Source organism: Thauera aromatica (genome assembly GCF_023093595.1).
Classification (GTDB): Bacteria; Pseudomonadota; Gammaproteobacteria; order Burkholderiales; family Rhodocyclaceae; genus Thauera; species Thauera aromatica_A.
Window position 1 is genome coordinate 56952 of sequence record NZ_JALLIK010000102.1, and the last position, 56580, is coordinate 113531.

The following is a 56580-nucleotide window of genomic DNA, read 5'->3' on the forward strand; positions in this document are numbered from 1 at the left end:
ATCGACACGGTGAAGCCGGCGGTGATGCGTGCCGCGCTCGCCGCCGGGGCTGACATGATCAACGACATCAACGCCTTTCGCGCCGAGGGCGCGATCGAAGCGGTCGCCGGAAGTACGGCGGCCCTGTGCGTGATGCACATGCAGGGAGAGCCGCGGACCATGCAACTCGCCCCCTGTTATGGCGACGTCGTCGCTGAAGTCGAGGATTTCCTCGCCGAGCGCGTGCATGCGCTGGAAAGTGCCGGCGTCGAGCGCGCGCGTATCGTTCTCGATCCCGGCTTCGGGTTCGGCAAGTCGGTCGAACACAACTACACGCTGCTGCGCGAACTCGCGCGCTTCGGCCGTGGCGGGCTTGCCGTGCTCGCGGGGATGTCGCGCAAGTCGATGCTGGGGGCGGTCACCGGCCGGGTGGTGGATGCGCGCATGCCGGCGAGCGTTGCCGCGGCGCTGATCGCGGTGCAGCGCGGCGCCCATATCGTCCGCGTGCATGATGTCGGCCCGACCCGCGACGCGCTCAAAGTGTGGCAGGCGCTGGCGGCGGTGTCATAATCCGCGCTTTCGAACGACAGCCGGGAGCGAGCATGGGGCGCAGGTATTTCGGCACCGACGGGGTGCGTGGCAGGGTCGGAGAGGTGCCGATCACCCCCGAGTTCGTGATGCGCCTGGGCTACGCCGCAGGGGTCACCCTGGTTGCGCGCGAGAAGCTGCCGGCCGGCGAGCATCCGACGGTGCTGATCGGCAAGGACACGCGCATTTCAGGCTACATGCTCGAAGCCGCGCTCGAAGCCGGGTTTTCCGCCGCGGGTGTCGATGTCGTACTCGCCGGGCCGATTCCGACGCCGGCGGTGGCCTACCTGACCCGGGCGCTGCGCCTGCAGGCCGGCGTGGTGATCTCCGCTTCGCACAACCCGTTCTACGATAACGGGATCAAGTTCTTTTCCGCCGGCGGGGCCAAGCTGGCCGATGCGGTGGAGGCCGAAATCGAGTCCCGCCTCGATCAGCCGATGAGCTGCGTCGAAGCGGCCCGGCTGGGCAAGGCGCGGCGGGTGGCCGACGCGGGCGGTCGCTACATCGAATTCTGCAAGAGCACCTTCCCCAACGAGCTCGACCTGCGCGGCATGCGCATCGCGATCGACTGCGCCCATGGTGCTGCGTATCACATCGCCCCCAAGGTTTTTCACGAGCTCGGTGCCGAAGTCCTGCCGGTGGGAGTCGAACCCAACGGCCTCAACATCAACGATGGCGTCGGCGCGACCCGCCCGGAGCACCTGAAAAAGGCGGTGCTCGCCCAAAGGGCCGACCTCGGCATCGCCCTCGACGGCGACGCGGACCGCCTGATCATGGTCGATCAGCGCGGCGAGATCTACGACGGCGACAAGCTGCTCTACGTGGTGGCGCGCGCACGCCACGCCGAGGGCCGCCTGGACGGCGTGGTCGGCACGCTGATGAGCAACCTCGGCTTCGAACACGCGATCGCCCGCCTCGGCGTCCCGTTCGCGCGGGCCAAGGTCGGCGACCGCTACGTGCTCGAACTGCTGCACGAACGCGGCTGGAAGCTCGGTGGCGAGAACTCCGGCCATATCATCTGCCTCGACCGCCACACCACCGGCGATGGGATCGTCTCGGCGCTGCAGGTGCTGGCGGCGCTCAAGCGGCAGGGGCAGACGTTGGCCGAGGCCTGTGCGGACCTCGTGTTCTATCTCCAGCGTCTGGTCAATGTGCGCCTGCCGGTCGGATTCGACTGGCAGGCCGATGCCGATATCACGGCGGCGCGGGCACAGGCCGAGGCCGAACTGGGTGACAGCGGGCGGGTGCTGCTGCGTCCGTCCGGCACCGAGCCCTTGCTTCGGGTGATGGTCGAGGGGCGCGACGGCGGACTGGTCGAACGCCTGGCGGGCGATCTCGCCGCCGCGGTGGAGCGCACGGTCGCCTGATCTCCCCGCGCTGCGGCGCGGCCCGCCTTGCCGTCCTGCGCCGTGTCACAGTGATGTAACAAAGCATTCATACACTCTCGTCCGTCTGAACGAAGTTCAACTGACGGAGAGGGTCTCATGAAAGTTTTCAAGTTCGCTGCTGCTGCGGTTGCTGTCGCCGGTGCTTTCGTTTCCGGCGGTGCCGCCGCCCAGGCGCTGGTGAAGGTCGACGGTTCCTCGACGGTGTTCCCGGTCACTGAGGCTGTTGCCGAGGAATTCCAGAAGGCGAAGAAAGGCGGCGTGCGCGTGACGGTCGGGGTCTCGGGCACCGGCGGCGGTTTCAAGAAGTTCTGTCGCGGCGAGACCGACGTCTCCAACGCTTCGCGCCCGATCTCGAAGAAGGAAATCGACGACTGTAAGGCCGCCGGCATCGAGTTCATCGAGCTGCCGATTGCCTTCGACGCCCTCACCGTGGTGTTGAATCCCAAGAACGACTGGGCCGACAAGGGCATCAGCGTCGCCCAGCTGAAGGCCATGTGGGAGCCGGCTGCGCAGGGCAAGGTCATGAAGTGGAACCAGGTGAATCCCGCCTGGCCCGATCGCGACCTGACGCTCTACGGCGCCGGCGCCGATTCGGGCACGTTCGACTACTTCACCGAGGCGGTCACCGGCAAGTCCAAGTCCAGCCGTGGCGACTTCACCGCCTCCGAAGACGACAACGTCCTGGTGCAGGGCGTGTCGCGCGACGTCAATGCGCTCGGCTTCTTCGGCTTCGCCTACTACGAAGAGAACAAGGACAAGCTCAAGGCGGCGAAGATCATCGCCGCCGACGGCAAGCCTGCGGTCGGCCCGTCAATGGAGTCGGTGCTCGACGGCAGCTACACCCCGCTGTCGCGCCCGATCTTCATCTACGTCAACGCCAAGTCGCTCGAGAAGCCTGAAGTCAAGGAGTTCGTCGAGTTCTACAACAAGGAAGGCGCGGCGCTGGCGGCCGAAGTCAAGTACGTGCCGCTGCCGAAGAAGGCCTACGACTACAACATCGAGCAGATCGCCAAGCTCGCCAAGGGCACCAAGTTCGGTGGCGAGAACAAGGTCGGCATCACCATCGAAGAGCTGATGTCGCTCGAAGCCAAGTAAAGCCTCGTGCGGAACGCCCCCGGGAGCATCGCCTCCGGGGGCTTTTCCCGTTCCGGGAGCATCAATGCCAGACAAGGATTCACCCATGACGACCAGCATCGCCGCAGCGCCCGCCGCGGGTGCGTTGCCCGTGACCAGCGAGCGTCTGAAGAAGAAGCGCACACGCCACGTCAAGGAACGGGTGATCGAAGCACTGCTGTTTTTCGCCGCCTTCATTTCCGTGTTCACGACGGCTGCGATCCTCTACGTCCTGATCTCCGAATCGGTGCTGTTCTTCCAGCAGGTGTCGATATTCGACTTCCTGACGGACACGCAGTGGACGCCGCTTTTCGCCGATCCGCACTATGGCATCCTGCCGCTGCTGTCCGGGACCATCACGGTCGCCGGTGTCGGCCTGCTGCTGGCGATTCCGGTCGGCACCATCATCGCCGTGTATCTCTCGGAGTTCGCATCGGTCGGGGTGCGGGAAGTGGTCAAGCCTCTCCTCGAGATGCTCGCCGGCGTGCCGACCATCGTCTTCGGCTATTTCGCGCTGCTCTTCGTCACTCCCTTGCTGCAGCAGATCTTCCCCGATCTGCCCGGTTTCAACATGCTCTCGGCCGGGTTGGTGGTCGGCATCATGATCGTGCCCTACATCAGTTCGCTGGCCGAGGACGCGATGCGCTCGGTGCCGATGAGCCTGCGTGAGGGTTCCTATGCGATGGGGGCGACCCGCTTCCAGACCGCGATCAAGGTGGTGGCGCCAGCGGCAACGTCCGGCATCGCCGCCGCGTGCATCCTCGGCGTGTCGCGCGCGGTGGGCGAGACCATGGTGGTGGCGGTGGCCGCCGGCATGCAGCCGAAGTTCACCTTCAATCCGATGGAAGGTGCCGGCACGATCACCGCCTACATCGTGCAGGTGGCGCTGGGCGACCTGCCGCACGGCGAGCTTGCCTATCAGACCATCTTTGCCGCCGGGCTCACGCTGGTGCTGTTGACGCTGGTGTTCAACATCCTCGGTTACTGGCTGCGTCGCAAGTTCCGCGAGACCTACTGACCATGACTGACAATCACGAGCAACGCCTGCAGGGGATCCGCGCCCTGATCCAGCGGCACAAGCGCTGGGACATGATTTTCGGCCTGGTCGGTCTGACGGCGATGATGATCTGCGTGCTGACCCTGTTTGCACTGTTCGCGCAGATGACGATCGACGGCCTGCCGCGCCTGAGCTGGGAGTTCCTGACCAGCTTTCCGTCCCGCAGGGCCGGGCAGGCGGGCATCCTCTCCGCCTGGGTGGGGACGACGCTGGTCATGCTGGTGACGCTGGTCGCCGCAGTACCGATCGGCGTGGCCGCGGGGGTCTATCTCGAGGAGTACGCGCCGAAGAACTGGATCACCGACATCATCGAGATCAACGTCACCAACCTCGCCGGTGTGCCGTCGATCATCTATGGTCTGCTTGCGCTCGGCATCTTCGTCCATGCCTTCGGCTTCGGCCAGAGCATCCTGTCGGCGGGCCTGACGCTCGGCCTGCTGATCCTGCCGGTGATCATCGTCGCCACGCGCGAGGCCATCCGCGCCATCCCCCAGGCCGTCCGCGAGGCAGCCTACGCCTGCGGGTGCACCACCTGGCAGCTGGTGCGCGACCACATCGTGCCGTATTCGGGTGCCGGCATCCTGACCGGGGTCATCATCGGCCTCGCGCGCGCGATCGGCGAGACGGCGCCGATCATCACCATCGGCGCGCTCACCTTCATCGCCTTCCTGCCGCCGGCGCCGCTCGCGGGCGAGCCGCCGGCAGGCCTGTTCGACTGGCTGTTCGCACCGTTCACCGTGATGCCGATCCAGATGTTCAACTGGGTGTCGCGTCCCGACCCGAACTTCCACTACAACGCCGCGGCTGCCGGTTTCATCCTCGTCTTCATGACGTTGGCGATGAACGGGCTGGCGATCTGGCTGCGCTACCACCTGCGCCGCAACATCAAGTGGTGAGCACGGCCGCGCCCAGGACATCCGGATTCTTTCGAGAGCACAGCATGAAAACACCTGCCACCCCGCTGGCGCTGAAGTCCGAAGTGCGCGACTTCAACTTCCACTACGGCCAGTTCCACGCCCTCAAGGGCATCTCCTTCCCGGTTTATGACAAGAAGGTCACCGCGCTGATCGGCCCGTCGGGGTGCGGCAAGTCCACGCTGCTGCGCTCGTTCAACCGCATGCACGACCTCTACCCGGGCAACCGCTACCAGGGCGAGATCCGCCTCTACCCGGACAACACCAACCTGCTCGCCGCCGACGTCGATCCGATCGAGGTCCGCATGCGCATCAGCATGGTGTTCCAGAAGCCCAACCCCTTCCCGAAGTCGATCTACGAGAACGTCGCCTACGGCCTGCGCGTGCGCGGCGAGAAGAACCGCACGGTGATCGACGACAAGGTCGAGCAGGCGCTCAAGGATGCGGCGCTGTGGGACGAGGTCAAGCACCGTCTCAACGAGCTCGGCGCCAACCTCTCCGGCGGCCAGCAGCAGCGCCTGTGCATCGCCCGTGCGCTTGCCACCGACCCCGAGATCATCCTCTTCGACGAGCCGACCTCGGCGCTCGACCCGATCGCCACCGCGAGCATCGAGGAGCTGGTCACCGAACTGAAGGACAAGGTGACGATCCTGATCGTGACCCACAACATGCAGCAGGCGGCGCGCATCTCGGACTTCACCGCCTACATGTACCTGGGTGAACTGGTCGAGTTCGGCGTCACCGACGAGCTGTTCCTGAAGCCGAAGAAGAAGGAAACCGAGGACTACATCACCGGCCGCTTCGGCTGAGCTTCAGGCGCCGTGGGGAGGTTCCGGCAAACCGGGCGGCGAGGGCCGCGATGGCGCTCGTCAAGCACGCGGGGGCAGACCCGCGGGCCGCGTGCAGCCGTGCTCGCAGCCGAAGCTCTCGATCTGCAGCGTCATATGGCCGATGCCGAAGCGCTCATGCAGTCCGTGGGCGACTTGATCGAGGAAAACCGTGTCGGGTGGGGGGGCGGGCATCACGACGTGGGCGGTGAGCGCGATGTCGCGCGTGCTCATCGCCCACACGTGCAGATCGTGAACGCTCTCCACGCCGGGCCGGCTCGCGAGCCAGCGATCGACCTCGACCAGGTCGATATGCTCCGGGACGCCATCGAACAGCAGGTGCACCGACTGGCGCAGCAGTCCCCAGGTGCCGGCGACGATGACGGCGGCGATGACAAGGCTGGCGACCGGGTCCAGCCAGGCCCAGCCCCGCCACAGGTAGAGCGCGCCGCTGGCGGCGACCCCGAGCGAGACCAGCGCGTCGGCCGCCATGTGGAGGAAGGCACCGCGGATGTTGAGGTCCGAGTCGCGTCCGGCGATGAACAGTGCGGCGGTGAGGCTGTTGATCAGCACGCCGACGGTGGCGACCGCGACGACGGTCGCACCTTCGATGCCGGTCGGTGCCCGCAGCCGTTCCGCCGCTTCCCAGGCGAGGGCGCCCATCGCCACCAGCAGCAGCACCGCGTTGGCGAACGCGGCGACAATCGACGCCCGCTGCCAGCCGTAGGTGTGGCGCCGGTCGGGTTTCAACTGCCCGGCCAGTGCGCCGGCCCACGCCAGCAATAGCCCGGCCACGTCGGACAGGTTGTGTCCGGCGTCGGCCAGCAGGGCGAGCGAGCCGATCTGCCATCCGTAGAACGCCTCGACGGCAACGAAGCCCAGGTTGAGGGCGACGCCGATGGCGAACGCGCGGTTGAATGTCGGAGGGCCATGGGCGTGGCCATGCTCGTGATCGCCTCCGCCGCCGATCGCGTGGGCACTCATCGTCCGGTTCTCCTTGCCTCCTTGCGAGGCATAGCGTGACGGCAAGCCGCATCGCACCGCCCGCGTCGATTCGAGAGCCTGCCGCCCGTTCGCTCGCGCGGGGCCCGCAGGGCACGGCGTGCGAGTGCCGGTGTCGGCCGGATCGAGCGGCGAACGGATCGCTACCCGGCCCGCAGTGCCGTGTCGAGCTGATCGACGAGTTCGGCCCAGTCTGCATCCTCGGCCAGTTTCTCGCGCAGGAAGCTCGCCTGCGCGCTCGTCCAGAACGGGGCGTCGGCCAGTTTCACGCGCTCGGGCAGCGGCGCGTGGGTGCGGATGAAGGTTTTGATGGCGTCGGCGTCGTCGGGCAGTCCGAGCTGGGCGAACAGATCCTTCAGTGCGTGTACCGGTGGTTCCATTCCATTCTCCTTGGCGGCGAAGCGGTTGCGCCACCCTGCTCGAACTATAGTCCATGCCTTTGCGTGTGATCGCCGTGCTGGCGACTGTCGGCGCGGGCGTGGGAAAAGGAGCGTGGGCGGAGGGAGCGTGGGCGGCGGCGCTCGCCCCGTCTCAGGTGGAAGCCGGCAGGACGCGCTCGTACCAGCGCCGCGTGCGCGTCACCATCTTCACCAGCCACAGCATCACCGGCACCTCGATCAGCACGCCGACCACCGTCGCCAGGGCGGCGCCGGAGTCGAAACCGTAGAGCACGATCGCCACCGCCACTGCGAGCTCGAAGAAGTTGGAGGCGCCGATCATCGTCGACGGTCCGGCGACGTCGTGGCGCACCTTGAGCTGGCGGTTCAGCCAGTAGCCGAGCGCGGCGATGAACAGGGTCTGGAGCAGGATCGGCACCGCGATCATGGCGATGATCGCCGGCTGGGCGATGATCGTCCCGCCCTGGAAGGAGAACAGCAGCACCAGGGTGGCGAGCAGGGCGAGGATGGAGAAGGGGCCGATGCGCGCCAGCGCGGCGTCGAAGACGGCGCGCCCTCGGCGCAGCAGGTGGGCGCGGATGAACTGGGCGATCGCCAGCGGGATGACGATGTACATCCCCACCGACAGCGTCAGCGTGTCCCACGGCACCGGGATCGAGGACACGCCCAGCAGCAGGGCGACGATCGGGGCGAAGGCGAACACCATGACCAGATCGTTGAGCGCGACCTGGGTCAGGGTGAAGTTGGCGTTGCCGCGGCACAGGTTGCTCCACACGAACACCATCGCCGTGCACGGTGCGGCGCCGAGCAGGATCAGGCCGGCGATGTAGCTGTCGAGCTGTTCCGCCGGCAGCCAGGGGGCGAACACGTGGCGGATGAAGATCCAGCCCAGCAGCGCCATCGTGAACGGCTTGACTGCCCAGTTCACGAACAGGGTCACGGCCATGCCGGCCTTTTGCTCGCGCACTTCGTGCAGCGCGCCGAAGTCGATCTTCATCAGCATCGGGATGATCATGACCCAGATCAGCACCCCGACCGGGAGGTTGACGTGGGCGATCTCGAGCGCGCCGACGGCCTGCGCGATGTCGGGTGCGGCCTCGCCGAAGGCGGTGCCGGCGACGATGCAGAGGAACACCCAGACGCTGAGGTAGCGCTCGAAGAAACCGATCGGGGCGCCGGCCGCTTTGTTGCCGGCGAATTCACATTGGGCGGGCATCGAGGCTCCAGTGGAATGCGGAAATGGGAAATGAGAGGGTGGAGGAACGGGCGGAAGGTTGGGATGGCTGGAGCGCGAGCCGCCCGGTGTGCGGGGCGGGAACTAGCGGCTGCGCCCGGCGAGTGCCCGCAGGCGGTCGATGCCGACCGGCTCTTCGGCCTGCAGCGGCACCAGTGCGACGCGGCGGGCATGGTGCTCGCGCACCGCGGCGATCTGCGGTCCTTCTTCGGCGGCACGGTAGGCGAGCAGGGGCGCGTGCGCAGCGGCTGCGGCCAGGCTGTTGTTGATGATCCACGCCCACGGTTCGATGCCAGCGCGGCGCAGGTCGGCCTGCAGGCGGGCCGCTTCGAGCACCGGCGTGGTTTCGGCCAGGGTGACGATCAGCACCTTGGTCCGAGCCGGGTCCTGCAACTGCATCATCGGCGTCAGGTAGTGGTGCTCGCCGCGCTTGTCCATGTTGCGCGCGACCTCGCGGTGGTAAGCGCCGGTGGCGTCGAGCAGCAGCAGGGTGTGGCCGGTGGGGGCGGTGTCCATGACGACGAACTTGTGTCCGGCGTCGCGGATGATGCGCGAAAAGGCCTGGAAGACGGCGATTTCCTCGGTGCACGGCGAGCGCAGGTCTTCCTCGAGCAGGGCGAGGCCGCGCGCGTCGAGAGCCCCGCCCTGGGTAGCGAGCACATCGTTGCGGTAGCGCTCGGTTTCGGCCTGCGGATCGATGCGGCTGACGGCGAGGTGGGCGAGCCCGCCGGCGAGGGTCTCGTCGAGATGGGCGGCAGGGTCGGAGGTGCTCAGGTGCACGTCGTGGCCGCGGTGGGCGAGCTCCACTGCGATCGCCGCGGCCAGCGTGGTCTTGCCCACTCCGCCCTTGCCCATCAGCATCACCAGGCCGTGGCCGCCCGAGGCGATCTCATCGATCTGGGCGGAAAGTCCGGGCAGGGCGGGAAGCGGCTCCGGCGCGCGGTCCAAATGCTGGCCGGCGGCTGTGCTCGTGCCGGCCGTGGTTGCGGCTGCCGGCGCGAGCAAGGTGCGCAGGGCCGCCAGACCGACAAGGTTGAAAGGCATCAGCGCGATGCGGTCGGTGGGCAGTGCCCGCAGGACGGCCGGACAGCGATCGAGCGACTCGGCTTCGCGGCGGGCAATCGCCGCGGCGAGCGCATCATCCTGCACGGCTTCGGCCGGCAGCACGCCGTTGATGACCAGGAACTGGCGCTCGAGGCCGATCGCGGCGAGCTCTGCGTGAGTCCGTGCGACTTCGTGCAGGGTCGAGGCTTGGGCGCGGGCGACCAGGACGAGGCGGGTCAGGGCCGGGTCGGCGAGCGCATCGACCGCCGCGCGGTATTGCTGGCGCTGCTTTTCCAGGCCGGCGAGGGGGCCGAGGCAGGAAGCACCGTTGGTATTGTCGTCGAGGAAGCCGGTCCAGGCCCCGGGGAGCTGCAGCAGGCGGATGGTGTGACCGGTCGGGGCAGTATCGAACACGATGTGCTCGAATGCGTGTGCCAGCCCGCGGTCGGTGAGCAGGCCGGTGAACTCGTCGAAGGCGGCGATTTCGGTGGTGCACGCGCCCGAGAGCTGCTCTTCGATGCCGCGCACCACGCTGTCGGGGAGGACGCCGCGGACCGGGCCGACGATGCGTTCACGGTAGCTGCGGGCGGCCGCTTCGGGGTCGATCTCCAGCGCCGACAGCCGTGGCACGGTGGGAATCGGGGTGATGCGGTTGCCGATCTCGACGCCGAACACCTGGCCGACGTTGGAGGCCGGATCGGTGCTGACCAGCAGCACCCGGCGCCCGGCATCGGCCAGGCGGACCGCGGTGGCGCAGGCGATCGAGGTCTTGCCGACGCCACCCTTGCCGGTGAAGAACAGGTGGCGGGGCGGATGTTCGAGAAAGCGCATGGCGGCTGGAGTCATGGGGGAAGAAAACCGGAAGGGGCGGCGGGCGGGTGCGTTGGACGCAAATGCAGCCAGGTCCTGGGCTGCGTGCAGGAAACCTTGCCGGGGAACGCGGGAGTGTGGCGCGGACCCGCCCCCGCAGGGCGGGGACGGGGGCATGCAGCACTCAGCCGCAGTGGCCGCCGCTGCAGCAGTTGCCGGCCGGCACCGGATTGAGCTTGGGGGAGGATACGCCAGCCCAGCGCGACAGTTCGGCGCGGTTCGGGTAACGGCCGGCGAGCATCATTTCGCCGTCGACCAGGATCAGGGGCAGGGCGTCCTCGCCCGAGCGTTCGAGGAAGGCCTTGACCACCGCGTTGGTGGCGAAAGCCTGGGGGTCCATGGCGAGGTTGAAGCGTTCGATGGCGATGCCTTCTTCCTTGGCCCAGTCGAGGTCGGCGGCGGCCTTGGCGAACATCGGATCGACGTCGGTGCCGCAGACGCCGGTGGGGCAGCACAGCGCGGGGTCGAAGATCTGGATGGTGCTCATGTTGCGGTTCTCCTATGGAACGTGCGTGGGTGCCATCCAGGGGGGCCTGCATGGCGGGGATGAAAGCTTGCTGCGCTATTTTGCCGGCACGAGGGTGCCGATGCGCGCGAGTTCGCGCCGGAACCGTGCCGGGTCCCGTGCGGCAAGGTCGGCCGGCAGGGCGAGGAAGGCTTCGATGCGATGACGCAGGATGCGGTAGGCGGATTCGAACGCGGCGTCGATCTCGGCCGCCGTGCCGGTGGCCCTGGCCGGGTCATCCACGCCCCAGTGGGCGCGCGGCACCGGGGCCAGATAAACCGGGCAGCTTTCGCCGGCGGCGCTGGCGCAGACGGTGATGACCACGTCCGGCGTGGCGGGCAGGTCGTGCCACGACTTGCTGCGGTAGCCCGCGGTGGGAATCCCCTCGCGGGAGAGCAGCGCCAGCGAGTGCGGATGAACGTGACCGGCTGGCTGGCTGCCGGCGCTCATCGCCCGCAGCGGGGCGGGTGCCAGCGCATTGAACGTGGCTTCGGCAAGGATGGAGCGGCAGGAATTGCCGGTACACAAGAAAAGGACGTTCATGAGTGGCCGGGTCCCTCGGCAGGGCAGTCGAGCGGGGGAAGCAGGGGTGCGAGGCCGGGCTGGCTGCGGCGGAAGTCGACACATTCTTGCGGACGCCCGGCACAGCAGTTTTCGGTGAGGTAGGCGATGACCGCGAGCATCGCTTCGATGTTGGCGCGGTAGCGCTGGAAGCGCCCTTCCTGTTCCACCCAGAGGAGCCCGGATTGGGTCAGATTTTTGAGATGGAAGGACAGATTGGTCGGCGGTATGTCGAGCGCGGCGGCGATTTCGCCCGCGACCATGCCCTGGCGCCCGGCGACCACGAGGCAGCGGTAGACGTCGAGGCGGATGCCGGACGACAAGGCTTCGAAGACCTGCAGGGCGGTTCGTTTCTCCATTCGAGTCTTTTTGATGATTCAAATATTATTGAATGGTTGAGATGCTAATCCGGCTTTGCGCACAGTGCAAGCGCGCGGTGCCCGTCCTGCTGCTGCGGAGCAGCGGGTCCGATTTGCGGGGCATGGCGCGGCCCCCTATAATCCACCGGTTTAGCTTGTAGATGACTACGCCACATGATCAGACTCGTCGCCGGCAACTGGAAGATGAATGGCAGTCTTGCCGCCAATCGTGTTCTGCTCGATCGCCTCGAGGCCGTCCCGGAAGTGGAAATCGCGGTGTGCGTTCCCTATCCCTACCTCGCCCAGCTCCAGCAGCGGCCGGCCGGGTTGGCGCTCGGTGCGCAGGACGTGAGCGAGTTCGCGGCCGGGGCTTATACCGGGGAAGTGAGCGCGCCGATGCTGGCGGAGTTCGGCTGCCGCTATGTCATCGTCGGTCATTCCGAGCGCCGGGCGCTGTTCAGCGAAGGCGATCTCGCCGTCGGGCGCAAGGCGTGTGCGGTGCTGGCGGCAGGGATGGTGCCGATTGTCTGTGTCGGTGAAACGCTCGCCGAGCGTGACGCCGGGCAGGCGATGGAGGTGGTCGGGCGCCAGCTCGCGGCCGTGCTCGAGGTCTTGGGGAGGGCGGCGATGTCGTCCGTCGTGCTCGCTTACGAGCCGGTATGGGCGATCGGTAGCGGGCGTTCGGCCGGTGTCGGGCAGATCGCCGAAGTGCATGGCGGCATCCGTGCCTGGCTTGCGGCGCATGGAGCCGAGGCGGAATCCGTGCGGATCCTGTACGGCGGCAGCGTCAAGCCCGGGAATGCGCGCGAGATCTTCGCGGCGGCGAATGTCGATGGCGGCCTGATTGGCGGGGCGTCACTGGTGGCGGGTGATTTCATGGCGATCTGCCGCGCTGCGGCGGATGCGGCCTGATTGGTTATTTAATCGGTTGGTCTTTTTTCAAGGTTCGTGATGGGCGACTATCTTTTTTCCCTGGTGCTCACTGTCCATGTGCTGGTCGGTCTGGCGGTCATTGGTCTCGTTCTTGTGCAGCACGGCAAAGGTGCCGACATGGGGGCGGCATTCGGCAGCGGGTCGTCGGGCAGCCTGTTCGGTTCGTCCGGGTCGGCGAACTTCCTGAGTCGCACGACTGCGGTACTGGCGACGGTGTTTTTCATCACCAGCCTGGGCTTGAGTTATCTCGCCAGCAACAAGCCGGCTGCGCCTTCCAGTGTCATGGAAGGGGTGCAGGGCGCGCCTGCCGTCGAGCAGGTGCCTGCCGCTCCGAGTGCTCCGGCGGACACCTCTCCGGCGCAGTCGATTCCCAAATAATTATGCGTGCGAGCCTTTGCGCACTGCGTAAAAAACCGTATAATTCTTTGGCTTTCTGAACGAAGCGCCGACGTGGTGAAATTGGTAGACACGCTATCTTGAGGGGGTAGTGGCGAAAGCCGTATGAGTTCGAGTCTCATCGTCGGCACCATATTCCGGAAACGCCCGCATTTGCGGGCGTTTCTATGCAGAGCAGCCAAAACAATAATTGCAGCGCATCGTTGACGCTGTCGAACGCAATGGGGGTTTCTGAACATGCTGGAAAATTATTTTCCCGTATTGGTGTTCATTCTCGTTGGACTTGGTTTCGGGCTTGCTCCTGTCATTCTTGGGCGACTTCTTGCGCCCTATCGCCCTGACGGCGAAAAGCTCTCTCCCTACGAATGCGGCTTCGAGGCGTTTGAAGACGCCCGCATGAAGTTCGACGTTCGCTATTACCTGATCGCCATTCTCTTTATTCTGTTCGATCTCGAAATCGCCTTCCTCTTTCCGTGGGCGACGGTCTTTCAGGAATTCATTGCCGCCGGCGAGCTGGCCTGGTTCGTGTTCGGCTCGGTGATGGTCTTTCTTACGGTTCTGGTCATCGGGTACATCGTCGAGTGGAAAAACGGCGCACTCGACTGGGAGTAATGCATGAGCATTGAGGGCGTCTTCCGCGAGGGGTTCGTTACCACCTCGCTCGATGCGGTCATCAATTGGACGCGCACCGGTTCCTTGTGGCCGATGACCTTCGGTCTGGCCTGTTGTGCGGTGGAGATGATTCATGCGGGCTGTTCGCGCTATGACCTCGACCGCTTCGGTGTCGTGTTCCGGCCCAGTCCGCGCCAGTCCGATCTGATGATCGTGGCCGGAACGCTGTGCAACAAGATGGCGCCGGCGCTGCGCAAGGTCTACGACCAGATGTCGGAGCCGCGCTGGGTTATTTCCATGGGTTCCTGCGCCAATGGTGGTGGCTATTACCACTATTCCTATTCGGTCGTGCGCGGCTGCGACCGGATCGTGCCGGTCGATGTCTATGTGCCGGGCTGTCCGCCGACGGCCGAGGCGTTGATCTACGGCATTCTGCAGCTCCAGAACAAGATCAAGCGCACCAATACGATTGCGCGCTGAAGGGTGTCCCAGACATGAGTGTCAAACTTGAACGCCTGAGCCAGACCTTGCGCGATGTGTTCGGCGACCGCATCCGGTCGCTGGTGCTCGATCGCGGCGAGCTCACGATCGAAGTCGCCGCCGCCGAGTACCTGCGCATCGCGCGAAAGCTCCGCGACCACGAGGAGCTGCGCTTCGATCAGTTGATCGACATTTCGGGGCTCGATTATTCCGCTTACGGCAATGCTCCGTGGGAAGGCCGGCGCTTCGCTTCCGTGGCTCATCTGACTTCGGTCAGGCACAACTGGCGGTTGCGCGTGCGGGTGTTCGCCGAGGACGACGGTTTTCCGGTGGTTGATTCGGTCGTCGACGTGTGGCCGAGCGCCAACTGGTTCGAGCGCGAGTCTTTCGATCTGTACGGCATCCTGTATGCCGGCCACCCCGACCTGCGCCGCATCCTCACCGACTACGGTTTCGTCGGTCATCCGTTCCGCAAGGACTTCCCGGTGTCGGGCTATGTCGAAATGCGCTACGACCCGGAGCAGGGCAGGGTCGTCTACCAGCCGGTGACCATCGAGCCGCGCGAGAACACGCCGCGCATCGTGCGCGAAGAGAACTACGGGGACGTCGGCCATGGCTGAGATCCGCAACTATACGATCAACTTCGGCCCGCAGCATCCTTCCGCCCATGGTGTACTGCGCCTGGTGCTGGAGCTGGATGGCGAAGTCGTCGAGCGTGCCGACCCGCATATCGGCCTGCTTCACCGCGGCACCGAAAAGCTCGCCGAGACCCGCACCTGGGTGCAGTCGGTGCCTTATATGGATCGCCTCGACTACGTCTCGATGATGTGCAACGAGCACGCCTATTGCATGGCCATCGAGCGCCTGCTGGGCGTGCAGGTGCCCGAGCGGGCCCAGTACATCCGCGTGATGTTCGACGAGATCACCCGGGTCCTGAATCACCTGCTCAATATCGGCACCCACGCGCTCGACATCGGCGCGATGACGATGGTGCTGTACACCTTCCGCGAGCGCGAAGACCTGATGGACGTCTACGAGGCGGTGTCCGGCGCGCGCATGCATGCGGCCTACTACCGGCCGGGCGGCGTCTATCGCGACCTGCCCGAGCGCATGCCGAAGTACGAGGTCAACAAGTTCAAGAACGAGAAGACGGTCCGGGAACTCAATGCCAGCCGCGAAGGCTCGCTGCTCGATTTCCTGGAAGATTTCACCGACCGCTTCCCGACCTACTGCGACGAATACGAGACCCTGCTCACCGACAACCGGATCTGGAAGCAGCGTACCGTCGGCATCGGCGTCGTTTCGCCGGAGCAGGCGCTGGCGTGGGGCTTCACCGGCCCGATGCTGCGCGGTTCGGGCATCGCCTGGGATCTGCGCAAGAAGCAGCCCTACGAAGTCTACGACCGCATGGACTTCGACATTCCGGTGGGCAAGAACGGCGACTGCTACGACCGTTATCTGTGCCGCATGGAAGAGATGCGCCAGTCCAACCGCATCATCCGCCAGTGCATCGACTGGCTGCGCAAGAATCCCGGGCCGGTGATCACCGACAACCACAAGGTCGCCCCGCCCGCGCGTGCGGACATGAAGTCGAACATGGAAGAGCTGATCCACCACTTCAAGCTCTTCTCCGAAGGTATGCACGTGCCGAAGGGCGAAGTCTATGCCGCGATCGAGCACCCGAAGGGCGAGTTCGGCGTCTATGCCGTTTCCGATGGGGCCAACAAGCCGTATCGCCTGAAGCTGCGCGCGCCGGGCTTCGCCCACCTCGCGGCGATGGACGAACTGGCCCGCGGCCACATGATCGCCGACGTGGTCGCGATCATCGGCACGATGGACGTGGTGTTCGGCGAAATCGACCGCTGAGCGAAAGTGCCGCGCGCGTCCGTACGAAGGGAATCGGCGCCTGCGGGCGCCACGGTATCAAACAAGAATCGGCAGGCTATCCGGAAGATCAAGACGACATGCTGAGCCAGGAATCGCTGCAACAGATCGATCGAGAGATCGCAAAATATCCGCCCGATCAGAAGCAGTCCGCGGTGATGTCCGCGCTGCGGATCGCGCAGGTGGAAAAGGGCTGGCTGCCGAAGGAACTCATCGAGTTCGTGGCCGATTATCTCGACATGCCGGCGATCGCCGCCTACGAGGTGGCGAGCTTCTACAACATGTACGACCTCGAGCCGGTCGGTCGGCACAAGATCACCGTGTGCACCAACCTGCCCTGTGCGCTGTCCGGCGGCGTCCATGCCGCCGACTACCTGAAGCAGAAGCTCGGCATCGATTTCAATGAGACCACGCCCGACGGCAAGTTTACGCTGAAGGAAGGCGAGTGCATGGGCGCCTGTGGCGACGCCCCGGTGCTGCTGGTGAACAACCATCACATGTGCAGCTGGATGACCACCGAGAGGATCGACCAGATTCTGGCCGAGCTGGACAAGAAATGAGCACGCAAGGAATGATCCTCGCCGGCTGTGACGGCGACCGCACCTGGCGGCTCCAGGACTATCTCGCCCGCGGCGGCTACTCGGCGCTGAAGAAGATCATCGCCGACAAGACGTCCCAGGATACGATCATCGCCGAGCTGAAGACTTCGGTGCTGCGCGGCCGCGGCGGCGCGGGCTTCCCCACCGGCCTGAAGTGGAGCTTCATGCCACGCTCCTTCCCGGGCGACAAGTACCTCGCCTGCAACTCGGACGAGGGCGAGCCGGGGACCTTCAAGGATCGCGACATCCTGCGCTACAACCCGCACAGCGTCATCGAGGGGATGGCCATCGCGGCCTACGCGATGGGCGCGGCGCGCGGCTACAACTACATCCACGGCGAGATCTTCGAGGTCTATCAGCGTTTCGAAGAGGCGCTCGCCGAAGCGCGCGCCGCCGGCCTGATCGGCCAGAACATCCTCGGTTCGGAGTTCTCCTTCGAACTCTTCGCCCATCACGGCTACGGCGCCTACATCTGCGGCGAAGAGACCGCGCTGCTCGAATCGATCGAGGGCAAGAAGGGCCAGCCGCGCTTCAAGCCGCCGTTCCCGGCGAGCTACGGCCTGTACGGCAAGCCGACCACGATCAACAACACCGAGACTTTCGCTTCCGTTCCGTTCATCCTCAACATGGGCGGCGAGACTTTCCTCGAGCTCGGCAAGCCCAACAACGGCGGGATGAAGCTGTTCTCGATCTCGGGCCACGTCAATCGCCCGGGCAACTACGAGATCCCGCTCGGCACGCCGTTCGCCGAACTGCTCGAGATGGCCGGCGGGATGCGCGGCGGGCGCAAGCTGAAGGCGGTGATTCCCGGCGGTTCGTCGTCGCCGGTGCTGCCGGGCAGCGTGATGATGGACTGCACGATGGACTACGACTCGATCTCCAAGGCGGGATCGATGCTCGGCTCGGGCGCGGTGATCGTCATGGACGAGACCACCTGCATGGTGAAGGCGCTCGAGCGGCTGTCGTATTTCTATTTCGAGGAGTCCTGCGGCCAGTGCACGCCGTGCCGCGAGGGTACCGGCTGGCTGTACCGCGTCGTACATCGCATCGAGCACGGCCTCGGCCGCGCGGACGACCTCGATCTGCTCAATTCGGTCACCGGCAACATCATGGGCCGCACCATCTGCGCGCTCGGCGACGCCGCCTCGATGCCGGTGCAGAGCTTCATCAAGCACTTCGGTGCCGAGTTCGCATACCACATCGAAAACAAGAAATGCCTCGTGCCGCCCGAAGTGCAGCACGCCGGCAGCCAAATCTACGTGAGCCCCTCATGCTAGAGATCGAAATCGACGGCAAGCAGGTCCAGGTCAATGACGGCAGCACCGTGATGGATGCAGCCGTGGTGGCCGGGGCCTACATCCCGCACTTCTGCTATCACAAAAAGCTGTCCATCGCCGCCAGCTGCCGGATGTGCCTGGTCCAGGTCGAGAAGGCGCCCAAGCCGCTGCCCGCCTGTGCCACGCCGGTGACCAACGGCATGAAAGTGTGGACCCATTCGGAACAGGCGGTGAAGGCGCAGAAGGGGGTGATGGAATTCCTCCTCATCAACCACCCGCTCGACTGCCCGATCTGCGATCAGGGCGGCGAATGCCAGCTCCAGGATCTGGCCGTCGGCTACGGTTCTTCCGCTTCGCGCTATCAGGAAGAAAAGCGCGTCGTGTTCAACAAGAACCTCGGCGCCCTCGTCTCCACCGACATGACGCGCTGCATCAACTGCACGCGCTGCGTCCGCTTCACCACCGAAATCGCCGGCGAGATGGAAATGGGCCAGGCCTTCCGCGGCGAGCACGCGGAGATCATGCCCTTCATCGAACGCACGATCGACACCGAACTGTCGGGCAACATCATCGACCTCTGTCCGGTCGGCGCCCTGACCTCGAAGCCGTTCCGCTTCGCCGCACGCACCTGGGAGCTGTCGCGGCGCAAGTCGGTGAGCCCGCATGATTCGCTCGGCGCGAACCTGATCGTCCAGACCAAGCACGACGTGGTCAAACGCGTGCTGCCGCTGGAAAACGAAGAACTCAACGAATGCTGGCTGTCGGACAAGGACCGCTTCTCCTATGAAGCGCTCGTCAGCGAGCAGCGCCTGACCACGCCGATGATCAAGCAGGGTGGGCAGTGGAAGCCGGTCGACTGGCAGGCCGCACTCGAATTCGCTGCCACCGGGCTGCGCGGGATCGCCAAGGATCACGGCGCGGCCGCCCTCGGCGCGCTCGCCTCGCCGCACTCGACGGTTGAAGAGCTCTACCTGCTGCAGAAGCTGATGCGCGGACTGGGCTCGGGCAACGTCGATTTCCGCCTGCGCCAGGCCGATTTCCGCGCCGACGGCAAAAGGGCCGGAGTCCCCTGGCTGGGCATGCCGGTCGCCGGCGTCGCTGATCTCAACCGCCTGCTCGTGATCGGCAGCTTCCTGCGCAAGGATGCGCCGCTGCTCGCCCAGCGCGTGCGCCAGGCGGCGAAGAAGGGCTTGCACGTCAGCGCGATCGGCCCGAATGCCGAAGAGTGGTTGATTCCGGTCCGGAACCGGGCGCTGGTCGCGCCCTCGGCGATGGTCGCCACGCTCGCCCAGGTGGTGGTTGCGCTGGCGCGTGAAAAGGGGGCCGAAATCAGTCCCGCGCTGCTGGGCAAACTGCCCGACACGGTCGCCGCCGAAGCGCTGGCGATCGCGCAAAGCCTCGCCAGCGGACGCAAAGTCGCAGTGTGGCTGGGCAGCCTCGCCGCCCAGCACGGCCGTGCCAGCGAGCTGCAGATGCTCGCGCAGGAAATCGCCCGCCTTTGCGCCGGCAGCTTCGGCTTCATCGGCGAGGCCGCCAACAGCGTCGGCGGCTATCTTGCCGGTGCAGTGCCGGCCGCCGACGGCCTCGATGCTGCCGCGATGATCGCGCAGCCGCGCAAGGCCTATGTCGTGCTCGGCGCCGAACCGGACCTCGATTTCGCCAACCCGGCGGCGACGATCGGCGCGATGAGCTCCGCGCAGCTGGTGGTGGGGCTGTCGGCTTTCGATTCCCCCGCGCTGCGCGCAGTCGCCGATGTGCTGCTGCCGATCGCGCCCTTCACCGAAACTTCGGGCACCTTCGTCAACTGCGAAGGCCGCGCCCAGAGCTTCACCGCGGTGGCCCGCCCGCTGGGCGAGGTGCGCCCGGGCTGGAAAGTGCTGCGCGTGCTCGGCAACCTGCTGTCGCTCGAAGGCTTCGGCTACGACGATTCCGAAGCGGTTCGCGCCCAGGCCTTGCCGGCCGATCTCGCCGCGGCACTCGACAACGGCATCGAAGGCGTGGTGGTGTCCTCCGCCAGCGCGGCGGCGAACGCCCTCGAGCGCGTTGCCGACGTGCCGATCTATTTTGCCGATGCCCTCGTGCGTCGTGCTCCTTCGCTGCAGAAGACGCGCGATGCCGCTGCGCCGGTGGCGCGCATCGCACCGGCGACGCTTGCCGCGCTCGGACTTGCGGCCGGGCAGAAAATTCGAGTCGTCCAGGGAGGAGGGCGCGCGGAACTGACCGTTCAGTCGGACGCGGGCCTTGCCGCCGGCTGCGTGCGCGTCGCGGCGGCGCATCCCTCGACCGCTGCGCTCGGCGCGATGAGCGGTGAACTCAGCGTGGAGCGTGTCTGATGGAAGCGATGCTGCAACCTGTCGCCGAATTTTTCGGCCCTGCCTGGACTGCGGTGTGGACGCTGGCGAAGATCGTCGCGATCATCGCTCCGCTGATGATCTGCGTGGCCTATCTGACGCTTGCCGAGCGCAAGGTGATCGGCTACATGCAGGTCCGCATCGGCCCCAACCGCGTCGGGCCCAAGGGCCTGCTGCAGCCGATCGCCGACGGCATGAAGCTGCTGTTCAAGGAAATCATCGTCCCGAGCGGGGCCAACAAGGGCTTGTTCATCCTCGGCCCGATCCTCGCCATCGCGCCTTCGCTGGCGGCCTGGGCGGTGGTTCCCTTCGATGACGGCCTGGTGCTCGCCAACGTCAATGCCGGCCTGCTGTTCCTGCTCGCGATCACTTCGATGGAAGTCTATGGGGTGATCGTCGCCGGCTGGGCGTCGAACTCGAAATACCCCTTCCTCGGTGCGATGCGCGCTGCGGCGCAGATGGTGTCCTACGAAGTGTCGATGGGCTTCGCCCTGATCTGCGTGCTGCTGATCTCGGCCAGCCTGAACCTCACCGACATCGTCACTTCGCAGGGCCAGGGCCGCTTCCACGACATGGGCCTGTCCTTCCTGTCGTGGAACTGGCTGCCGCTGCTGCCGATGTTCGTGGTGTACGTGATCTCGGGCATCGCCGAGACCAACCGCGCCCCGTTCGACGTCGTCGAAGGCGAAGCCGAAGTCGTCGCCGGTCACATGGTCGAGTACTCGGGCATGACCTTCGCGCTGTTCTTCCTCGCCGAGTACGCGAACATGATCCTGGTGTCGATCCTGACCTCGATCCTGTTCCTCGGCGGCTGGCTGTCGCCGGTCGGCTTCCTGCCCGACGGCTTCCACTGGCTGGCGCTGAAGACCGCGTTCATCCTGCTGTTGTTCCTGTGGGCGCGTGCCACCTTCCCGCGCTTCCGCTACGACCACATCATGCGCTTGGGGTGGAAGGTGTTCATCCCGGTGACCCTGGTGTGGGTGTTTGTAGTGGCGGTGTGGATGATGTCGCCGCTGTCGATCTGGAGTTGAGAAGACCATGGGTGCCAAGGATTACATCGGCAGTCTGTTCCTGAAGGAACTCGTCAAGGGCATGGCCCTGACCGGACGGCATTTCTTCCAGCGCAAGATCACCGTCCAGTATCCGGAAGAAAAAACCCCGCAGAGCAACCGCTTCCGCGGCCTGCACGCGCTGCGCCGCTACCCGAACGGTGAAGAGCGCTGCATCGCGTGCAAGCTGTGCGAGGCGATCTGCCCGGCGATGGCGATCACGATAGAGTCCGAACAGCGCGAGGACGGTTCGCGCCGGACCACGCGCTACGACATCGACCTCACCAAGTGCATCTTCTGCGGCTTCTGCGAGGAAGCCTGTCCGGTCGATGCCATCGTCGAGACACGGGTGCTGGAATATCACGGCGAACGGCGTGGCGATCTCTACTACACCAAGCAGATGCTGCTGGCGGTAGGGGAGCGCAACGAGGCCCAGATCGCGGCCGACCGCGAGCAAGACGCAAAGTACCGCTAAGGGGAGGGCGCTGCGGCGCCATTCAGGAACATGGAATTCAAGACCTTCGTCTTCTACTTTCTCGCCGCGATCATGGTGCTCGCGGCGCTGAGGGTGATCACCGTCCGGAACCCGGTGCATGCCGCGCTGTTCCTGGTGCTGACCTTCTTCAACGCGGGCGGCCTGTGGCTGCTGCTGCAGGCCGAGTTTCTCGCCGTCACCCTGGTGATGGTCTATGTCGGCGCAGTGATGGTGCTGTTCCTGTTCGTGGTGATGATGCTCGACATCAATCTCGATCGTCTGCGCGAAGGCTTCTGGAGCTATCTGCCGGTCGGCGCGCTGGTCGGCATCCTGATGCTGATCGAGATGATCCTGGTGCTCGGCGGCCCGTACTTCGGCCTCGACGCGATGCCGGCTCCGCCCGCCGCGGCCGAGACCTACAGCAACACCCGCGAACTGGGCCGCGTGCTCTACACCGACTACGTCTATCCGTTCGAACTCGCCTCGCTGGTGCTGCTGGTGGCGATGGTCGCCGCGGTGGCGCTGACGCTGCGCAAGCGCAAGGGGCTGAAGTCCATCCCGCCGTCCGAGCAGGTCGCGGTGAAGCGCGAAGGCCGCGTCGAGCTGGTGAAGATGCAGGCCGAAAAACAAGACTGACGCAGCACGCGAACAAGAACCGCGCCGGTCATGCGCCGGCGCGATCAGGGAGTCACAGATGCTTTCGCTTTCCCATTTCCTCATCCTGGGCGCGATCCTGTTCGCGATCAGCGTGGTCGGGATCTTCCTCAACCGGAAGAACCTGATCGTGCTGCTGATGGCCATCGAGCTGATGCTGCTGTCGGTCAACATGAACTTCGTCGCCTTCTCGCACTATCTGGGCGACATCGCCGGCCAGGTTTTCGTTTTCTTCATCCTCACCGTCGCAGCGGCCGAGTCCGCGATCGGCCTGGCGATCCTGATCGTCATGTTCCGCAACATGCGCACGATCCATGTGGATGATCTGGACAGCCTCAAGGGTTAAGGAAGCGTCACGATGACGGACATGCAGACACTTTATCTTCTCGTGCCGCTGGCGCCGCTCGCCGGGGCGATTCTGGCCGGGTTGTTCGGCAAGACGATCGGGCGTGCCGGGGCGCACACCGTCACCATTCTGGGAGTGGCGATCGCCTTCGCCCTGTCGGTGCTGATCTATCAGGACGTAGCCGCGGGCAACACTTTCGACGGCACGCTCTACACCTGGATGGTCGCGGGCGACATCACCTTCGAAGTCGGTTTCCTGATCGACTCGCTGACCGTGATGATGATGCTGGTGGTGACCTTCGTGTCGCTGATGGTGCACATCTACACCATCGGCTACATGGCCGAAGACCCCGGCTACCAGCGCTTCTTCAGCTACATCTCGCTGTTCACCTTCTCGATGCTGATGCTGGTGATGTCCAACAACTTCCTCCAGCTGTTCTTCGGCTGGGAAGCGGTGGGCCTCGTCTCCTACCTCCTGATCGGTTTCTGGTACGACCGTCCGACGGCGATCTACGCCAACCTGAAGGCCTTCCTGGTCAACCGCGTCGGTGACTTCGGCTTTCTCCTCGGTATCGGCCTGATCGTCGCCTACACCGGCAGCCTGAACTACGCCGAAGTGTTCGCCCAGGCGCAGGAACTGTCGGTCACCGAGATGGCCGTCACCGGCTGGCCGCTGATCACCGCGATCTGCATCTGCCTGTTCATCGGCGCGATGGGCAAGTCCGCCCAGGTACCGCTGCACGTCTGGCTGCCCGACTCGATGGAAGGCCCGACCCCGATCTCGGCGCTGATCCACGCCGCGACCATGGTGACTGCGGGCATCTTCATGGTGGCGCGCATGTCGCCGCTGTTCGAACTGTCCGACGCGGCGCTCTCCTTCGTGCTCGTGATCGGTGCCACCACCGCGCTGTTCATGGGCTTTCTCGGCATCGTCCAGAACGACATCAAGCGCGTCGTCGCCTACTCGACGCTGTCCCAGCTCGGCTACATGACCGTGGCGCTGGGCGTGTCGGCCTACTCGGCGGCGGTGTTCCATCTGATGACCCATGCTTTCTTCAAGGCCTTGCTGTTCCTCGGTGCCGGATCGGTGATCATCGGCATGCACCACGACCAGGATATGCGCAACATGGGCGGATTGTGGAAGTACATGCCGGTCACCTGGCTCACTTCGCTGCTAGGCTCGCTCGCCCTGATCGGCTTCCCCTTCTTCGCCGGCTTCTACTCCAAGGACTCGATCATCGAGGCGGTGCACGCGTCGACCATCCCCGGTGCCGGCTATGCCCTGTTCTGCGTGCTGCTGGGCGTGTTCGTCACCGCGTTCTACTCGTTCCGCATGTATTTCCTGGTCTTCCACGGCAAGGAGCGCTTCGGCAACGGGCACGGGCATCATGACCATCACGGCGATCACGACGACGAGGAGCCTTCGGCCGACCATCACCACGGCCTCGCCCCGGGGCAGAAGCCGCACGAGTCGCCGTGGGTGGTCACGCTGCCGCTGGTCCTGCTCGCCATTCCCTCGGTGCTGATCGGCTTCTTCACTATCGAACCGATGCTGTTCGGCGACTGGTTCGCGGGCGTGATCTTCGTCGGCGACAACCACGCCGGCCTGAAAGAGCTCGAGGCGGCCTTCCACGGTCCGGTGGCGATGGCGCTGCACGGCCTGCAGACCGCGCCGTTCTGGCTGGCGATGGGCGGGGTCGTGCTGGCCTGGTTCTTCTATCTGGTCCGTCCGGGCATTCCGGCGGCGATCCAGCGCACCTTCAGGCCGATCCACAGCCTGCTCGAGAACAAGTACTTCTTCGACCGCTTCAACGAGATCGTCTTCGCCGGCGGCGCCCGCCTGCTCGGCAAGGGACTGTGGAAGGGGGGCGACCAGGGCCTGATCGACGGCATCGCGGTCAATGGCTCTGCGAAGCTGGTGGGCTGGGTGGCGCAGATGTCGCGTCTGTTCCAGACCGGCCACCTCTACCAGTACGCCTTCATGATGATCATCGGCGTGTTCGTGCTGCTCACCTACTGGTTCAACCGCGGCTGAGACCGGTGCACAGTGGGCACGCAGGGACGGAAACACATAACAAGATCGAACGCGCCATGCCTGGCGCACTGAACGGAAAGCAACGATGACGGACATTCCTCTCCTCAGTCTGGCGGTCTGGGTGCCGATTCTCGGTGGCCTGCTGGTGCTGGCCACCGGCTCGGATCGCAATGCCCCGCTGGCGCGGATGCTCGCCTTCGCGGTTGCGGTGGCTGGCTTTATCGTGACCATTCCGCTCTATACCGGCTTCGATGCCAGCACCAGCGCGATGCAGTTCACCGAGCTGATGCCCTGGGTGCCGCGCTTCAACATCAACTACCACCTCGGGGTCGATGGCCTGTCGGTGCTGTTCGTGATTCTCAACGCCTTCATCACCATCCTGGTGGTGATGGCGGGCTGGCAGGTCATCCAGGACAAGGTCGCGCAGTACATGGCCGCCTTCCTGATCATGTCGGGGCTGATGAACGGGATCTTCTCGGCGCTCGACGGCGTGCTGTTCTACGTCTTCTTCGAGGCCTCGCTGATTCCGCTGTACCTGATCATCGGCATCTGGGGCGGCGCCAACCGGGTCTACGCGGCGATCAAGTTCTTCCTCTATACGTTGCTCGGCTCGCTGCTGATGCTGATCGCGCTGCTCTACCTGTTCATGGAGTCCGGCGGCAGCTTCAGCATCCTCGACTGGCACCAGGTGCCGCTGGCAATCGAGCCGCAGGTGCTGATCTTCCTCGCCTTCCTGGTCGCGTTCGGGGTCAAGGTGCCGATGTGGCCGGTGCATACCTGGCTTCCCGATGCCCACGTCGAGGCGCCCACCGGCGGTTCGGTGGTGCTGGCGGCGATCGCGCTCAAGCTCGGCGCCTACGGCTTCCTGCGCTTCTCGCTGCCGATCGTGCCTGATGCCGCGCAGCAGCTCGCCCCCCTGGTGATCACCCTGTCGCTGATCGCAGTGGTGTACATCGGCTTCGTCGCCCTGGTGCAGGCCGACATGAAGAAGCTGGTGGCCTACTCGTCGATCTCGCACATGGGCTTCGTCACCCTGGGCTTCTTCATCTTCAACCCGCTCGGCATGGAAGGCGCGCTGGTGCAGATGATCTCGCACGGTTTCGTCTCGGGCGCGATGTTCCTGTGCATCGGCGTGCTCTACGACCGCATGCACTCGCGCCAGATCGCCGACTACGGTGGGGTGGTGCACACGATGCCGAAGTTCGCCGCGTTCTTCATGCTGTTCGCGATGGCCAACTCCGGCCTGCCGGCGACCTCGGGCTTCGTCGGTGAATTCATGGTCGTGCTCGGCGCGGTCCAGTTCAACTTCTGGATCGGCTTCACCGCCGCGATCACCCTGATCCTCGGCGCGGCCTATTCGCTGTGGATGTACAAGCGCGTCGTCTTCGGCAAGATCGCCAACAAGCACGTGGCCGAACTCACCGACATCAACGGTCGTGAATTCGCCTTCCTCGCGATCCTGGCGCTGTGCGTACTGGCGATGGGCTTGTACCCCTTCCCCTTCACCGAAGTGATGCACGCCTCGGTCAACGAACTCCTGCGGCATGTTGCCGTGAGCAAGCTCTGAGCGCGGCGCGCGTTCGAGAGACACTTAACGGACTGGTCAGAAGATGAATTTCGTCGTCCCCGACTTCTACCCCGCAGCGGCCGAAATCTTCGTCGCCGTGATGGCCCTGGTGATCATGCTGGCGAGCACCTTCGCGCGCGGCATCGCGCGCGGGCTCGCCTACCACCTTACCCAATTCACCCTGATCGCGGCGGCCTTGATCACCATCTTCACGATGGAAGGCGAGGTCGTCTATACCTTCAGCAACCTGTTCATCAGCGACCTGCTGGGCGACTTCCTGAAGCTGATGATCTTCTTCTCGACCGCGATCGCGCTGCTCTACGGCCGCGGCTATCTGACCGACCGCAAGATCGACAAGCCCGAGTACTACCTGCTCGCGCTGCTGATGACGCTGGGCATGATGGTGATGGTCACCGCCAACCACATGCTGCCGATGTACATCGGCCTCGAAATGATGTCGCTGGCGCTGTACACGATGGTCGCCTTCGACCGCGACTCCTCGCGTTCGACCGAAGCCGCGATGAAGTACTTCGTGCTCGGCGCGCTCGCCTCCGGCCTGCTCCTCTACGGCATGTCGATGGTCTATGGCGCGACCGGTACGCTGGAGTTCTCCGGCATCGCCCAGGCGATCTACGGCCAGTCGGCGAACCAGACCGTGCTGATGTTCGGCCTCGTCTTCCTCGTCGCCGGAATCTGCTTCAAGCTCGGCGTTGTGCCTTTCCACATGTGGGTGCCCGACGTCTATCAGGGGGCGCCGACCGCAGTCACCCTGGTGATCGCCACTGCGCCCAAGCTGGCGGCGTTCGCGATGGCGGTGCGCCTGCTGATCTGGGCCCTGTTCGACCTTGCCGAAGAGTGGCAGGTGATGCTGATGCTGGTCGCCGGGGCCTCCATCGTGCTCGGCAACTTGGCCGCGATCGCGCAGCAGAACATCAAGCGCATGCTCGCCTATTCGGGTATCTCGCACATGGGCTTCATGCTGCTGGGCCTGCTCGCCGGCGTCGTCGAAGGTGATCGTCACTTCGCCCTCAACGCCTACAGCTCGGCGATGTTCTACGCCGTGTCCTACGTGATCATGAGCCTGGCTTCGTTCGGCATGCTGATCCTGCTGTCGCGTGCCGGTTTCGAAGCCGAGAACATCGACGACTTCAAGGGCCTCAACAAGCGCAGCTCGTGGTACGCGCTGATGATGTTGTTCGTGATGTTCTCGATGGCCGGGGTGCCGTTCTTCATCGGCTTCTTCGCCAAGCTGTCGGTGCTGCAGGCGGTGGTCGCGGCCGGCTACCTGTGGCTGGCGGTGCTTGCGGTGGTGATGTCGGTGATCGGCGCTTTCTACTACCTGCGCGTGGTCAAGGTGATGTATTTCGACGAGCCGGTCGATGCCGCGCCGATTCGCGCTCCGGCCGAAGTGCGCGTGATGCTGTCGGCCAACGGCCTTGCGATCGCGGCTCTTGGGCTCGCGCCGCAGATGCTGATGTCGCTGTGCGCCTACGCGCTCCTGGGCTCGCTCTAAAACGCCGGACCGAGGTGGCGCCGGCGAGGCGCCCACCCGCCGACGGTCGGCGCCGGAGCTCGCCGGTGGCGCGGGGAGCGCGGCTCGGCTAGGATCGGAACATGAGTGCCCCTGACCTCGACGATCCCCTGCACGAGTACGAACTGGCCACCGAATGCGTGTTCGACGGTGCGCTGCTCCATGTCCGCCGCGACCGTGTTCGTCTGCCTGACGGTCGCGGTGGCGTGCGCGAGTATATCCGCCACCCCGGCGCCGTCGTCATCGTCGCCCTGTGCGACGACGGTACGCTGGTGTTCGAACGCCAGTACCGCTATCCGCTGCGCCGGGCCTTTCTCGAACTGCCCGCCGGCAAGATCGATGCGGGGGAGGAGCCTTTCGCCTGCGCCGTGCGCGAGTTGCGCGAGGAAACCGGCTACCGCGCTGCCCGCTGGCGCCATGTCGGAGTGATGCACCCCTGCATCGGTTACTCCGACGAGCGCATCGAGATCTTCTACGCCAGTGGCCTGGAGCAGGTCGGCCACGCCTGGGACGACGGCGAGTTCCTCGAAATACTCCATCTTCCGGCCGCCGATGTCGAAGCCCGGATCCATGCCGGCGAGATCACCGACGCCAAGACGATCACCGCTTTCTTTCGTGCCCTGCCGCTGATCCGCGGGGCGGAGTGACTACCGCCGCCGTGATTGGCGCCGTGCCTGCGCAAGCGGCAGCCGCGCGCGGCTGCCGCCAATAATCGAGATTCCAGGATGAATGCAAGCGCCCATTCCCCCGTCACCATCGCCGTCGCCCAGCTCAATCTCACCGTCGGCGACCTCGTCGGCAATGCCGACCGGATCATCGCCGCGATCGCCGAGGCGCGCGCTGCGGGCGCCGACATCGTGCTCACTCCCGAGCTCGCGCTCTCTGGCTATCCGCCCGAAGACCTGCTGTTGCGGCCCGACTTCTACCGCGCCTGCGCCCGCGAAGTGCAGCGCATCGCCGACGCCGCGCACGGCCTCACCGTGGTCCTCGGCCATCCGGCCGAGGCGGGCGGCTTGCGCTACAACACCGCTTCGGTGCTGCGCAGCCGCGGCGTGCTCGCGAGCTACCACAAGAACCTGTTGCCCAACTACGAAGTCTTCGACGAGGAACGCTACTTCGAAGCCGGTGCAGCGCCCTGCGTGTTCGAATGCAAGGGCGTGCGCTTCGGCATCAACATCTGCGCCGACGTCTGGGAGCCGAGGCCGGCACGGGCGGCGAAGGCGGCGGGAGCGCAGGTACTGCTCGCGCTCAACGCCTCGCCCTATCACATGAACAAGCAGGCGCTGCGCCTGCAGGTGCTGGGCGAGCGCGTGACCGAAACCCGGCTCCCGGTGCTGTACTGCAACATGGTCGGCGGCCAGGACGAGCTGGTTTTCGACGGCGCCTCCTTCGCCCTCGATGGCGATGGCTCCCTGGCCTACCAGGCGGGCACGTTCGCCGAAAGCCTCGACGTGCTGCGCTGGGAAGACGGACGTTGGCAGAGTACGGTGCGGATCGCGCCGCGCACGCTCGAAGCCGAAGTATACGAGGCGCTGAAAACCGGAGTGCGCGACTATCTGGGCAAGAACCGCTTCCCCTCGGCGATCATCGGCCTGTCCGGAGGAATCGACTCGGCCCTGACCCTGGCCGTCGCCGTCGATGCCCTGGGCGCGGAGCGGGTGCGTGCGGTGATGATGCCTTCGCCCTACACTGCGCAGATGAGCCTGGACGACTCGCGTGAAATGGTGCGCCGGCTCGGTGTGCGCTACGACGAAATTCCGATCGAGCCGGCGATGAAGGTGTTTGCCGAACTGCTTGCGCCGCAATTTGCCGGCCTGCCCGCCGACACCACCGAAGAAAACCTGCAGAGCCGTATCCGCGGCATGATCCTGATGGCGCTATCGAACAAGACCGGCGCGATCGTCCTCACCACCGGCAACAAGAGCGAAATGGCCACCGGCTACGCCACCCTCTACGGGGACATGGCCGGCGGCTTCGCGGTACTCAAGGATCTGTACAAGACCTTCGTGTTCCGCCTGTCGAACTGGCGCAACACGGTCGCCCCGGTGATCCCGCAGAACATCATCGACCGCCCGCCCTCGGCCGAGCTCAAGCCCGACCAGAAGGACCAGGACAGCCTGCCCCCCTACGAAGTGCTCGATGCGATCATCGAAGCCTACATGGAACGCGACGAATCCCCGCGCGAGATCATCGCCGCCGGCTACCCCGAGGCCGAGGTCCGGCGCACGGTGGCGATGCTCAAGCGCAACGAATACAAGCGCCGCCAATCCCCGGTCGGCATTCGCGTCACTCCGCGCGGCTTCGGCCGGGACTGGCGCTACCCGATCACGTCCCGCTACCAGGACGAGTTCTGAAACGAGTTCTGAAACATTCGACAAGGAGGAATGGGATGAAGAAGATCGAAGCGATCATCAAGCCGTTCAAGCTGGACGAGGTGCGTGAAGGCCTGTCCGAAGTGGGAATCACCGGCCTGACGGTGACCGAGGTGAAGGGCTTCGGCCGCCAGAAAGGGCATACCGAGCTGTATCGCGGCGCGGAGTACGTGGTCGATTTCCTGCCCAAGATCAAGGTCGAGCTCGTCCTCGCCGACGACATGGTCGATCCGGCCGTCGAGGCGATCATCAAGGCCGCGCATACCGGCAAGATCGGCGACGGCAAGATCTTCGTGATGGCGGTCGAGCAGGTGATCCGCATCCGCACCGGCGAAACCAACGAAGCCGCAATCTGATCCGCCGCTGCGAGCCGGCGCGCGAGTGCGGTGCCACCATTGCGGCGGCCGTCGTGGATGACGGCTGCCGACCAGGCTTGCCGCTGCGCCCACCGCCGTCCCTGTATCGCCCCGCTTTCAGGCCGGCTCGGGCCGGCGCGGTGCGGCATTCCGGGCGCGCAGCAGCACCAGCAAGGCGCCGCTGCCGCCTTCGTGCGGACCGGCCTGGCAGAAGGCGAGGATCTCCTCGCGCTGGGCCAGCCAGCCGCGCGAGAGCTGCTTGAGGATCGATTCCTTGCCCGGCGAACCGTGGCCCTTGCCGTGGATCACGCGGATGCAGCGCCTGCCCTGGCTGAGACTGTCGTGGAGGAAGTGGCCGAGCGCGGCGCGCGCTTCGTCACGGGTCAGCCCATGGAGGTCGATCTGGCCCTGCAGCACCCAGCGTCCGCGGCGCAGGTCGGTGAGCACGCGGCGGGGCAGGCCGGCGCGCAGGAACGCCGCCTCGTCGCCCATGTCGAGACGGTCCTCGAACGTGAGCGGCGCGATCAGCGATTCATCCAGCGCAGCCCGTTCGTCGGCGTCGTGCTTGACCGGTGCCGGGGCGGGCGCCGGGCGTTCCAGTTCGACCCGGTTGTCGTGGTCCAGCGGCCGGGCGTCGCCGACCACGAGGCGGAACAGCGCTGCCGGATCGCTTGCCTCGACATCGGTCGGCAGCACGATCGCATCCGGACGCTGGATGCGGGCGCCGCTCGCGGCAGAAGGGCTGCGGGCGTGGTGGCGGTGCGCCGTCTCCAGTTCCACCCGGCCGCAATCGCGCAGCGGCACGACGCCAGCGTAGGCGGCCCGCAACGGGTCGGATTCCGGGCGGCGAGGGGGCGGGGCGAGGTCGTCGTCGGCGCGGTCCCGGCGGCGCGGGACGGGGGCGGGGCGGGGCGGCTCGATCTCGGCCCGGTCGCCGCGGCGCAGCGGGCGGACCGCGCCGAGCGCCTGGCGGAACAAAGCCCGCTCGGCTTCGTCCACCGACGCCGCGCCGGGGCCGTCCGGCGCCTGGGCAGAATCGGCGCGTGCGCCGCCGGATGGCGCGGGAGGTGCCTTTTCCGGTGCGCGCCCGGCTCCCGTCGGCGGCGAGGCAGGCTGCGTCGCCGCCTCCTGCTGTTCCCGGAGCTGCCGACGCAGCGCGGCGAAAGGCCCGTCGCTGGCCTTGGCGCCGTCGTCGCGCCCGCGTCCGCCGGCTTTTGCCGATGGAGGGCTGCTGCGCGGGCGGCGGGCCATGGTGCGCTTCAGCCCAGGGCGTCGAGATAACGCTCGGCGTCGAGCGCGGCCATGCAGCCGGTTCCGGCCGACGTCACCGCCTGGCGGTAGGTGTGGTCCTGGACGTCGCCGGCGGCGAACACGCCCGCCACGCTGGTCTGGGTGGCGTTGCCGTGCCGTCCGCCCTGGGTGACGATGTAGCCGTTCTCCATTTCGAGCTGGCCTTCGAAGATGTCGGAGTTGGGCTTGTGCCCGATCGCGATGAACACGCCCTGCAAGGCCACCTCGCGGGTCGCGCCCGAGCCCACGTCCTTGATCCGCATCCCGGTGACGCCGGAGCTGTCGCCGAGGATCTCGTCGAGGGTGGCGTTGAGCGCGAGTTCGATCTTGCCGGCGGCGACCTTCTCCATCAGCTTGTCGATCATGATCTTCTCGGCGCGGAACTGTTCGCGGCGGTGCACCAGGGTGACCTTCTTCGCGATGTTGGCCAGATACAGCGCCTCCTCGACCGCAGTGTCGCCGCCACCGATCACGGCGACCTCCTGGTTACGGTAGAAGAAGCCGTCGCAGGTCGCGCAGGCCGAAACGCCGCGGCCGGCGAACTTTTCTTCCGAAGGCAGGCCGAGGTACTTGGCTGTGGCGCCGGTGGCGATGATCAGCGCATCGCAGGTGTATTCGCCCGAATCGCCGACCAGGCGGAAGGGCCTTTGGGCCAGTTCCACGGTGTGGATGTGATCGAAGATCATCTCGGTGTTGAAGCGCTCGGCATGCTTCTGGAAGCGCGCCATCAGCTCGGGCCCCTGCACGCCGTCGGCATCGGCCGGCCAGTTGTCCACATCGGTCGTGGTCATCAGCTGGCCGCCCTGGGCAAGACCGGTGACGAGCACGGGAGCAAGGTTGGCGCGTGCGGCATAGACCGCGGCGGTGTAGCCGGCCGGGCCGGAACCGAGGATCAGCAGGCGGGCGTGTTTGGTGGTCATGAAGGGCATTCCTGCGGGTTGCGAACGAAGGGCCGATTATAGCCGAGGGTGCAGTCCCGATCCCGCCGCGCCCGGCTGCGTTCAGATTTCGCCCAGGCGCTCGCGCAGCACGATGCCGTCGGCCCGCTCCTCGATCAGGCCCTGCTGGCCGAGATCCTTCATCACACGGCTGACCATCTCGCGCGAGGCGCCGATCATCTTGGCGATGTCCTGCTTGGACAGGCGGCGCACGAGCACGGTCTCGCCGCTGACGTCCTCGGCCAGCTCGATCAGCAGCCGCGCGACCCGGCCATAGACGTCCATCAGGGCGAGGCTCTCGATCTTGCGATCGGCATAGCGCAGGCGCTCGGCGAGGTTGCACATGATGCGCCACGAAACGTCGAAGCTGCCTTCCATGATGCGGCGGAAATCCTGTTTGGAGATCAGCACCAGGTCCGATGGCATGACCGCGACCACCGATGCCGAGCGCGGCTGCTCATCGAACATCGCCATCTCGCCGAAGAGCTCGCCCTGGCCCAGGATGGAGAGGATCACTTCACGTCCGTCTTCGTCGCTGACCACGACCTTGAGGCTGCCGGTCAGCACCAGGTAGACATAGTCGGGCCGGTCGCCGGCGATCAGCGCCGATTGCCCGCGCGCCACCCTGCGCATCATCGCCACCTGCGCCACGGCATCCAGCGCCTGGTCGGAAAGTCCGTGGAACAGCGGGAAGGTTTTCAGGGCGATGACGGAAACGGTGGCGATCCGGGGCATGGCGACTCCAGCGTTCGGTAGCGGATGGCGGGCGGTCGGCCCCGCGACGCGCAAGTGTAGTAGACGATTCCGCGGCGAGCCAGCGGCGATCGCACGACAGCCCCCCGGAGCGGCGCGCGGGGGCGGGCTCATACGTCCGCTCCGGCGCCGGTCATGCCGCCGCCTGCCGCCGCTGCGGCGTTTGTGAGCAGGCGCAACATCGCGGACGGCAGGGCTGGGCGATCCCGTATAATCCGGGCGTTGTTCCACTCCGGCCGCCTCTCCCCCTGTTCATGCTGCCCCGTCCGTCGTCCCGCTCCCAGCCCTTGCCGGAAAAGATCTCGCTGCTGCTGCAGGAGGCGCGCTGGTTGATCCTGGGCGTGATGTCGCTCTATGTCGGCCTCATCCTGCTGGGCTATTCCAAGAGCGATCCCGGCTGGTCGCACGCTTCCGACGCGGCACGGGTGGCGAACCCCGGTGGGCGTTTCGGCGCCTGGCTCGCGGACCTGCTGCTGTACCTGTTCGGCCTGTCTTCGTGGTGGTGGGTGGTGTTTCTCGGCTACAGCCTGGTGTGGGGATTCCGGCGGATCAAGAACCGCCTGGCGCTCGACCGGCGCTCCTTCATCTTTGTCCTGGTCGGCTTTCTGGTCGTGCTGCTGACCAGCAGCGCGCTCGAATTCCTGCGCTTCCATTCCCACGGCGCAACCGTCCCGCTGGCGCCGGGCGGACTGATCGGGATGGAGTTCGGCCAGCTCAGCCAGCGCTATTTCGGCTTCACCGGCGGCACTTTGCTGCTGCTGGCACTGCTCGCCTGCGGGCTGTCCCTGTTTACCGGGCTGTCGTGGATCGCCGTGGTCGAGCGTGTCGGGCTGGGGCTCGAGCAGTCGGTGATCGGTGCGCAGCAGGCTTGGCAGCGCTGGCAGGACCGGCGCATCGGCCGCCAGACGGCGCAAAAGCGCGAAGTCGTGCTCGAGAGCCGCCGCCGCAAGAGCGAAAAAACGCCGCCGACGCCGTTGCGCATCGAGCCGGCGGTGGCCACCGTGGCCAAATCCGAACGCCTCGAAAAAGAGCGCCAGCAGACCCTGTTCGCCGACGCCATCGACGGCGCGCTGCCGCCGGTCGGGTTGCTCGATCCAGCCAGCACGACGGCCGAGCCGCCCTCGCCCGAAGCGCTCGAATTCACTTCGCGCGTGATCGAGAACAAGCTCGCCGACTTCGGTGTGGAGGTCAAGGTGCTCGCCGCCTATCCCGGCCCGGTGATCACCCGCTATGAGGTCGAGCCCGCCACCGGCGTGAAGGGCAGTCAGGTGGTGAACCTGGCCAAGGATCTCGCCCGTGCGCTGTCGCTGGTGTCGATCCGGGTGGTCGAGACCGTGCCCGGCAAGTCGTGCATGGCGCTCGAGCTGCCCAATCCGAAGCGGCAGATGGTGCGCCTGTCCGAGATCGTTGGCTCCAAGGCCTACAACGACATGCACTCGCCGCTCACCGTGGTGCTGGGCAAGGACATCGGCGGCCAGCCGGTGGTCGCCGATCTGGCCAAGATGCCCCACCTGCTGGTGGCCGGCACCACCGGTTCGGGCAAATCGGTGGGGATCAACGCGATGATCCTGTCGCTGCTGTACAAGAGCGAGCCCGAGCGCGTGCGCCTGATCATGATCGACCCCAAGATGCTCGAGCTGTCGATCTACGAAGGCATCCCGCACCTGCTGGCACCGGTCGTCACCGACATGAAGCACGCCGCCAACGCGCTCAACTGGTGCGTGGCGGAAATGGACAAGCGCTACAAGCTGATGGCCGCGGTCGGGGTGCGCAACCTCGCCGGCTTCAACAAGGCGGTGAGCGAGGCGCGCAAGGCCGAGACCCCGCTCACCAACCCGTTCTCGATCAGCCCGGAAAACCCCGAACCGCTCGAACCGCTGCCCTACATCGTCGTCGTCGTCGACGAGCTTGCCGACATGATGATGGTGGTCGGCAAGAAGGTCGAAGAGCTGATCGCGCGCCTGGCGCAGAAGGCCCGCGCCGCCGGCATCCATCTGATCCTCGCCACCCAGCGCCCGTCGGTGGACGTCATCACCGGCTTGATCAAGGCCAACGTGCCCACCCGCATCGCGTTCCAGGTCTCGAGCAAGATCGACTCGCGCACCATCCTCGACCAGATGGGGGCGGAGACGCTGCTGGGGATGGGCGACATGCTCTACCTGGCGCCGGGTACCGGCCTGCCGGTGCGCGTGCACGGCGCCTTCGTTGCCGACGACGAGGTGCACAAGGTCGTCGAGCACCTGAAGAAGATCGGCCCGCCCGACTACGTCGAGGGCATCCTGGCGGCCGCCGAGGACGAGCTGGACGGGGCGCTCGGCGGCGGCGAGGGCGGCGAGGGCGAAGCCGATCCGCTCTACGACCAGGCGGTCGAAGTGGTGATCAGGACGCGCCGGCCGTCGATCTCGCTGGTGCAGCGCCACCTGCGCATCGGCTACAACCGCGCCGCGCGCCTGATCGAGCAGATGGAACGGGCGGGGCTGGTTTCGCCGATGGGAAGCAATGGCAATCGCGACGTGATCGTGCCGGCCAAGGAGAGCGAATGAAGTTTTTCAGTCCGCGCGCGGCGTCCGTGCTGCGCGCTGTAGCGGGGATGGCACTGGCGGCGGCGGCGAGCCTGGCCGTGGCCGCGGACGGCGTGGCCCAGCTGAAGGCGTTCGTTGCGCGCGCGCGCAGCGCCGAAGGTACGTTCGAGCAGACGGTCGTGGCGAAATCCGGGCGCAAGCCGCAGCAGGCCGCGGGCCGTTTCGTTTATGCGCGGCCGGGCCGCTTCCACTGGGAATACGACCGCCCGTATCGCCAGCTGCTGGTCGGCGACGGCCAGAACCTGTGGATCTGGGACCCCGACCTGAACCAGGTCACGGTGCGTGAAATCGGCGATGCGCTGGGCGCAACGCCCGCCGCCATCCTGTTCGGCAGCGGCGCGCTCGAAGACAGCTTCGAACTCTCCGATGGCGGCGAGCGCGACGGCCTGGCCTGGGTGGACGCCCGCCCGCTGCGCCCCGACAGCGGCTTCGAGTCGCTGCGCCTCGGCCTTGAGGGGGGCGAACTGCGCCAGATGGAAATGCACGACCCCTTCGGCCAGACCACGCGGATCCATTTCACCCGTCTGGAGCTCGATCCGGTGCTCGCTGGCGACCGTTTCCGCTTCACTCCGCCGGCCGGAGCGGACATCATCGGCACCGTGCCGGACCCGGCACGATGAGCGGAAACCGGCTTCGATACCTTTACTCGCTCTTCCCGCAGGCGCCGCGCTGGCGGGGACGCTGAATCCCGGCGTCCGCTTCGGCTTTTGCCGCATCCTATGACCGACCTTTTCGATTCCCTCGAGCCGCCCCGGGTCCCGCTGGCCGAGCGCATGCGGCCGAAGACCCTGGACGAAGTCGCCGGCCAGGCCCACCTGCTCGGGCCGGGCAAGCCCCTGCGCCTGGCGTTCGAGTCGCGCCGGCCGCACTCGATGATCCTGTGGGGGCCGCCCGGGGTCGGCAAGACCACCCTCGCGCGGCTGATGGCGCAGGGCTTCGATGCCGATTTCATCGCCCTGTCGGCGGTGTTCTCGGGGGTCAAGGAAATCCGCGAGGCGATTGGTCAGGCCCAGGCGGCCAAAGCGCGCGGGCGCCACACGATCCTCTTCGTCGACGAAGTGCATCGCTTCAACAAGGCCCAGCAGGACGCCTTCCTGCCCTATGTCGAGCAGGGGCTGGTGACTTTCATCGGCGCCACCACCGAGAACCCGTCGTTCGAAGTCAATTCCGCGCTGCTGTCGCGGGCCGCGGTGTACGTGCTCGAAGCGCTCGATGGCGAGGCGCTGGCGCGGCTGTTCGAGCGCGCCCACGCCGTCGCCTGCCCGGCGCTGGTGTTCGAGGACGATGCCCGCGCGCGCCTGATCGGCTTTGCCGACGGCGACGCACGCCGGCTGATGAACCTGATCGAGCAGGTCCAGATCGCCGCCGAGACCGCCGCCGTGGCCCCGGTCACCGCCGCCTTCATCGACCAGGCGCTGTCGCGCAAACTGCGCCGCTTCGACAAGGGCGGCGAAGCCTTCTACGACCAGATTTCGGCCCTGCACAAATCCGTGCGCGGCTCCGACCCCGATGCTGCGCTGTACTGGCTGTGCCGCATGCTCGACGGTGGCGCGGACCCGCTCTATCTGGGCCGCCGGCTGATCCGCATGGCCACCGAGGACATCGGCCTCGCCGACCCGCGCGCCCTCGAGATCGCCCTCAATGCCTGCGCCACCTACGAACGCCTGGGCTCGCCCGAGGGCGAACTCGCGCTCGCCGAAGCGACCCTCTTCATGGCCTGCGCGGCGAAGTCGAACGCGGTGTACAAAGCGTACAAGGCGGCGCGCGCCTTCGTCGCCCAGGACGACTCGCGGCCGGTGCCGCTGCGTCTGCGCAACGCCCCGACCAAGCTGATGAAGTCGCTCGATTACGGCAAGGCCTACCGCTACGCCCACGACGAACCCGAGGGCTACGCTGCGGGCGAGGACTACCTTCCTGACGGTATGCCCCGTCCCGCCTGGTACCGTCCGGTGGCGCGCGGCATGGAAGCGAAGATCGCCGAAAAGCTCGCCCACCTGCGCGCACTCGATGCCGCCGCGCGCAGCGACGCGAACACCTCTGACAACAGGGAAGGGCGGCTCAGTGGAGCAGGGGATGATCGGCCATGAACCGGGCGCAGACCGACGCCGCGCGCGCGGCCTTGTCGACATCGCCGTGGGCGTTGGCGCGTTCGATCAGATCGAGCATGTACCCGGTCAGGGCCATCACGCCTTCCGGCGTCTGCACCAAGCCGCAGGCCACCTGCGCGGCAGCCGCATCGGGAATCTCTTCGTGCTCGGCGATGAGGGCGATCTCATCGTCGGTCAAGTCGCAGTAGTCGAGGCAGTCACGAATCGATAGCATGCTGAACTCCTCATCGCGTAAACCATGCGCGCCTGGCGGCAGAAGCGCGGCTCTCTCCGCTTGCGCAACCGAGACTTTCAGAATAAGCGCTGAACGGGTTTTTTCAAGCACGAATTCGATGCTTCAAGTCATTGATTGGAAAAGTTAATTTTTGCGCTGCGGCATTGCTGGCGAAAGCCAGGAAAGCGAGCCGCTTGCGCGTGTTTTCATCGAAAGAGCTTCAGTATTTTGAGGCAAGCTCTTGATTAAACAGGTACCAGGAATTTCTCGATGCTCGATATCCAGCTTCTTCGCAACCACCTCGACACCGTCGCTGCGCGTCTTGCCCGCCGCGGCGTAGCGCTCGATACCGCGGCCTTCCAGGGCCTGGAAGACGAGCGCAAGCAGTTGCAGACCCGCACCCAGGAGCTGCAGGCGCGGCGCAACGCCTTGTCCAGGCAGATCGGCCTGCTCAAGAGCAAGGGCGAGGATGCCTCGGGTGTGATGGCCGAAGTCGGGCAGCTCGGTGACGAACTGAAGGCTTGCGAGCAGGCCCTGCCGGCGCTGCTCGAACGCATCGACGCCTTCCTCGCCATGCTGCCTAACCTGGCGCAGGAAAATGTGCCGGTGGGCGAGGACGAATCGGGCAACGTCGAGGTGCGGCGCTGGGGCACGCCGCGCAGCTACGACTTCGGGGTGCGCGACCATGTCGACCTGGGGGCGCCGCTGGGGCTCGATTTCGAAACCGGTGCCAAGCTGTCGGGGGCGCGTTTCGCTTTCCTGCGCGGTCCGGTCGCCCGCCTGCACCGCGCGCTCGCCCAGTTCATGCTCGACACCCACACCCGCGAGCACGGCTACACCGAGTGCTACACGCCCTACATCGTCAACCGCGACGCCCTGGTCGGCACCGGCCAGCTGCCGAAATTCAAGGAGGACCTGTTCTGGGTGCTGCGCGGCGGCGACGAGGCGGGGCAGGAGCAGTACCTCATCCCCACCGCCGAGATCACCCTCACCAACAGTGTGCGCGAAGAGGTCCTCGCGCTCGATGCGCTGCCGATCCGGCTCACCGCGCACAGCCCGTGCTTCCGCTCAGAAGCGGGCAGCGGCGGGCGCGACGTGCGCGGCATGATCCGCCAGCACCAGTTCGACAAGGTCGAGATGGTGCAGATCGTCGAACCGTCGAAGAGCGACGAGGCACTCGAGCAGATGGTTGGCCACGCCGAAGCGATCCTGCAAAAGCTCGAGCTGCCCTACCGGGTGATCACGCTGTGCACCGGCGACATGGGTTTTTCCGCGGCCAGGACCTACGACCTGGAAGTGTGGCTGCCGGCGCAGAACACGTATCGTGAAATCTCCAGCTGCTCCAACTGCGAATCCTTCCAGGCGCGGCGCATGCAGGCCCGGTTCAAGAATGCGCAGGGCAAGAACGAGCTGGTGCACACCCTCAACGGCTCCGGGCTGGCGGTAGGGCGGACCCTGGTCGCCGTGCTCGAGAACCATCAGCAGGCGGACGGCTCGGTCCTCGTTCCGAAGGCGCTCGTGCCCTACATGGGGGGCGTCGAGCGGCTCGAAGCGCCGCTCTGAAACGCGACCCGGGTCGCGCCTGTGGGCGAATCACCGGATCGCCGGGGCGATTCGTCCGGTCGTCGGGCGGTTCGTGCGGTTGTAGGGGCGACCCGTCGGGTCGCCCCTACCGTGGCTGGCCGAGGGAGAGGGCGGGCAGGTTCAGGGCGGACGAATAGGGTGCTTCGAGCCGCATCAGGATGTCGTGGTAGCTGCGCACGTTCTCAGTCATCACCACGGCTTCGCCGCCCCGCGCCGGGCCCGACTTCAGGCGCGCGGCGTATTCCGGTTTCGACAGCAGCGGCAGCACCGACTTCAGGTCCCACCATGATAGATCGTCCTTGCCCTGGCTGCGGGCGATGCTGCGTGCGCCGCTGAAGTGCCCCATGCCCAGGTTGTAGGCGGCGGTCGCCATCCACGCGCGGTCGGGTTCGGGGGTCTGTTCCGGCAGCTGCTCCCTGAGCATCGCCAGATAGCGCGCCCCGCCCAGGATGCTCTGGCGCGGATCGAGGCGGTTGGCGACACCGAGGCGATCGGCTGTGTCCGAAGTCAGCATCATCATTCCGCGCACTCCGGTAGGGGAGGTGGCGTCCGGGTTCCAGTGCGATTCCTGGTAGGCGACCGCGGCCAGGTAACGCCAATCGATTCCGGTCTGCGCCTCGGCCTCGTGGAAAAAGGCCCGGTAGCGCGGCAGGCGCTCGCGGATGCGGACGAGAAAAGTCGTGATGTCCGTGTCGTCGAGCCGGCGCACATGGCCGAAGTGGCGGTCGGCCAGGCGGGCCAGCCGGCCGCTGCTCCGGGCCTCTTCGATGAAGGCATCCACCGCCGCAGCCAGTTCGGGGTTGCCCAGCGGCATCGCCCAGGAGATCGACGAGCGTCCGGGCAGTTCGCGCACGATTGCCAGCTGCGGATGCACGCGCGAAGCGAAAGCGTAGTGCAGGCGGTCGGTGGCGACGAGGTCGAGCTCGCCGGCGGCAAGCTCCGCGAGCAGGGTTTCCTCGCCCGATCCGATCGGGAAGTTCACGTTCAGGGTCGGCACGCCCTTGCGGATCCGCGTCAGGTGCTCGGCGGCGAGCGAGCCGCGCCGGGCGCTGACGCTGCGGCCGGCGAGTCCGGCTTCGTCATCGATCGCCTCCGTATCGGCGCGGCCGGCGATCACATAATCGACCTCGCGCAGCGCCGCCGACCAGTGCAGCGGCAGGCGCTCGTTACGCCCCAGTCCGGCCGCTGCCAGATGGGCCCGCCCCAGGATCACCGCATCGAGCGCGCGGGTGGCGTCCGGATAACGGTCGAAGCGCACCGGAACCCCGAGCGCCTCGCCGAGTGCGAGCAGCAACTCGTATTCGAAGCCGCCGGCCTCGCCCTGGGCGTCGAGGTGATACGAGATCGCATCGTGGCGCGTCGCCACGCGCAGTTCGCCCAGGCTGCGGTAGTCGGCCAGCGGCAGCACCTGCTGCGGCCCGCAGGCGGTGAGGAAGAGGGCGACCAGAGCGATCAGCAGAAGGCGCAAAGTGAGCGGAGATGGCGGACGGAGAGCGGATTCTGCCCGTTGCCCGATCGGCGGGCAACGGCTGCGTCAGCGCGACTGCGTCAGGCCCGCCCGTACTTGTCCTCCAACCGTCGATGGCGTCCTTCCCCGCATAGGCGCCCGACTGGACCTCGATCAGCTCGAGTGGAATCTTGCCGGGGTTTTCCAGCGCGTGGATCTGGCCGATGGAAGTGTAGGTACCCCCTCGCGCCTACGGCGGCAGCGGCCATCGGGCGGATGGAAGCCGAGGTCGATGCTAGAATTCCCGCCCACATTCACTCCATGGCCGAGATCATGCTTTCCGAACAGCTCCGCGTCGAAATTCAGCGCAACGTCGCCGCCTCGCTCGCCGAGGACATCGGCACCGGGGATCTCACTGCGCGCCTGGTCGCTGCCGACACCGAGGCCCGTGGCCGCGTGATCACCCGCGAAAACGCCGTCGTCTGCGGTACTGCCTGGTTCGATGCCGCTTTTGCCGCGCTCAGCCCCGCGGCCGTCGTGCACTGGCATGTCAAGGACGGCGACACGGTGCTGGCCGGGCAGGTGCTGTGCGATATCATCGCCCGCGCCCGCGTGCTGCTCACCGCCGAGCGCACCGCGCTCAATTTCTTGCAACTGCTCTCGGGTACCGCCACCGTTACCCGCCGCTTTGTCGATGCCGTCGCCGGCACCCGGGCCAAAATCGTCGATACCCGCAAAACCCTGCCGGGCCTGCGGCTGGCGCAAAAATACGCCGTCGCCATCGGTGGGGGCACCAATCACCGCGTCGGGCTCTATGATGGAATCCTGATCAAGGAAAACCACATCATTGCCGCCGGGGGCATCCGCGAAGTGGTCGCAGAAGCCCGCGCCATCGCCCCGTCCAACGTTTTCATCGAAGTCGAGGTCGAAAATCTGGGGCAGTTGCGCGAAGCACTCGATGCCGGCGTGAAGATGGTCCTGCTCGACAATATGAGCCTCGAAGACATGTGCGAAGCGGTCTCGATCGCCGCCGGGCGGGCCGAGCTCGAGGCTTCCGGTGGTGTCAATCTCGAGCGCGTGCGCGCGATCGCCGAAACCGGCGTAGACCGCATATCGATCGGTACCCTGACCAAAGACGTCCGCGCCCTCGATCTGTCGCTTCGTCACGTCGAAGCGCAAGCCTGAAGAGCGCTCGTCCGGCACTACAGGCGCGCGCCGGGAAAAATGGGGCTGTGCGGGTAGGGGAGGGGCTGCAAAAACCCGGCGGGGGCCGGGCCTGCTGGTGCCTTGGGCGAGACTCGAACTCGCACGTCTTTCGACACTACCCCCTCAAGATAGCGTGTCTACCAATTTCACCACCAAGGCTTCTCGCCGCTGACGTCCGGCGATGCAAGCGGATGCGCCGGGAACAGCAGGAGGGCGCGGATTATGGCGGTGAGGGCTGGGGGGCGTCAAGCGCTGATCGCTGCGGCCCGGGGGGCGGCGCATTGCCGGTAAGGCGGCCGCGGCGGTTTTCGCTGCGCAGCCGTCCGGTGGTGGCTGGTGTTGTGGCGGCAGGGAGGATGCGCTTGGTATTGCAGCAATGTTTACTCGACCGGACGGTCGAGGTTTTACAATCCTGCACAAAATCCACCGGCCAGGATCTTTATGTTCTCCACTGCCCAGCCCATTTATCCCGTTCGTGCGATCCGCGAAATCGAAGACCAGCTCGTTCCCAGTGCGAAACCGTCGCTGATGGAACGCGCCGGGCGCGCCGCCGCCGAGGACGCTGTCCGCCTCATCCTCGACCGTCCGGGGGCGATCCTCGTCGCCTGTGGTCCGGGCAACAATGGTGGTGATGGTTTTGTCATGGCACGCCAGCTCGCCCAGGCCGGCCGTGAGGTCGTGGTCGCCTTCGCTGCGGTGCCGGAGCGTCTGCCCACCGAGGCGGCCAAGGCTCATGCGGACTACCTTGCCGCCGGCGGTACGATCGTCTCCGATCTGCCAGCCGCTCCGGCCAGCGGCTGGGCGCTGGTCGTCGATGCCTTGTTCGGCATCGGCCTCGCCCGTCCGATCGAAGGGCGCTACGCGGGCTGGATCGATTCCCTCAACGCGCAGCCGGCGCCGCGCATGGCACTCGACGTTCCCAGCGGGCTCGACGCCGATACCGGCCAGCCGCTGGGGACCACGTTCCGGGCGACGCATACCACCACGTTCATCGCCCTGAAGCCCGGCCTGCTCACCAATGACGGCCCCGATTACTGTGGCGAGATCAGCGTCCAGCGCCTCGATATCGAGGCGCCCGCATGGGTTCCGATGCGGGGCCAGGCCATTCGTCCCACGCTGTTTCGTGCCCACCTGCGCCCGCGTCCGCGCAACACCCATAAGGGAAACCATGGTGATGCCGGGATCCTTGGCGGCAACACCGGCATGGTCGGTGCCGCGCTGTTGGCCGGGCGTGCTGCGTTGTGGCTCGGTACCGGGCGCGTCTATGTCGGCCTGCTCGACGAGCATGGTCCCTCGGTTGATTGCTCCCAGCCCGAGCTGATGCTGCGCCGCGCCCACGCCCTGCCCGAGCGCCTCAGTGCGCTCGCCGTCGGCCCCGGCCTCGGCACTCAGCCCGCTGCCGAAGGTCTGCTTGCCGCCGCGCTCGGGCGTCCCGTTCCGCTCGTGCTCGATGCCGATGCCCTCAATCTGATCGGCACCGACGTCGCGCTGCAGTCCGCGCTCGCTGCACGCGAAGCTCCCAGCGTGCTCACGCCGCACCCGGCCGAAGCGGCCCGCATGCTTGGTTGCGACACCGCCTGCGTGCAGGGCGATCGTCTGCATGCCACGCTCGAAATCGCCCGCCGCCATCGTGCCCTGGTCGTGCTCAAGGGCTGCGGCAGTATCGTCGCGACACCCGACGAGCGCTGGTTCATCAATGGGACGGGCCATCCCGGCATGGCGACCGCGGGCATGGGCGATGTCCTGACCGGCTTGGTCGTGGGCCTGTTGGCCCAAGGGTGGCCCGCCGAATCAGCCCTGCTGGCCGCCGTCCATCTGCATGGTGCCGCCGCCGATCGGCTTGCCCGCGAAGGCATCGGTCCGGTGGGGCTGACCGCCAGTGAAACCATCGATGCAGCCCGTGGTGTTTTCAACGGGTGGCTGATCGAAGCCCAGCGCGATCCCCGCATCACACCTCCTCAGCGACCGATCCGCTAGCAGCCGTTCGGCGTCCGGGCCGCGTTGTGTTGCAGGGACGCTTGCCCGGGGCGGTATCAGGGTAGCGGGGCGTGACGGCGGTCGACGCGGACTTCGTGCGAGAGTTCGGCGTGGCCGTGCTCATCGACGGTTTCGAGGCGCACGGTGAATCCCCACAGACGCGCGAGGTGGCGCAGTACTTCGTCGGTGCTGTTGCCCAGCGGACGGCGGCGGTAGGGCTGGTGGCGCAGGGTCAGCGAGCGGTCGCCGCGCAGATCGACATTCCAGATCTGGACATAGGGTTCGCGGGCGCCGAGGTTGTAGTGGTCGGAGAGGATGTCGCGCACGTGCTGGAAGCCGTTCTCGTCGTGGATTGCGGAGACCTGAAGCTTGTCTTCGCGGTCGTCGTCGAGCACGGCGAACATGCGGAAGTCGCGCATGACCTTGGGTGACAGGTATTGCGCGACGAAGCTTTCGTCCTTGAAGTTGCGCATCGCGAAATCGAAGGTTTCGAGCCAGTCGCTGCCGGCGATGTCGGGGAACCAGTGGCGGTCTTCGTCGTCGGGGTGTTCGCAGATGCGGCGGATGTCCTGCCACATCGCGAAGCCCAGCGCGTAGGGGTTGATGCCGTTGAACCAGCGGCTGTTGTAGGGGGGTTGGTAGACGACGTTGGTGTGCGACTGGAGGAATTCGAGCATGAAGCTGTCGGACAGCAGCCCTTCGTCGTACAGCTGGTTGAGCAGGGTGTAGTGCCAGAAGGTGGCCCAGCCTTCGTTCATGACCTGAGTCTGGCGCTGGGGAAAGAAGTATTGCGCGATCTTGCGCACGATGCGCACGACTTCGCGCTGCCAGGGTTCGAGCAGGGGGGCGTTTTTCTCGATGAAGTAGAGCAGGTTTTCTTCCGGTTCGGGCGGGAAGCGCCGTTCGGCCTGGGGGCCGGGCTGGGTGTCGTGGGCGGGTAGGGTGCGCCAGAGGTCGTTGACCTGGCTCTGGAGGTATTCCTCGCGTTCTTGCTGGCGCAGTTTTTCCTTGGCCAGCGACAGCGGCGGGGGGCGCTTGTAGCGGTCTACGCCGAAGTTCATCAGGGCATGGCAGGAGTCGAGGACTTGCTCGACTTCTTCTTCGCCGTAACGTTCTTCGCAGGCGCTGATGTAGTTCCGCGCGAAGATGAGATAGTCGATGATGGCGTCGGCGTTGGTCCAGGTGCGGAACAGGTAGTTGCCCTTGAAGAAGCTGTTGTGGCCGTAGGCCGCGTGTGCGATCACCAGGCCCTGCATGGTCAGGGTGTTTTCCTCCATCAGGTAAGCGATGCAGGGGTTGGAGTTGATCACGATCTCGTAGGCCAGGCCCATCTGGCCGCGCTTGTAGCCTTTTTCGGTCGCGAGGAAGTGCTTGCCGAAGGACCAGTGGTGGTAGTTCACCGGCATGCCGACCGAGGCGTAGGCATCCATCATCTGTTCGGCGGTGATAATCTCGATCTGCACCGGGTAGGTGTCGAGGCGGAAATCGCCTGCAACGCGGGCGATTTCGGTGTGATAGCGCTCGATTGCCTCGACGGTCCATTCCGATCCGATCGGCAGGGGCGCCTTGCGGCGGCTACGGCCTTCCTTGGGGGACGTGGCTTTCATGCGATGGTCTTCTTGAACAGTTCGCGGAACACCGGGTAGATGTCGGCCGGAGTTTCGATGCGTTGCATGGCGAAATTGTCACGTTCGGCGGCGATCTTGGTGTATTCGCGCCACAGATTCTGGGGGTCGCCGGCGGTGATTTCGACGTAGGCGAAGTACTGGCACCAGGGCAGGATCTCATTGCCGAGGAGCCGCCCGCAGATGGGGGAGTCGTTGTCCCAGTTGTCGCCGTCGGACGCCTGGGCGCCGTAGATGTTCCATTGGCCGCTGGTGTAACGCTCGCGCAGGATGTCGCGCATCATCACCAGCGCGCTCGAGACCACGGTGCCGCCCGATTCGCGGGAGTGGAAAAATTCGTCTTCGGTGACTTCCTTGGCGACGGTGTGGTGGCGGATGAAGACGACTTCGATGTGCTCATAGGTGCGGGTAAGGAACAGGTAGAGCAGCATGAAGAAGCGCTTGGCAATGGATTTGCGCTCTTCATCCATCGAGCCGGAGACGTCCATCAGGCAGAACATCACCGCCCGCGTGCTCGGCCGTGGCACCTTGATGCGGTTGTTGTAGCGTAGATCGAAGCTGTCGATGAAGGGGATGCGTTCGACCTTGGCGTGGAGCAGGGCGAGTTCTTCGCGCAGCGCGCGCACTTCGTCGCTGTCTTCGCCGAGGCGGGCGAGGGTCTCGTCGAGTTCGAGCTGCAGCTCTCGGATGCGTGCGGCGTAGGGCGAGCCAAGCGCGAGGCGGCGTCCGAGGGCGCCGCGCATCGAGCGGATGATGTTGATGTTGGCCGGTGTGCCGTCAGACTTGAATCCGGCGCGCTGGGTCTTGTAGTCGGTGACCTTGGCGAGCTGGGTGCGGATCAGGCGCGGCAGTTCGAGATCCTCGAAGAAGAGGTCGAGGAATTCCTCGCGCGAGAGCTGGAAAACGAAGTCGTCCTCGTGTTCGCCCTCTTTGCTGGCCTTGCCCTTGCCGGCGCCACCGCCTTCACCGCCGAGCGGGCGGTTGATGCGGTCGCCGGCATTGAATTGGTCGTTGCCGGGGAAAATCTGCTCCCACACGCCGCCACGGCCGTGGTGCAGGGACGGTTCGGAAAGGTCGCGGGCGGGAATCGAAACCTGCTCGCCGTTGTCGAGATCGCGGATGGAACGGCCCTGGATGGCCTCGGACACCGCCTTGCGGATCTGCTGCTTGAAACGACGCATGAAGCGCTGGCGGTTAACCGCGCTCTTGTTCTTGCTGTCGAAGCGTCGATCGATGATGCGGACCATGCTGCCTCCCTTGGGCCGGCCGGGCCCTGTGGGGCGGTGAAACCCCGTAGGGCCCGGCGGGCGGTGTCAAGACGACTTGCGCACGCGCAGGTACCACTCGCACAGCAGGCGGACCTGCTTTTCGGTATAGCCCTTGTCGATCATGCGGTTGAGGAAGTCCTGGTGCTTTTTCTGCTCGTCGGCGCTGGCCTTGGCATTGAAGCTGATCACCGGCAGCAGGTCCTCAGTGTTGGAGAACATCTTCTTCTCGATCACCGCGCGCAGTTTTTCGTACGAGGTCCAGTTCGGGTTGCGGCCGTCGTGCTTGGCGCGGGCACGCAGCACGAAGTTGACGACTTCATTGCGGAAGTCCTTTGGATTGCTGATGCCGGCCGGTTTTTCGATCTTTTCCAGCTCTTCGTTGAGCGCTGCACGGTCGAGGATCTCGCCGGTGTTGGGGTCGCGGAATTCCTGGTCCTGGATCCAGAAGTCGGCATACGTGACGTAGCGGTCGAAGATGTTCTGGCCGTATTCGGAGTAGCTCTCGAGGTAGGCGGTCTGGATTTCCTTGCCGATGAACTCGGCGTAGCGCGGGGCGAGGTATTCCTTAATGTAGCCCAGGTAGCGCGCTTCGGTCTCGGCCGGGTACTGCTCGGCTTCGATCTGCTGCTCGAGGACGTACATCAGGTGCACCGGGTTGGCGGCGACTTCGCGGTGGTCGAAGTTGAACACCTTGGACAGGGCCTTGAAGGCGAAGCGCGTAGACAGCCCGGTCATGCCTTCGTCGACGCCGGCGTAGTCGCGGTATTCCTGGTAGCTCTTGGCCTTGGGGTCGGTGTCCTTGAGGTTTTCGCCGTCGTAGACCCGCATCTTGGAGAAGATGCTCGAGTTTTCCGGCTCCTTTAGGCGTGACAGTACGGCGAACTGCGCCATCATCTTCAGCGTGTCGGGGGCGCAGGGCGCTTCGGACAGCGAGCTGTGGACGAGCAGTTTTTCGTAGATGCGGATCTCGTCGGAGACGCGCAGGCAGTACGGCACCTTGACCGTGTAGATGCGGTCGAGGAAGGCTTCGTTGTTCTTGTTGTTCTTGAAGGCGACCCATTCGGACTCGTTCGAGTGCGCCATCACGATGCCGTCGAAGGGGATCGCGCCAAAGCCTTCGGTGCCCTTGTAGTTGCCCTCCTGGGTGGCGGTGAGCAGCGGGTGGAGGACCTTGATCGGGGCCTTGAACATTTCGACGAATTCGAGCAGGCCGCGGTTGGCCAGGCACAGTCCGCCGGAATAGCTGTAGGCGTCGGGGTCGTCCTGTGAGTACTGCTCGAGCTTGCGGATGTCGATCTTGCCGACCAGGGACGAGATGTCCTGGTTGTTCTCGTCGCCCGGTTCGGTCTTGGCCACTGCGATCTGGCGCAGCACCGAGGGGTTGAGCTTGACGACGCGGAATTTGGTGATGTCGCCGCCGTATTCGTGCAGGCGCTTGACCGCCCACGGGCTCATGACGGTGTCGAGGTAGCGGCGCGGAATGCCGAAATCGCCTTCGAGGATATGGGCGTCCTCGGTGGCGTCGAACAGAGCCAACGGGGACTCGTGCACCGGGGAGCCTTTGATGGAGTAGAAAGGAACCTTCTCGATCAGGCTCTTGAGCATTTCGGCGAGCGAAGACTTGCCGCCGCCGACCGGGCCGAGCAGGTAAAGGATCTGCTTCTTCTCTTCCAGACCCTGGGCGGCGTGGCGGAAGTAGGACACGATGTTCTCGATGACCTCTTCCATTCCGTAGAAGTCGCGGAAGGCCGGGTAGAGCTTGAGGATCTTGTTGGAGAAGATGCGCGACAGGCGCGGATCGAGGCGGGTGTCGACCAGTTCGGGCTCGCCGATCGCGTCCAGCATCCGTTCAGCCGCGGTGGCATAGGCCATCCGGTCGGCGCGGCACAGTTCGAGATATTCCTGGAGGGACATCTCCTCCTCGCGGGCAGCCTCGAAGCGGGCCTGGTAGGCGTTGAAGATGGTCATGGAAGTCTCCTGTCCGAGCGAAGTGCGGTGCCGATCGATCGCAACCGCCAAGAAACAACGTTTGCTGCGTCAGCCGCCTTGTGCGACGGGGTCCGGTTTGCCCACCCTGCCGGCGCCGGATCTGTTGATCATAGGATATGACGAGCCGAGGCCGAGTTCCTCCCCCGGGCGGTCTTTTTTTATCGCGAATCCTTTTCCGGCCACACGATGGGGGCGGCCCGGAGCACATCGGCGGTGTCCCCGGCGGGGAGGGTGCGCGGCTTCCGCGCTCCTGCGGGGCGGAACCGTGCGCTGTGCTAGAATCGCGCTCTTCGTACAACGTGTTCACGCTGGCGAGGGATGCGTGTGCTGTGTTTCGGCGCGTGTCCTTGGAAGGGCGGGAACGGATTTTTGACTTCTCAGGATCGACTCAATGGAGCAGAACCAGGAAACCCCGAGCGCGCTGGAGCGCCGTATCGACATCGCCGTTTCGCTGGCGGACATCGAGAAAGAGGTGGATGACCGCCTCAAGCGTATCGCCCGCACGGTGAAGATGGCGGGTTTCCGCCCGGGCAAGGTGCCGATGAAGATCGTTGCCCAGACGCACGGTGGCCAGGCCCGTGGCGAGGCGGTCGGTGCCGCGGTGGAAAAGGCTTTCGGCGACAAGGTGCGTGCGGAAAACCTGCGCGTTGCCGGTTATCCGCAGATCCAGCCCAAGGAGGCCGCTACCGAAGGCACCCTGGAATTCACCGCGGTGTTCGAAGTGTACCCCGAGGTGGTGGTCGGCGATCTTGCCGGCCAGAAGATCGAGCGTCCCGTGCTGAGCGTCGGTGAGGCCGAAGTCGACCAGACCATCGACGTGCTGCGCAAGCAGCGCACCACGTTCACCGCCGTCGATCGTGCCGCAGCCGAAGGCGACCGTGTCGTGATCGACTTCACCGGGCGCAAGGACGGTGAGGTGTTCGATGGTGGTCAGGCTCAGGATTTCCCCTTCGTGATCGGCGCTGGATCGATGCTGAAGGAGTTTGAGGGCGCGGTTGCCGGTCTCAAGGCGGGCGACAGCAAGACTTTCGATATGACCTTCCCCGAGGACTATCACGCACAGCACCTGGCCGGCCAGGCGGTGCAGTTCGAGGTCACGCTCAAGGCGGTCGAAGAGGCCGTGCTGCCGACCGTCGATGGCGACTTCGCCAAGGCGCTCGGTGTGGCCGATGGTGACGTCTCCAAGCTGCGCGAGGAGGTGAAGGCCAATCTCGAGCGCGAGGTGAAGCGCCGCATCCAGTCCCGCGTGAAGGAACAGGTCATGGAGGCGCTGCTCGCCGCGACTCCGATCGAAGTGCCCAAGGCGCTGGTGCAGGCCGAGTCCGAGCAACTCGCCAACAGCGCCCGCCGCGACCTGGAAATGCGCGGCCTCAAGACCAAGGACATTTCGGTGGAGCCGGCCTGGTTTGCCGATCAGGCGGTGCGTCGGGTCAAGCTCGGCCTGATCATGGCCGAACTGGTGAAGGCCAACGAACTCCATGCCAAGCCCGAGCAGGTGCGTGCCTTGGTCGAGGAAATGGCGCAGAGCTATGAGGATCCGTCCGAACTGATGCGCTGGTACTACTCCGAACCCGAACGCCTGGCCCAGGCCGAAGCCGTGGTCATCGAAGATAACGTCGTCGCCTGGGTCAGCACCAAGGCCGACACGACCGACAAGGACGTGGCGTTCGACGAACTGATGGGCAACAACGCGGCCTGATGCCGCAGAGGGTCTGATCCATGATGCAAGGAACACCCCAGCACAGCAGCGACTGGAACCCGGTCGGTCTCGGCCTGGTTCCGATGGTGGTCGAGCAGAGCGGTCGCGGCGAGCGCGCTTACGACATCTATTCGCGCCTTCTGAAGGAGCGGGTGGTGTTCCTGGTCGGCCCGGTCAATGACGTCACTGCGAACCTCATCGTCGCCCAGTTGTTGTTCCTCGAGTCGGAAAATCCGGACAAGGACATTTATTTCTACATCAACTCGCCCGGCGGTTCGGTGACTGCCGGGATGGCGATCTACGACACGATGCAGTTCGTCAAGCCGAACGTCAGCACGCTGTGCATCGGCCAGGCGGCGAGCATGGGCGCTTTCCTGCTGGCGGCGGGCGAGAAGGGCAAGCGTTTCATCCTGCCCAATTCGCGGGTGATGATCCATCAGCCCCTCGGTGGGTTCCAGGGCCAGGCCTCGGACATCGAGATCCATGCCCGCGAAATCCTCTACCTGCGCTCGCGCCTCAATGACATGCTATCCAAGCATACCGGCCAGCCGCTCGAGCGCATCGAGAAGGACACCGATCGCGACAACTTCATGTCCGCTGCGGCGGCGGTCGAGTACGGCCTGGTCGACAAGGTGCTGACCAGTCGCGACGACACCTGATTCAGGAGAGATTTCACATGGCGGACAAGAAGGCAGGCGGCGAAAAGCTGCTGTACTGCTCGTTCTGCGGCAAGAGCCAGCATGAGGTGCGCAAGCTGATTGCCGGCCCCTCCGTCTTCATTTGCGACGAATGCATCGAGCTGTGCAACGACATCATCCGCGATGAGATCGTCGGCGCCGCGGATTCGGAAAATCTCAAGGGTGCGCTGCCGACGCCGCACGAGATCTGCGGAATCCTCGATCAGTACGTGATCGGGCAGGCGCAGGCCAAGCGCAACCTGGCGGTGGCCGTGTACAACCACTACAAGCGCTTGCGCCACCTCGAAGCCAAGCAGGATGATGTCGAACTGGCCAAGAGCAACATCTTGCTGATCGGCCCCACCGGCTCGGGTAAGACCTTGCTTGCGCAGACGCTCGCGCGCCTGCTCAACGTGCCCTTCGTCATGGCCGATGCCACGACGCTGACCGAAGCCGGCTACGTCGGCGAGGACGTCGAGAACATCATCCAGAAACTGCTGCAGAAGTGCGACTACGACGTCGACAAGGCGCAGCAGGGCATCATCTACATCGACGAGATCGACAAGATTTCGCGCAAGGCCGACAACCCTTCGATCACCCGGGATGTCTCCGGCGAGGGGGTGCAGCAGGCGCTGCTCAAGCTGGTGGAAGGTACGGTGGCGTCGATCCCGCCCCAAGGCGGGCGCAAGCATCCGAACCAGGATTTCATCCAGGTCGACACCACCAACGTGCTCTTCATCTGCGGTGGTGCCTTTGATGGCCTGGAAAAGGTCATCCGCAATCGTACCGAGAAGGTCGGCATCGGTTTCGGTGCCGAGGTCAAGAGCCGCGAGGCGAAGAGCCTGACCGATACTTTCCGTCAGGTCGAGCCGGAAGATCTGATCAAGTTCGGCCTGATTCCCGAGCTGATTGGCCGTCTGCCAGTGGTCGCGACGCTGCAGGAACTCGACGAGGATGCCCTCATCCAAATTCTTGTCGAGCCCAAGAATGCGCTGGTAAAGCAGTACCAGAAGCTGTTTTCGATGGAAGGGGTCGAGCTCGAGATTCGTCCGAGCGCCCTGCATGCAGTGGCCCGCAAGGCGATCAAGCGCAAAACCGGCGCGCGCGGCTTGCGCTCGATTCTCGAGGCCGCGTTGCTCGACATCATGTACGACCTGCCTGCCCTGGAAGGGGTGGAAAAGGTCGTGGTGGACGAGTCGATCATCGAAGAAGGGGGTAAGCCTTTGCTGATTTACGCCGAGCAGCAGAAGGTGTCGGGCGCCAACTGAAAGGCTCTCCCGCACCTTCGGTGTGCGGGGCCGAATTCAACCCGCCGCTTGAATTTCCAGGTCACGCCCATAAATGGGGGTGACCTTTTGCTTAAGGAAAGAAAAAATGTCGGGTCCTGCTGACCTCCCCAACGAAGCGATGGAAATGCCGCTGTTGCCGCTGCGCGACGTGGTGGTCTTTCCGCACATGGTCATCCCGCTGTTCGTCGGTCGTCCCAAGAGCATCAAGGCGCTGGAAAACGCCATGGAGGCGGGAAAGAGCATTTTGCTGGTGGCGCAGAAGTCCGCCGCCAAGGACGAGCCGTCGGTCGAAGACTTGTATTCGATCGGTTGCGTCGCCAACATCCTGCAGATGCTGAAGCTGCCCGATGGCACCATCAAGGTTCTGGTCGAGGGTGTGCAGCGGGCCCTCATCGATACCGTCGAGGACCAGCAAAGCCTGTTCGTTGCGACGGTGAGGCCGGTCCCGCTTGCCGAAAGCGGCGACAACGAGCAGGAGGCGATGCGGCGCGCGATCATCGCCCAATTCGATCAGTACGTTAAGCTCAACAAAAAAATTCCCCCGGAAATCCTCGGTTCGCTTGCCGGCATCGAGGAAGCCGGTCGCCTTGCCGATACCATCGCCGCCCATCTGCCGCTGCGCCTGGAGCAGAAGCAGGAAGTGCTGGAGATGTTCGATACCGGTGCTCGCCTTGAGAAGCTGCTGACCCAGCTCGAGGGGGAACTCGACATCCTCCAGGTGGAAAAGCGTATCCGCGGCCGGGTCAAGCGCCAGATGGAGAAGAGCCAGCGCGAGTACTACCTGAATGAGCAGGTCAAGGCGATCCAGAAGGAACTCGGCGAAGGCGAGGACGGCGCCGACCTCGAGGAGATGGACAAGAAGATCAAGGCCGCCGGGATGCCGAAGGAGGCTTTGGCCAAGGCCGAGGCCGAGTTCAAGAAGCTGCGCCTGATGTCGCCGATGTCCGCTGAGGCGACCGTCGTGCGTAACTACATCGATACCCTGATCGGCCTGCCGTGGAAGAAGAAGTCGCGGGTCAGTAAAGACCTGGGCGAGGCCGAAAAGGTGCTCGACAAGGATCACTACGGCCTGGAGCGCGTCAAGGAACGGATCCTCGAATACCTCGCCGTGCAGCAGCGCGTGGATAAGGTCAAGGCGCCGATCCTGTGCCTGGTCGGCCCCCCGGGCGTGGGAAAGACCTCGCTTGGCCAGTCGATCGCCAAGGCGACCAACCGCAAGTTCATCCGCATGGCGCTGGGCGGAGTGCGTGACGAGGCCGAGATCCGCGGCCACCGGCGCACCTATATCGGCTCGATGCCGGGCAAGATCCTGCAGAACATGGGCAAGGTCGGAGTGAAGAATCCGCTCTTCCTGCTCGATGAGGTCGACAAACTCGGCATGGACTTCCGCGGCGATCCGTCCTCGGCTTTGCTCGAAGTACTCGACCCGGAGCAGAACCACACGTTCCAGGACCATTACGTCGAGGTCGACTTCGATCTTTCAGACGTGATGTTCGTCGCTACGGCGAATACGTTGAACATTCCGGCTGCGCTCCTTGATCGGATGGAGGTGATCCGTCTGTCGGGATACACGGAAGATGAGAAAGTCAATATCGCTCAGCGCTATCTGCTACCCAAGCAGATAAAAAACAACGGCTTGAGGACGGAGGAGATGTCGCTGACCGAGGACGCGCTGCGCGACATCGTGCGCTATTACACGCGCGAAGCGGGGGTGCGTAGCCTTGAGCGCGAGATTTCCAAAGTCTGCCGCAAGGTGGTCAAGCAACTCTTGCTGAAGAGCCGCAGCAGCAAGGTGGTGGTCAACGCGAAGAACCTCGACAAGTTCCTGGGGGTACGCAAGTACAGCTTCGGCATGGCCGAGAAGGAAAACCAGATCGGCCAGGTTACCGGCTTGGCGTGGACCGAAGTCGGTGGCGAACTGCTCACCGTCGAAGCGGTGCAGCTGCCCGGCAAGGGCAAGGTATTGACCACCGGCAAGCTCGGTGAAGTGATGCAGGAGTCGATCCAGGCCGCCCTTTCGGTGGTACGCAAGCGCGCGCGCTCGCTCGGCATCGATCCCGAATTTCATCAGAAGAGCGACATCCACATTCACCTGCCCGAAGGAGCCATCCCGAAGGATGGTCCCTCGGCGGGGATCGCGATCTCTACGGCGCTGGTGTCGGTGCTGACCGGTATCCCGGTGCGCTGTGATGTGGCGATGACCGGAGAGATCACCTTGCGCGGAGAGGTCCTGGCGATCGGCGGTCTCAAGGAAAAGCTTCTGGCCGCCGTTCGTGGCGGTATCCGGACAGCGCTGATTCCGGAGGAAAACGTCAAGGATCTGGCCGAGATTCCAGACAACATCAAGAATGCGATCGAGATCGTACCTGTGAAGTGGATTGACCGCGTCCTCGAACTCGCTCTCGAGCGCAAGCCCGAGCCGCTTCCGGAAGAGGCAACGAGCGTGGCTGCGACGGTGGCCGGCACCACGGAAGAGGCCCCTGGCACGCAGACGGGTGCGCGCGCTCATTGAATCGCCCCTTCCGATGACGCCTTGGTAACGGCCGCCGCGAACCTCATCCGGAAGCAGTCGTTAGTGCTGCCGCAGTGTCGTTGACAGGCCTGAATTCAGCGCGCTATAAGACAGGCAGGTGTGACGCAGTCTGGTTTCTTGAGTGGCTCTGAGTCCCGCGCCCGGCGCGGATCTGGTGAAGTTCGTTCGAACGCAGTTCACATCCGGAGGGATTACGTGAATAAACAAGAACTTGTCGCTAGTATTGCGGAGAAGGCCTCACTCACTAAAGCGGATGCCGGGCGCGCGCTCGATGCGGCGGTCGCAACCGTGACCGAAGCGCTCCGGCAAAACGATACGGTCACCCTGGTTGGCTTCGGTTCTTTCTATCTTGGGGAGCGTGCCGCCCGTACGGGGCGCAATCCGCGCACAGGAAAGAACATCAAAATCAAGGCTGCCAAAGTCCCTAAGTTCCGCGCTGGCAAAAGTCTGAAAGAAACGGTAAACTAACAGACTTTGCTGTTGCCGCCTGTACTGTCGAAGGCGGTACGATGCGCGGGTGCTTAGCTCAGTTGGTAGAGCGCTAGCCTTACAAGCTGGATGTCGGCGGTTCGATCCCGTCAGCACCCACCAAAGATTTATAAGCCCGGACTTGTTCCGGGTTTGTTTTCAGTGCTTGCTTCGGCAT

General features: G+C 65.2%; 51 protein-coding genes and 3 tRNA genes (1 of these 54 cut by a window edge). 38 read left to right on the top strand and 16 right to left on the bottom strand.

Annotated elements, in window-relative coordinates; all coding sequences use genetic code 11:
- The 6 genes from folP to pstB all read left to right on the top strand — a co-directional run.
- Positions 1-549 carry the 3' portion of a dihydropteroate synthase gene (gene folP, locus MXC99_RS09840; protein WP_247725281.1) on the top strand. 282 nt of this gene lie to the left of the window's left edge, so only the last 549 of its 831 coding nucleotides appear in the window; its start codon lies beyond the left edge, outside the window; the stop codon is at positions 547-549.
- Positions 550-581: 32 nt separating this feature from the next.
- Positions 582-1934: a phosphoglucosamine mutase gene (gene glmM, locus MXC99_RS09845; protein ID WP_247725282.1), complete on the top strand. Its 1353-nt coding sequence runs from the start codon at positions 582-584 to the stop codon at positions 1932-1934.
- A gap of 117 nt (positions 1935-2051) precedes the next feature.
- On the top strand, positions 2052-3050 hold the full coding sequence (locus MXC99_RS09850) for a PstS family phosphate ABC transporter substrate-binding protein (RefSeq protein WP_247725283.1): 999 nt from the start codon (positions 2052-2054) through the stop codon (positions 3048-3050).
- Positions 3051-3135: 85 nt separating this feature from the next.
- Positions 3136-4086: a phosphate ABC transporter permease subunit PstC gene (gene pstC / locus MXC99_RS09855; RefSeq protein ID WP_247725284.1), complete on the top strand. Its 951-nt coding sequence runs from the start codon at positions 3136-3138 to the stop codon at positions 4084-4086.
- Between the two features lie 2 nt (positions 4087-4088).
- A complete protein-coding gene (gene pstA / locus MXC99_RS09860) occupies positions 4089-5021 on the top strand; it encodes a phosphate ABC transporter permease PstA (RefSeq protein ID WP_247725285.1) in 933 nt (310 codons plus the stop codon).
- Positions 5022-5065: 44 nt separating this feature from the next.
- A complete protein-coding gene (pstB, locus tag MXC99_RS09865) occupies positions 5066-5848 on the top strand; it encodes a phosphate ABC transporter ATP-binding protein PstB (protein ID WP_247725286.1) in 783 nt (260 codons plus the stop codon).
- Between the two features lie 60 nt (positions 5849-5908).
- On the opposite strand, the gene MXC99_RS09870 is transcribed toward pstB, so the two are convergent.
- From MXC99_RS09870 to MXC99_RS09900, 7 genes are all read right to left on the bottom strand, one after another.
- The gene (locus tag MXC99_RS09870; protein ID WP_247725287.1) at positions 5909-6850 is read right to left on the bottom strand and encodes a cation diffusion facilitator family transporter; all 942 of its coding nucleotides are present in this window, start codon (positions 6848-6850) and stop codon (positions 5909-5911) included.
- Between the two features lie 161 nt (positions 6851-7011).
- Entirely contained in the window at positions 7012-7248 is a 237-nt protein-coding gene (locus MXC99_RS09875; protein ID WP_247725288.1) for a DUF2789 domain-containing protein, read from the bottom strand.
- 151 nt (positions 7249-7399) lie between these two features.
- Positions 7400-8482 carry an ACR3 family arsenite efflux transporter gene (gene arsB / locus MXC99_RS09880; protein WP_247725289.1) on the bottom strand — a complete coding sequence of 361 codons (1083 nt, stop codon included), beginning with the start codon at positions 8480-8482 and terminating at the stop codon, positions 7400-7402.
- A 102-nt stretch (positions 8483-8584) separates the two neighbouring features.
- A complete protein-coding gene (arsA, locus tag MXC99_RS09885; protein ID WP_247725328.1) occupies positions 8585-10375 on the bottom strand; it encodes an arsenical pump-driving ATPase in 1791 nt (596 codons plus the stop codon).
- Between the two features lie 163 nt (positions 10376-10538).
- Positions 10539-10901, bottom strand: a complete 363-nt coding sequence (gene arsD / locus MXC99_RS09890; RefSeq protein WP_247725290.1) for an arsenite efflux transporter metallochaperone ArsD — start codon at positions 10899-10901, stop codon at positions 10539-10541.
- A 75-nt stretch (positions 10902-10976) separates the two neighbouring features.
- Positions 10977-11462 carry an arsenate reductase ArsC gene (locus tag MXC99_RS09895; RefSeq protein WP_247725291.1) on the bottom strand — a complete coding sequence of 162 codons (486 nt, stop codon included), beginning with the start codon at positions 11460-11462 and terminating at the stop codon, positions 10977-10979.
- On the bottom strand, positions 11459-11839 hold the full coding sequence (locus tag MXC99_RS09900; RefSeq protein WP_247725292.1) for an ArsR/SmtB family transcription factor: 381 nt from the start codon (positions 11837-11839) through the stop codon (positions 11459-11461). The genes MXC99_RS09895 and MXC99_RS09900 overlap by 4 nt, the downstream gene beginning before the upstream one ends.
- A gap of 174 nt (positions 11840-12013) precedes the next feature.
- Here MXC99_RS09900 and tpiA point away from each other — a divergent pair, with 174 nt between their 5' ends.
- The 20 genes from tpiA (at position 12014) to MXC99_RS10000 (ending at position 30755) form a co-directional block, all read left to right on the top strand.
- Positions 12014-12751: a triose-phosphate isomerase gene (tpiA, locus tag MXC99_RS09905; RefSeq protein WP_247725293.1), complete on the top strand. Its 738-nt coding sequence runs from the start codon at positions 12014-12016 to the stop codon at positions 12749-12751.
- A gap of 39 nt (positions 12752-12790) precedes the next feature.
- Positions 12791-13150, top strand: a complete 360-nt coding sequence (secG, locus tag MXC99_RS09910; protein WP_247725294.1) for a preprotein translocase subunit SecG — start codon at positions 12791-12793, stop codon at positions 13148-13150.
- Positions 13151-13216: 66 nt separating this feature from the next.
- A tRNA-Leu gene (locus MXC99_RS09915) sits at positions 13217-13301 on the top strand.
- A gap of 104 nt (positions 13302-13405) precedes the next feature.
- Positions 13406-13780, top strand: a complete 375-nt coding sequence (gene ndhC, locus MXC99_RS09920) for an NADH-quinone oxidoreductase subunit A (RefSeq protein ID WP_075149062.1) — start codon at positions 13406-13408, stop codon at positions 13778-13780.
- A gap of 3 nt (positions 13781-13783) precedes the next feature.
- Positions 13784-14260 (top strand): NuoB/complex I 20 kDa subunit family protein, encoded by a 477-nt coding sequence (locus MXC99_RS09925; RefSeq protein WP_002926530.1) that lies wholly within the window; start codon positions 13784-13786, stop codon positions 14258-14260.
- Positions 14261-14274: 14 nt separating this feature from the next.
- On the top strand, positions 14275-14880 hold the full coding sequence (locus tag MXC99_RS09930) for an NADH-quinone oxidoreductase subunit C (protein WP_247725295.1): 606 nt from the start codon (positions 14275-14277) through the stop codon (positions 14878-14880).
- Entirely contained in the window at positions 14873-16126 is a 1254-nt protein-coding gene (locus tag MXC99_RS09935; RefSeq protein WP_247725296.1) for an NADH-quinone oxidoreductase subunit D, read from the top strand. Before MXC99_RS09930 ends, MXC99_RS09935 begins: the two co-directional genes overlap by 8 nt.
- A 98-nt stretch (positions 16127-16224) precedes the next feature.
- Positions 16225-16704, top strand: coding sequence for an NADH-quinone oxidoreductase subunit NuoE (gene nuoE / locus MXC99_RS09940; protein ID WP_247725297.1), 480 nt, complete (start codon positions 16225-16227; stop codon positions 16702-16704).
- 11 nt (positions 16705-16715) lie between these two features.
- Positions 16716-18020, top strand: coding sequence for an NADH-quinone oxidoreductase subunit NuoF (nuoF, locus tag MXC99_RS09945; RefSeq protein WP_247725329.1), 1305 nt, complete (start codon positions 16716-16718; stop codon positions 18018-18020).
- Entirely contained in the window at positions 18014-20353 is a 2340-nt protein-coding gene (nuoG, locus tag MXC99_RS09950; RefSeq protein WP_247725298.1) for an NADH-quinone oxidoreductase subunit NuoG, read from the top strand. The genes nuoF and nuoG overlap by 7 nt, the downstream gene beginning before the upstream one ends.
- Positions 20353-21402, top strand: a complete 1050-nt coding sequence (gene nuoH, locus MXC99_RS09955; protein WP_247725299.1) for an NADH-quinone oxidoreductase subunit NuoH — start codon at positions 20353-20355, stop codon at positions 21400-21402. Before nuoG ends, nuoH begins: the two co-directional genes overlap by 1 nt.
- Positions 21403-21409: 7 nt before the next feature.
- A complete protein-coding gene (gene nuoI / locus MXC99_RS09960; RefSeq protein WP_107221002.1) occupies positions 21410-21895 on the top strand; it encodes an NADH-quinone oxidoreductase subunit NuoI in 486 nt (161 codons plus the stop codon).
- A 30-nt stretch (positions 21896-21925) separates the two neighbouring features.
- Entirely contained in the window at positions 21926-22531 is a 606-nt protein-coding gene (locus tag MXC99_RS09965; protein WP_107221003.1) for an NADH-quinone oxidoreductase subunit J, read from the top strand.
- Positions 22532-22589: 58 nt separating this feature from the next.
- The gene (gene nuoK, locus MXC99_RS09970) at positions 22590-22895 is read left to right on the top strand and encodes an NADH-quinone oxidoreductase subunit NuoK (protein WP_004304479.1); all 306 of its coding nucleotides are present in this window, start codon (positions 22590-22592) and stop codon (positions 22893-22895) included.
- A gap of 12 nt (positions 22896-22907) precedes the next feature.
- The gene (gene nuoL, locus MXC99_RS09975) at positions 22908-24929 is read left to right on the top strand and encodes an NADH-quinone oxidoreductase subunit L (RefSeq protein ID WP_247725300.1); all 2022 of its coding nucleotides are present in this window, start codon (positions 22908-22910) and stop codon (positions 24927-24929) included.
- Positions 24930-25014: 85 nt separating this feature from the next.
- Positions 25015-26496 (top strand): NADH-quinone oxidoreductase subunit M, encoded by a 1482-nt coding sequence (locus MXC99_RS09980; RefSeq protein WP_247725301.1) that lies wholly within the window; start codon positions 25015-25017, stop codon positions 26494-26496.
- Positions 26497-26539: 43 nt separating this feature from the next.
- Positions 26540-28009 carry an NADH-quinone oxidoreductase subunit NuoN gene (gene nuoN / locus MXC99_RS09985; protein ID WP_247725302.1) on the top strand — a complete coding sequence of 490 codons (1470 nt, stop codon included), beginning with the start codon at positions 26540-26542 and terminating at the stop codon, positions 28007-28009.
- A gap of 101 nt (positions 28010-28110) precedes the next feature.
- Positions 28111-28674, top strand: coding sequence for an NUDIX domain-containing protein (locus MXC99_RS09990; protein WP_247725303.1), 564 nt, complete (start codon positions 28111-28113; stop codon positions 28672-28674).
- Between the two features lie 78 nt (positions 28675-28752).
- Complete coding sequence (locus tag MXC99_RS09995) at positions 28753-30381, top strand: NAD+ synthase (RefSeq protein ID WP_247725304.1); 1629 nt, start codon at positions 28753-28755, stop codon at positions 30379-30381.
- Between the two features lie 35 nt (positions 30382-30416).
- Complete coding sequence (locus MXC99_RS10000) at positions 30417-30755, top strand: P-II family nitrogen regulator (protein ID WP_107221009.1); 339 nt, start codon at positions 30417-30419, stop codon at positions 30753-30755.
- Between the two features lie 117 nt (positions 30756-30872).
- Here MXC99_RS10000 and MXC99_RS10005 read toward each other — a convergent pair whose 3' ends face one another.
- From MXC99_RS10005 to MXC99_RS10015, 3 genes are all read right to left on the bottom strand, one after another.
- Positions 30873-32006, bottom strand: a complete 1134-nt coding sequence (locus tag MXC99_RS10005; protein ID WP_247725305.1) for a Smr/MutS family protein — start codon at positions 32004-32006, stop codon at positions 30873-30875.
- An 8-nt stretch (positions 32007-32014) separates the two neighbouring features.
- Complete coding sequence (gene trxB / locus MXC99_RS10010) at positions 32015-32965, bottom strand: thioredoxin-disulfide reductase (protein WP_247725306.1); 951 nt, start codon at positions 32963-32965, stop codon at positions 32015-32017.
- A gap of 81 nt (positions 32966-33046) precedes the next feature.
- On the bottom strand, positions 33047-33718 hold the full coding sequence (locus MXC99_RS10015; RefSeq protein ID WP_247725307.1) for a Crp/Fnr family transcriptional regulator: 672 nt from the start codon (positions 33716-33718) through the stop codon (positions 33047-33049).
- Between the two features lie 272 nt (positions 33719-33990).
- Between MXC99_RS10015 and MXC99_RS10020 the strand changes: the two genes are divergently transcribed.
- From MXC99_RS10020 to MXC99_RS10030, 3 genes are all read left to right on the top strand, one after another.
- Complete coding sequence (locus MXC99_RS10020) at positions 33991-36279, top strand: DNA translocase FtsK (RefSeq protein WP_247725308.1); 2289 nt, start codon at positions 33991-33993, stop codon at positions 36277-36279.
- Positions 36276-36938 carry an outer membrane lipoprotein chaperone LolA gene (gene lolA, locus MXC99_RS10025; protein WP_247725309.1) on the top strand — a complete coding sequence of 221 codons (663 nt, stop codon included), beginning with the start codon at positions 36276-36278 and terminating at the stop codon, positions 36936-36938. The genes MXC99_RS10020 and lolA overlap by 4 nt, the downstream gene beginning before the upstream one ends.
- 99 nt (positions 36939-37037) lie before the next feature.
- Positions 37038-38405 carry a replication-associated recombination protein A gene (locus tag MXC99_RS10030; RefSeq protein ID WP_247725310.1) on the top strand — a complete coding sequence of 456 codons (1368 nt, stop codon included), beginning with the start codon at positions 37038-37040 and terminating at the stop codon, positions 38403-38405.
- Here MXC99_RS10030 and MXC99_RS10035 read toward each other — a convergent pair.
- The gene (locus tag MXC99_RS10035; protein WP_247725311.1) at positions 38377-38640 is read right to left on the bottom strand and encodes a hypothetical protein; all 264 of its coding nucleotides are present in this window, start codon (positions 38638-38640) and stop codon (positions 38377-38379) included. The genes MXC99_RS10030 and MXC99_RS10035 overlap by 29 nt on opposite strands.
- A 270-nt stretch (positions 38641-38910) precedes the next feature.
- Between MXC99_RS10035 and serS the strand changes: the two genes are divergently transcribed.
- Positions 38911-40203, top strand: coding sequence for a serine--tRNA ligase (serS, locus tag MXC99_RS10040; RefSeq protein ID WP_247725312.1), 1293 nt, complete (start codon positions 38911-38913; stop codon positions 40201-40203).
- Between the two features lie 106 nt (positions 40204-40309).
- Here the strand turns inward: serS and mltF are convergent, their stop codons facing one another.
- Positions 40310-41692 carry a membrane-bound lytic murein transglycosylase MltF gene (mltF, locus tag MXC99_RS10045; protein WP_247725313.1) on the bottom strand — a complete coding sequence of 461 codons (1383 nt, stop codon included), beginning with the start codon at positions 41690-41692 and terminating at the stop codon, positions 40310-40312.
- Between the two features lie 312 nt (positions 41693-42004).
- On the opposite strand from mltF, the gene nadC reads away from it, so the two are divergent.
- The gene (gene nadC, locus MXC99_RS10055; RefSeq protein WP_247725314.1) at positions 42005-42856 is read left to right on the top strand and encodes a carboxylating nicotinate-nucleotide diphosphorylase; all 852 of its coding nucleotides are present in this window, start codon (positions 42005-42007) and stop codon (positions 42854-42856) included.
- 95 nt (positions 42857-42951) lie between these two features.
- Here the strand turns inward: nadC and MXC99_RS10060 are convergent.
- Positions 42952-43036: transfer RNA gene (locus MXC99_RS10060), tRNA-Leu, on the bottom strand.
- A gap of 282 nt (positions 43037-43318) precedes the next feature.
- Between MXC99_RS10060 and MXC99_RS10065 the strand changes: the two genes are divergently transcribed.
- A complete protein-coding gene (locus MXC99_RS10065) occupies positions 43319-44854 on the top strand; it encodes an NAD(P)H-hydrate dehydratase (RefSeq protein WP_247725315.1) in 1536 nt (511 codons plus the stop codon).
- Positions 44855-44910: 56 nt separating this feature from the next.
- Here the strand turns inward: MXC99_RS10065 and MXC99_RS10070 are convergent, their stop codons facing one another.
- From MXC99_RS10070 to MXC99_RS10080, 3 genes are all read right to left on the bottom strand, one after another.
- On the bottom strand, positions 44911-46461 hold the full coding sequence (locus MXC99_RS10070) for a SpoVR family protein (RefSeq protein WP_247725316.1): 1551 nt from the start codon (positions 46459-46461) through the stop codon (positions 44911-44913).
- Positions 46458-47726, bottom strand: a complete 1269-nt coding sequence (locus tag MXC99_RS10075; protein WP_247725317.1) for a YeaH/YhbH family protein — start codon at positions 47724-47726, stop codon at positions 46458-46460. Before MXC99_RS10075 ends, MXC99_RS10070 begins: the two co-directional genes overlap by 4 nt.
- Before the next feature lie 66 nt (positions 47727-47792).
- Entirely contained in the window at positions 47793-49715 is a 1923-nt protein-coding gene (locus MXC99_RS10080; protein WP_247725318.1) for a PrkA family serine protein kinase, read from the bottom strand.
- A gap of 412 nt (positions 49716-50127) precedes the next feature.
- Here MXC99_RS10080 and tig point away from each other — a divergent pair, with 412 nt between their 5' ends.
- The 6 genes from tig to MXC99_RS10110 all read left to right on the top strand — a co-directional run bounded on the left by tig (position 50128) and on the right by MXC99_RS10110 (position 56525).
- The gene (gene tig, locus MXC99_RS10085; protein WP_247725319.1) at positions 50128-51435 is read left to right on the top strand and encodes a trigger factor; all 1308 of its coding nucleotides are present in this window, start codon (positions 50128-50130) and stop codon (positions 51433-51435) included.
- A gap of 20 nt (positions 51436-51455) precedes the next feature.
- Positions 51456-52094: an ATP-dependent Clp endopeptidase proteolytic subunit ClpP gene (clpP, locus tag MXC99_RS10090; protein WP_247725320.1), complete on the top strand. Its 639-nt coding sequence runs from the start codon at positions 51456-51458 to the stop codon at positions 52092-52094.
- Between the two features lie 17 nt (positions 52095-52111).
- Entirely contained in the window at positions 52112-53380 is a 1269-nt protein-coding gene (gene clpX, locus MXC99_RS10095; RefSeq protein WP_247725321.1) for an ATP-dependent Clp protease ATP-binding subunit ClpX, read from the top strand.
- 106 nt (positions 53381-53486) lie between these two features.
- Positions 53487-55913, top strand: a complete 2427-nt coding sequence (gene lon / locus MXC99_RS10100) for an endopeptidase La (protein ID WP_247725322.1) — start codon at positions 53487-53489, stop codon at positions 55911-55913.
- Between the two features lie 120 nt (positions 55914-56033).
- A complete protein-coding gene (locus MXC99_RS10105; RefSeq protein WP_282100147.1) occupies positions 56034-56402 on the top strand; it encodes an HU family DNA-binding protein in 369 nt (122 codons plus the stop codon).
- Between the two features lie 47 nt (positions 56403-56449).
- Positions 56450-56525, top strand: a tRNA-Val gene (locus MXC99_RS10110).
- Positions 56526-56580: the final 55 nt, after the last annotated feature.

Excerpts from the sequence above, each read along its gene's own strand:
- glmM (WP_247725282.1), top strand. The coding sequence starts at position 582 with ATGGGGCGCAGGTATTTCGGCACCGACGGGGTGCGTGGCAGGGTCGGA.
- MXC99_RS09850 (WP_247725283.1), top strand. The coding sequence starts at position 2,052 with ATGAAAGTTTTCAAGTTCGCTGCTGCTGCGGTTGCTGTCGCCGGTGCT.
- pstC (WP_247725284.1), top strand. The coding sequence starts at position 3,136 with ATGACGACCAGCATCGCCGCAGCGCCCGCCGCGGGTGCGTTGCCCGTG.
- pstA (WP_247725285.1), top strand. The coding sequence starts at position 4,089 with ATGACTGACAATCACGAGCAACGCCTGCAGGGGATCCGCGCCCTGATC.
- pstB (WP_247725286.1), top strand. The coding sequence starts at position 5,066 with ATGAAAACACCTGCCACCCCGCTGGCGCTGAAGTCCGAAGTGCGCGAC.
- MXC99_RS09870 (WP_247725287.1), bottom strand. The coding sequence starts at position 6,850 with ATGAGTGCCCACGCGATCGGCGGCGGAGGCGATCACGAGCATGGCCAC.
- MXC99_RS09875 (WP_247725288.1), bottom strand. The coding sequence starts at position 7,248 with ATGGAACCACCGGTACACGCACTGAAGGATCTGTTCGCCCAGCTCGGA.
- arsB (WP_247725289.1), bottom strand. The coding sequence starts at position 8,482 with ATGCCCGCCCAATGTGAATTCGCCGGCAACAAAGCGGCCGGCGCCCCG.
- arsA (WP_247725328.1), bottom strand. The coding sequence starts at position 10,375 with ATGCGCTTTCTCGAACATCCGCCCCGCCACCTGTTCTTCACCGGCAAG.
- arsD (WP_247725290.1), bottom strand. The coding sequence starts at position 10,901 with ATGAGCACCATCCAGATCTTCGACCCCGCGCTGTGCTGCCCCACCGGC.
- MXC99_RS09895 (WP_247725291.1), bottom strand. The coding sequence starts at position 11,462 with ATGAACGTCCTTTTCTTGTGTACCGGCAATTCCTGCCGCTCCATCCTT.
- MXC99_RS09900 (WP_247725292.1), bottom strand. The coding sequence starts at position 11,839 with ATGGAGAAACGAACCGCCCTGCAGGTCTTCGAAGCCTTGTCGTCCGGC.
- tpiA (WP_247725293.1), top strand. The coding sequence starts at position 12,014 with ATGATCAGACTCGTCGCCGGCAACTGGAAGATGAATGGCAGTCTTGCC.
- secG (WP_247725294.1), top strand. The coding sequence starts at position 12,791 with ATGGGCGACTATCTTTTTTCCCTGGTGCTCACTGTCCATGTGCTGGTC.
- ndhC (WP_075149062.1), top strand. The coding sequence starts at position 13,406 with ATGCTGGAAAATTATTTTCCCGTATTGGTGTTCATTCTCGTTGGACTT.
- MXC99_RS09925 (WP_002926530.1), top strand. The coding sequence starts at position 13,784 with ATGAGCATTGAGGGCGTCTTCCGCGAGGGGTTCGTTACCACCTCGCTC.
- MXC99_RS09930 (WP_247725295.1), top strand. The coding sequence starts at position 14,275 with ATGAGTGTCAAACTTGAACGCCTGAGCCAGACCTTGCGCGATGTGTTC.
- MXC99_RS09935 (WP_247725296.1), top strand. The coding sequence starts at position 14,873 with ATGGCTGAGATCCGCAACTATACGATCAACTTCGGCCCGCAGCATCCT.
- nuoE (WP_247725297.1), top strand. The coding sequence starts at position 16,225 with ATGCTGAGCCAGGAATCGCTGCAACAGATCGATCGAGAGATCGCAAAA.
- nuoF (WP_247725329.1), top strand. The coding sequence starts at position 16,716 with ATGATCCTCGCCGGCTGTGACGGCGACCGCACCTGGCGGCTCCAGGAC.
- nuoG (WP_247725298.1), top strand. The coding sequence starts at position 18,014 with ATGCTAGAGATCGAAATCGACGGCAAGCAGGTCCAGGTCAATGACGGC.
- nuoH (WP_247725299.1), top strand. The coding sequence starts at position 20,353 with ATGGAAGCGATGCTGCAACCTGTCGCCGAATTTTTCGGCCCTGCCTGG.
- nuoI (WP_107221002.1), top strand. The coding sequence starts at position 21,410 with ATGGGTGCCAAGGATTACATCGGCAGTCTGTTCCTGAAGGAACTCGTC.
- MXC99_RS09965 (WP_107221003.1), top strand. The coding sequence starts at position 21,926 with ATGGAATTCAAGACCTTCGTCTTCTACTTTCTCGCCGCGATCATGGTG.
- nuoK (WP_004304479.1), top strand. The coding sequence starts at position 22,590 with ATGCTTTCGCTTTCCCATTTCCTCATCCTGGGCGCGATCCTGTTCGCG.
- nuoL (WP_247725300.1), top strand. The coding sequence starts at position 22,908 with ATGACGGACATGCAGACACTTTATCTTCTCGTGCCGCTGGCGCCGCTC.
- MXC99_RS09980 (WP_247725301.1), top strand. The coding sequence starts at position 25,015 with ATGACGGACATTCCTCTCCTCAGTCTGGCGGTCTGGGTGCCGATTCTC.
- nuoN (WP_247725302.1), top strand. The coding sequence starts at position 26,540 with ATGAATTTCGTCGTCCCCGACTTCTACCCCGCAGCGGCCGAAATCTTC.
- MXC99_RS09990 (WP_247725303.1), top strand. The coding sequence starts at position 28,111 with ATGAGTGCCCCTGACCTCGACGATCCCCTGCACGAGTACGAACTGGCC.
- MXC99_RS09995 (WP_247725304.1), top strand. The coding sequence starts at position 28,753 with ATGAATGCAAGCGCCCATTCCCCCGTCACCATCGCCGTCGCCCAGCTC.
- MXC99_RS10000 (WP_107221009.1), top strand. The coding sequence starts at position 30,417 with ATGAAGAAGATCGAAGCGATCATCAAGCCGTTCAAGCTGGACGAGGTG.
- MXC99_RS10005 (WP_247725305.1), bottom strand. The coding sequence starts at position 32,006 with ATGGCCCGCCGCCCGCGCAGCAGCCCTCCATCGGCAAAAGCCGGCGGA.
- trxB (WP_247725306.1), bottom strand. The coding sequence starts at position 32,965 with ATGACCACCAAACACGCCCGCCTGCTGATCCTCGGTTCCGGCCCGGCC.
- MXC99_RS10015 (WP_247725307.1), bottom strand. The coding sequence starts at position 33,718 with ATGCCCCGGATCGCCACCGTTTCCGTCATCGCCCTGAAAACCTTCCCG.
- MXC99_RS10020 (WP_247725308.1), top strand. The coding sequence starts at position 33,991 with ATGCTGCCCCGTCCGTCGTCCCGCTCCCAGCCCTTGCCGGAAAAGATC.
- lolA (WP_247725309.1), top strand. The coding sequence starts at position 36,276 with ATGAAGTTTTTCAGTCCGCGCGCGGCGTCCGTGCTGCGCGCTGTAGCG.
- MXC99_RS10030 (WP_247725310.1), top strand. The coding sequence starts at position 37,038 with ATGACCGACCTTTTCGATTCCCTCGAGCCGCCCCGGGTCCCGCTGGCC.
- MXC99_RS10035 (WP_247725311.1), bottom strand. The coding sequence starts at position 38,640 with ATGCTATCGATTCGTGACTGCCTCGACTACTGCGACTTGACCGACGAT.
- serS (WP_247725312.1), top strand. The coding sequence starts at position 38,911 with ATGCTCGATATCCAGCTTCTTCGCAACCACCTCGACACCGTCGCTGCG.
- nadC (WP_247725314.1), top strand. The coding sequence starts at position 42,005 with ATGCTTTCCGAACAGCTCCGCGTCGAAATTCAGCGCAACGTCGCCGCC.
- MXC99_RS10065 (WP_247725315.1), top strand. The coding sequence starts at position 43,319 with ATGTTCTCCACTGCCCAGCCCATTTATCCCGTTCGTGCGATCCGCGAA.
- MXC99_RS10070 (WP_247725316.1), bottom strand. The coding sequence starts at position 46,461 with ATGAAAGCCACGTCCCCCAAGGAAGGCCGTAGCCGCCGCAAGGCGCCC.
- MXC99_RS10075 (WP_247725317.1), bottom strand. The coding sequence starts at position 47,726 with ATGGTCCGCATCATCGATCGACGCTTCGACAGCAAGAACAAGAGCGCG.
- MXC99_RS10080 (WP_247725318.1), bottom strand. The coding sequence starts at position 49,715 with ATGACCATCTTCAACGCCTACCAGGCCCGCTTCGAGGCTGCCCGCGAG.
- tig (WP_247725319.1), top strand. The coding sequence starts at position 50,128 with ATGGAGCAGAACCAGGAAACCCCGAGCGCGCTGGAGCGCCGTATCGAC.
- clpP (WP_247725320.1), top strand. The coding sequence starts at position 51,456 with ATGATGCAAGGAACACCCCAGCACAGCAGCGACTGGAACCCGGTCGGT.
- clpX (WP_247725321.1), top strand. The coding sequence starts at position 52,112 with ATGGCGGACAAGAAGGCAGGCGGCGAAAAGCTGCTGTACTGCTCGTTC.
- lon (WP_247725322.1), top strand. The coding sequence starts at position 53,487 with ATGTCGGGTCCTGCTGACCTCCCCAACGAAGCGATGGAAATGCCGCTG.